Annotated in this window: 55 protein-coding genes and 1 pseudogene (2 of these 56 only partly in view); 22 read left to right on the forward strand and 34 right to left on the reverse strand. The window is 69.9% G+C overall.

Going from position 1 to position 54,714, the window contains the following annotated elements:
* Positions 1-681, forward strand: partial view of a helix-turn-helix domain-containing protein gene (locus tag ACRSBM_RS21735; RefSeq protein WP_434445465.1) — the 3' portion only. Its footprint begins 240 nt before the window's first position; 681 of the gene's 921 nt are visible here — the last part of the coding sequence; its start codon lies beyond the left edge, outside the window; its stop codon occupies positions 679-681.
* Here the strand turns inward: ACRSBM_RS21735 and styD are convergent.
* The 4 genes from styD to pdhA form a co-directional block, all read right to left on the reverse strand.
* A complete protein-coding gene (styD, locus tag ACRSBM_RS21740) occupies positions 678-2,144 on the reverse strand; it encodes a phenylacetaldehyde dehydrogenase StyD (protein ID WP_434445466.1) in 1,467 nt (488 codons plus the stop codon). The two genes, ACRSBM_RS21735 and styD, sit on opposite strands and share 4 nt — an antisense overlap.
* Before the next feature lie 155 nt (positions 2,145-2,299).
* On the reverse strand, positions 2,300-3,574 hold the full coding sequence (locus tag ACRSBM_RS21745) for a dihydrolipoamide acetyltransferase family protein (protein WP_434445467.1): 1,275 nt from the start codon (positions 3,572-3,574) through the stop codon (positions 2,300-2,302).
* Positions 3,571-4,566, reverse strand: a complete 996-nt coding sequence (locus ACRSBM_RS21750; RefSeq protein ID WP_434445468.1) for an alpha-ketoacid dehydrogenase subunit beta — start codon at positions 4,564-4,566, stop codon at positions 3,571-3,573. The genes ACRSBM_RS21745 and ACRSBM_RS21750 overlap by 4 nt, the downstream gene beginning before the upstream one ends.
* Positions 4,566-5,642, reverse strand: coding sequence for a pyruvate dehydrogenase (acetyl-transferring) E1 component subunit alpha (pdhA, locus tag ACRSBM_RS21755; protein ID WP_434445469.1), 1,077 nt, complete (start codon positions 5,640-5,642; stop codon positions 4,566-4,568). Before pdhA ends, ACRSBM_RS21750 begins: the two co-directional genes overlap by 1 nt.
* A 160-nt stretch (positions 5,643-5,802) precedes the next feature.
* On the opposite strand from pdhA, the gene ACRSBM_RS21760 reads away from it, so the two are divergent.
* The gene (locus ACRSBM_RS21760) at positions 5,803-6,240 is read left to right on the forward strand and encodes an Lrp/AsnC family transcriptional regulator (protein WP_434445470.1); all 438 of its coding nucleotides are present in this window, start codon (positions 5,803-5,805) and stop codon (positions 6,238-6,240) included.
* A gap of 91 nt (positions 6,241-6,331) precedes the next feature.
* Positions 6,332-7,249, forward strand: coding sequence for an NADP-dependent oxidoreductase (locus ACRSBM_RS21765; protein WP_434445471.1), 918 nt, complete (start codon positions 6,332-6,334; stop codon positions 7,247-7,249).
* Between the two features lie 6 nt (positions 7,250-7,255).
* Here the strand turns inward: ACRSBM_RS21765 and ACRSBM_RS21770 are convergent, their stop codons facing one another.
* Both ACRSBM_RS21770 and ACRSBM_RS21775 read right to left on the reverse strand, forming a co-directional pair.
* Positions 7,256-7,651, reverse strand: coding sequence for a MerR family transcriptional regulator (locus ACRSBM_RS21770; RefSeq protein ID WP_434445472.1), 396 nt, complete (start codon positions 7,649-7,651; stop codon positions 7,256-7,258).
* Between the two features lie 230 nt (positions 7,652-7,881).
* Positions 7,882-10,770, reverse strand: coding sequence for a helix-turn-helix transcriptional regulator (locus tag ACRSBM_RS21775; protein WP_434445473.1), 2,889 nt, complete (start codon positions 10,768-10,770; stop codon positions 7,882-7,884).
* Between the two features lie 987 nt (positions 10,771-11,757).
* Here ACRSBM_RS21775 and ACRSBM_RS21780 point away from each other — a divergent pair.
* Both ACRSBM_RS21780 and ACRSBM_RS21785 read left to right on the forward strand, forming a co-directional pair.
* Positions 11,758-12,981, forward strand: a complete 1,224-nt coding sequence (locus tag ACRSBM_RS21780) for a 2-isopropylmalate synthase (protein ID WP_434445474.1) — start codon at positions 11,758-11,760, stop codon at positions 12,979-12,981.
* A complete protein-coding gene (locus tag ACRSBM_RS21785; RefSeq protein WP_434445475.1) occupies positions 12,978-13,631 on the forward strand; it encodes a hypothetical protein in 654 nt (217 codons plus the stop codon). The genes ACRSBM_RS21780 and ACRSBM_RS21785 overlap by 4 nt, the downstream gene beginning before the upstream one ends.
* 54 nt (positions 13,632-13,685) lie before the next feature.
* Here ACRSBM_RS21785 and ACRSBM_RS21790 read toward each other — a convergent pair whose 3' ends face one another.
* A complete protein-coding gene (locus ACRSBM_RS21790) occupies positions 13,686-14,540 on the reverse strand; it encodes a LysR family transcriptional regulator (RefSeq protein WP_434445476.1) in 855 nt (284 codons plus the stop codon).
* A gap of 210 nt (positions 14,541-14,750) precedes the next feature.
* On the opposite strand from ACRSBM_RS21790, the gene ACRSBM_RS21795 reads away from it, so the two are divergent.
* Entirely contained in the window at positions 14,751-15,629 is an 879-nt protein-coding gene (locus ACRSBM_RS21795) for an aldo/keto reductase family oxidoreductase (protein ID WP_434453170.1), read from the forward strand.
* A gap of 6 nt (positions 15,630-15,635) precedes the next feature.
* Here the strand turns inward: ACRSBM_RS21795 and ACRSBM_RS21800 are convergent, their stop codons facing one another.
* Positions 15,636-16,235: a TetR/AcrR family transcriptional regulator gene (locus ACRSBM_RS21800; RefSeq protein WP_434445477.1), complete on the reverse strand. Its 600-nt coding sequence runs from the start codon at positions 16,233-16,235 to the stop codon at positions 15,636-15,638.
* Between the two features lie 92 nt (positions 16,236-16,327).
* Between ACRSBM_RS21800 and ACRSBM_RS21805 the strand changes: the two genes are divergently transcribed.
* Positions 16,328-17,077 (forward strand): SDR family NAD(P)-dependent oxidoreductase, encoded by a 750-nt coding sequence (locus tag ACRSBM_RS21805; protein ID WP_434445478.1) that lies wholly within the window; start codon positions 16,328-16,330, stop codon positions 17,075-17,077.
* Positions 17,078-17,174: 97 nt separating this feature from the next.
* On the opposite strand, the gene ACRSBM_RS21810 is transcribed toward ACRSBM_RS21805, so the two are convergent.
* Positions 17,175-18,119: a ketopantoate reductase family protein gene (locus ACRSBM_RS21810; RefSeq protein ID WP_434445479.1), complete on the reverse strand. Its 945-nt coding sequence runs from the start codon at positions 18,117-18,119 to the stop codon at positions 17,175-17,177.
* Between the two features lie 19 nt (positions 18,120-18,138).
* Entirely contained in the window at positions 18,139-19,326 is a 1,188-nt protein-coding gene (locus tag ACRSBM_RS21815; protein WP_434445480.1) for a cytochrome P450, read from the reverse strand.
* A 177-nt stretch (positions 19,327-19,503) separates the two neighbouring features.
* Here ACRSBM_RS21815 and ACRSBM_RS21820 point away from each other — a divergent pair, with 177 nt between their 5' ends.
* Positions 19,504-20,214 carry a TetR/AcrR family transcriptional regulator gene (locus ACRSBM_RS21820; RefSeq protein ID WP_434445481.1) on the forward strand — a complete coding sequence of 237 codons (711 nt, stop codon included), beginning with the start codon at positions 19,504-19,506 and terminating at the stop codon, positions 20,212-20,214.
* A 389-nt stretch (positions 20,215-20,603) separates the two neighbouring features.
* Here the strand turns inward: ACRSBM_RS21820 and ACRSBM_RS21825 are convergent, their stop codons facing one another.
* Both ACRSBM_RS21825 and ACRSBM_RS21830 read right to left on the reverse strand, forming a co-directional pair.
* A complete protein-coding gene (locus ACRSBM_RS21825; protein ID WP_434445482.1) occupies positions 20,604-21,032 on the reverse strand; it encodes an organic hydroperoxide resistance protein in 429 nt (142 codons plus the stop codon).
* 320 nt (positions 21,033-21,352) lie between these two features.
* Positions 21,353-22,168, reverse strand: a complete 816-nt coding sequence (locus ACRSBM_RS21830; RefSeq protein WP_434445483.1) for an SDR family NAD(P)-dependent oxidoreductase — start codon at positions 22,166-22,168, stop codon at positions 21,353-21,355.
* A gap of 84 nt (positions 22,169-22,252) precedes the next feature.
* On the opposite strand from ACRSBM_RS21830, the gene ACRSBM_RS21835 reads away from it, so the two are divergent.
* Complete coding sequence (locus ACRSBM_RS21835; protein WP_434445484.1) at positions 22,253-22,672, forward strand: MarR family winged helix-turn-helix transcriptional regulator; 420 nt, start codon at positions 22,253-22,255, stop codon at positions 22,670-22,672.
* Positions 22,673-22,685: 13 nt separating this feature from the next.
* Here ACRSBM_RS21835 and ACRSBM_RS21840 read toward each other — a convergent pair whose 3' ends face one another.
* From ACRSBM_RS21840 to ACRSBM_RS21875, 8 genes are all read right to left on the reverse strand, one after another.
* Positions 22,686-23,306, reverse strand: a complete 621-nt coding sequence (locus tag ACRSBM_RS21840) for a TetR/AcrR family transcriptional regulator (protein WP_434445485.1) — start codon at positions 23,304-23,306, stop codon at positions 22,686-22,688.
* Between the two features lie 74 nt (positions 23,307-23,380).
* Positions 23,381-24,238, reverse strand: coding sequence for an oxidoreductase (locus ACRSBM_RS21845; RefSeq protein ID WP_434445487.1), 858 nt, complete (start codon positions 24,236-24,238; stop codon positions 23,381-23,383).
* 58 nt (positions 24,239-24,296) lie between these two features.
* Complete coding sequence (locus ACRSBM_RS21850) at positions 24,297-25,406, reverse strand: glycosyltransferase 87 family protein (RefSeq protein ID WP_434445488.1); 1,110 nt, start codon at positions 25,404-25,406, stop codon at positions 24,297-24,299.
* Entirely contained in the window at positions 25,403-25,918 is a 516-nt protein-coding gene (locus ACRSBM_RS21855) for a VanZ family protein (RefSeq protein ID WP_434445489.1), read from the reverse strand. The genes ACRSBM_RS21850 and ACRSBM_RS21855 overlap by 4 nt, the downstream gene beginning before the upstream one ends.
* A 140-nt stretch (positions 25,919-26,058) precedes the next feature.
* Positions 26,059-26,685, reverse strand: a complete 627-nt coding sequence (locus ACRSBM_RS21860) for a response regulator transcription factor (RefSeq protein ID WP_434445490.1) — start codon at positions 26,683-26,685, stop codon at positions 26,059-26,061.
* Positions 26,682-27,821, reverse strand: a complete 1,140-nt coding sequence (locus tag ACRSBM_RS21865; protein WP_434445491.1) for a sensor histidine kinase — start codon at positions 27,819-27,821, stop codon at positions 26,682-26,684. Before ACRSBM_RS21865 ends, ACRSBM_RS21860 begins: the two co-directional genes overlap by 4 nt.
* Positions 27,822-27,970: 149 nt before the next feature.
* Complete coding sequence (locus ACRSBM_RS21870; RefSeq protein WP_434445492.1) at positions 27,971-28,558, reverse strand: TetR/AcrR family transcriptional regulator; 588 nt, start codon at positions 28,556-28,558, stop codon at positions 27,971-27,973.
* A gap of 202 nt (positions 28,559-28,760) precedes the next feature.
* A complete protein-coding gene (locus tag ACRSBM_RS21875) occupies positions 28,761-29,396 on the reverse strand; it encodes a TetR/AcrR family transcriptional regulator (protein ID WP_434445493.1) in 636 nt (211 codons plus the stop codon).
* 217 nt (positions 29,397-29,613) lie between these two features.
* Here ACRSBM_RS21875 and ACRSBM_RS21880 point away from each other — a divergent pair, with 217 nt between their 5' ends.
* Complete coding sequence (locus tag ACRSBM_RS21880) at positions 29,614-30,423, forward strand: alpha/beta fold hydrolase (protein WP_434445494.1); 810 nt, start codon at positions 29,614-29,616, stop codon at positions 30,421-30,423.
* 115 nt (positions 30,424-30,538) lie between these two features.
* Here the strand turns inward: ACRSBM_RS21880 and ACRSBM_RS21885 are convergent, their stop codons facing one another.
* The 3 genes and pseudogenes from ACRSBM_RS21885 to ACRSBM_RS21895 form a co-directional block, all read right to left on the reverse strand.
* Positions 30,539-30,790 (reverse strand): BTAD domain-containing putative transcriptional regulator, encoded by a 252-nt coding sequence (locus ACRSBM_RS21885; protein WP_434445495.1) that lies wholly within the window; start codon positions 30,788-30,790, stop codon positions 30,539-30,541.
* A gap of 455 nt (positions 30,791-31,245) precedes the next feature.
* Positions 31,246-32,202, reverse strand: coding sequence for an SDR family NAD(P)-dependent oxidoreductase (locus ACRSBM_RS21890; RefSeq protein WP_434445496.1), 957 nt, complete (start codon positions 32,200-32,202; stop codon positions 31,246-31,248).
* A 172-nt stretch (positions 32,203-32,374) separates the two neighbouring features.
* Positions 32,375-32,829, reverse strand: a pseudogene (locus ACRSBM_RS21895) (nuclear transport factor 2 family protein).
* Between the two features lie 87 nt (positions 32,830-32,916).
* Between ACRSBM_RS21895 and ACRSBM_RS21900 the strand changes: the two are divergent.
* On the forward strand, positions 32,917-33,492 hold the full coding sequence (locus tag ACRSBM_RS21900) for a TetR/AcrR family transcriptional regulator (RefSeq protein ID WP_434445497.1): 576 nt from the start codon (positions 32,917-32,919) through the stop codon (positions 33,490-33,492).
* A gap of 422 nt (positions 33,493-33,914) precedes the next feature.
* Here the strand turns inward: ACRSBM_RS21900 and ACRSBM_RS21905 are convergent, their stop codons facing one another.
* Both ACRSBM_RS21905 and ACRSBM_RS21910 read right to left on the reverse strand, forming a co-directional pair.
* On the reverse strand, positions 33,915-34,676 hold the full coding sequence (locus tag ACRSBM_RS21905; protein WP_434445498.1) for an NYN domain-containing protein: 762 nt from the start codon (positions 34,674-34,676) through the stop codon (positions 33,915-33,917).
* Positions 34,677-34,816: 140 nt separating this feature from the next.
* Positions 34,817-35,551, reverse strand: coding sequence for an SDR family oxidoreductase (locus ACRSBM_RS21910; RefSeq protein ID WP_434445499.1), 735 nt, complete (start codon positions 35,549-35,551; stop codon positions 34,817-34,819).
* A 114-nt stretch (positions 35,552-35,665) separates the two neighbouring features.
* On the opposite strand from ACRSBM_RS21910, the gene ACRSBM_RS21915 reads away from it, so the two are divergent.
* Positions 35,666-36,316, forward strand: coding sequence for a TetR/AcrR family transcriptional regulator (locus ACRSBM_RS21915; protein WP_434445500.1), 651 nt, complete (start codon positions 35,666-35,668; stop codon positions 36,314-36,316).
* Between the two features lie 4 nt (positions 36,317-36,320).
* Here the strand turns inward: ACRSBM_RS21915 and ACRSBM_RS21920 are convergent, their stop codons facing one another.
* The gene (locus ACRSBM_RS21920; protein WP_434445501.1) at positions 36,321-37,178 is read right to left on the reverse strand and encodes a helix-turn-helix transcriptional regulator; all 858 of its coding nucleotides are present in this window, start codon (positions 37,176-37,178) and stop codon (positions 36,321-36,323) included.
* A gap of 297 nt (positions 37,179-37,475) precedes the next feature.
* On the opposite strand from ACRSBM_RS21920, the gene ACRSBM_RS21925 reads away from it, so the two are divergent.
* Positions 37,476-38,741, forward strand: a complete 1,266-nt coding sequence (locus tag ACRSBM_RS21925) for a lipase family protein (RefSeq protein ID WP_434445502.1) — start codon at positions 37,476-37,478, stop codon at positions 38,739-38,741.
* Between the two features lie 26 nt (positions 38,742-38,767).
* On the opposite strand, the gene ACRSBM_RS21930 is transcribed toward ACRSBM_RS21925, so the two are convergent.
* A complete protein-coding gene (locus tag ACRSBM_RS21930) occupies positions 38,768-38,974 on the reverse strand; it encodes a hypothetical protein (RefSeq protein WP_434445503.1) in 207 nt (68 codons plus the stop codon).
* A gap of 132 nt (positions 38,975-39,106) precedes the next feature.
* On the reverse strand, positions 39,107-39,931 hold the full coding sequence (locus ACRSBM_RS21935) for a helix-turn-helix domain-containing protein (RefSeq protein ID WP_434445504.1): 825 nt from the start codon (positions 39,929-39,931) through the stop codon (positions 39,107-39,109).
* Positions 39,932-40,054: 123 nt separating this feature from the next.
* Between ACRSBM_RS21935 and ACRSBM_RS21940 the strand changes: the two genes are divergently transcribed.
* Positions 40,055-40,261, forward strand: coding sequence for a tautomerase family protein (locus ACRSBM_RS21940; RefSeq protein ID WP_434445505.1), 207 nt, complete (start codon positions 40,055-40,057; stop codon positions 40,259-40,261).
* Between the two features lie 64 nt (positions 40,262-40,325).
* On the opposite strand, the gene ACRSBM_RS21945 is transcribed toward ACRSBM_RS21940, so the two are convergent.
* Complete coding sequence (locus ACRSBM_RS21945; RefSeq protein WP_434445506.1) at positions 40,326-41,102, reverse strand: SDR family NAD(P)-dependent oxidoreductase; 777 nt, start codon at positions 41,100-41,102, stop codon at positions 40,326-40,328.
* 86 nt (positions 41,103-41,188) lie between these two features.
* Between ACRSBM_RS21945 and ACRSBM_RS21950 the strand changes: the two genes are divergently transcribed.
* Positions 41,189-42,034, forward strand: a complete 846-nt coding sequence (locus ACRSBM_RS21950; protein WP_434445507.1) for a helix-turn-helix transcriptional regulator — start codon at positions 41,189-41,191, stop codon at positions 42,032-42,034.
* 60 nt (positions 42,035-42,094) lie between these two features.
* Positions 42,095-42,583 carry a hypothetical protein gene (locus ACRSBM_RS21955; RefSeq protein ID WP_434445508.1) on the forward strand — a complete coding sequence of 163 codons (489 nt, stop codon included), beginning with the start codon at positions 42,095-42,097 and terminating at the stop codon, positions 42,581-42,583.
* A gap of 21 nt (positions 42,584-42,604) precedes the next feature.
* Here the strand turns inward: ACRSBM_RS21955 and ACRSBM_RS21960 are convergent, their stop codons facing one another.
* Both ACRSBM_RS21960 and ACRSBM_RS21965 read right to left on the reverse strand, forming a co-directional pair.
* A complete protein-coding gene (locus ACRSBM_RS21960) occupies positions 42,605-44,005 on the reverse strand; it encodes a radical SAM protein (RefSeq protein WP_434445509.1) in 1,401 nt (466 codons plus the stop codon).
* A complete protein-coding gene (locus ACRSBM_RS21965; RefSeq protein ID WP_434445510.1) occupies positions 44,005-46,515 on the reverse strand; it encodes a glycosyltransferase in 2,511 nt (836 codons plus the stop codon). Before ACRSBM_RS21965 ends, ACRSBM_RS21960 begins: the two co-directional genes overlap by 1 nt.
* Positions 46,516-46,706: 191 nt before the next feature.
* On the opposite strand from ACRSBM_RS21965, the gene ACRSBM_RS21970 reads away from it, so the two are divergent.
* Genes ACRSBM_RS21970 through ACRSBM_RS21980 form a run of 3 tightly spaced genes read left to right on the forward strand, consistent with a single transcriptional unit; the run spans position 46,707 to position 49,422 of the window.
* A complete protein-coding gene (locus tag ACRSBM_RS21970; RefSeq protein WP_434445511.1) occupies positions 46,707-47,381 on the forward strand; it encodes a helix-turn-helix transcriptional regulator in 675 nt (224 codons plus the stop codon).
* The gene (locus tag ACRSBM_RS21975; protein WP_434445512.1) at positions 47,378-48,313 is read left to right on the forward strand and encodes an ornithine cyclodeaminase family protein; all 936 of its coding nucleotides are present in this window, start codon (positions 47,378-47,380) and stop codon (positions 48,311-48,313) included. The genes ACRSBM_RS21970 and ACRSBM_RS21975 overlap by 4 nt, the downstream gene beginning before the upstream one ends.
* Positions 48,310-49,422 (forward strand): DSD1 family PLP-dependent enzyme, encoded by a 1,113-nt coding sequence (locus tag ACRSBM_RS21980; protein WP_434445513.1) that lies wholly within the window; start codon positions 48,310-48,312, stop codon positions 49,420-49,422. The genes ACRSBM_RS21975 and ACRSBM_RS21980 overlap by 4 nt, the downstream gene beginning before the upstream one ends.
* Positions 49,423-49,426: 4 nt before the next feature.
* On the opposite strand, the gene ACRSBM_RS21985 is transcribed toward ACRSBM_RS21980, so the two are convergent.
* The gene (locus ACRSBM_RS21985) at positions 49,427-49,846 is read right to left on the reverse strand and encodes a MarR family winged helix-turn-helix transcriptional regulator (protein WP_434445514.1); all 420 of its coding nucleotides are present in this window, start codon (positions 49,844-49,846) and stop codon (positions 49,427-49,429) included.
* A 96-nt stretch (positions 49,847-49,942) separates the two neighbouring features.
* Between ACRSBM_RS21985 and ACRSBM_RS21990 the strand changes: the two genes are divergently transcribed.
* Positions 49,943-50,710: an alpha/beta fold hydrolase gene (locus tag ACRSBM_RS21990; RefSeq protein ID WP_434445515.1), complete on the forward strand. Its 768-nt coding sequence runs from the start codon at positions 49,943-49,945 to the stop codon at positions 50,708-50,710.
* 25 nt (positions 50,711-50,735) lie between these two features.
* Here ACRSBM_RS21990 and ACRSBM_RS21995 read toward each other — a convergent pair whose 3' ends face one another.
* On the reverse strand, positions 50,736-51,968 hold the full coding sequence (locus ACRSBM_RS21995; RefSeq protein ID WP_434445516.1) for an extracellular catalytic domain type 2 short-chain-length polyhydroxyalkanoate depolymerase: 1,233 nt from the start codon (positions 51,966-51,968) through the stop codon (positions 50,736-50,738).
* Between the two features lie 337 nt (positions 51,969-52,305).
* On the reverse strand, positions 52,306-52,770 hold the full coding sequence (locus tag ACRSBM_RS22000; RefSeq protein ID WP_434445517.1) for a MarR family winged helix-turn-helix transcriptional regulator: 465 nt from the start codon (positions 52,768-52,770) through the stop codon (positions 52,306-52,308).
* Between the two features lie 110 nt (positions 52,771-52,880).
* On the opposite strand from ACRSBM_RS22000, the gene ACRSBM_RS22005 reads away from it, so the two are divergent.
* Positions 52,881-54,035 carry an FAD-dependent monooxygenase gene (locus ACRSBM_RS22005; RefSeq protein WP_434445518.1) on the forward strand — a complete coding sequence of 385 codons (1,155 nt, stop codon included), beginning with the start codon at positions 52,881-52,883 and terminating at the stop codon, positions 54,033-54,035.
* 100 nt (positions 54,036-54,135) lie between these two features.
* A protein-coding gene (locus ACRSBM_RS22010) for a PhzF family phenazine biosynthesis protein (RefSeq protein ID WP_434445519.1) crosses the window boundary here: on the forward strand, positions 54,136-54,714 show its 5' portion. The gene runs 252 nt beyond the window's last position; the window shows 579 of its 831 coding nt (coding positions 1-579); the start codon lies at positions 54,136-54,138; its stop codon lies beyond the right edge, outside the window.

Genomic DNA, 54,714 nt, shown 5'->3' on the forward strand with positions numbered 1-54,714 from the left:
GTCATCGAACAGGACGACCGCCGGGCCCGGCTGCTGCCCGGCGACCTCGCCATCTACGACACCTCCCGGCCGTACCGGATCTCGTTCGGCGACGACTTCCGCATGACCATCGCGATGTTCCCGCGCAAGCTCGTCCGGTTGCCGGAGCACCACATGGCGGGCCTCACCGCGGTCCGTCTCGCCGGCGATTCGGGGCTGGGTTCGCTGATCGCGCCGCTGATGAAGGGCCTGAGCGCCGAGCTCAGCGCGACCAGGCCGGTCATCGCGACACACCTCGGTGACGCCGTGGTCGACCTGGTGACCGCCGCGTTCGCCCAGCAGATGCAGCAGCCGCTCGACGGGCCCGCCTCGCACCGCGCCCTGCTGGCGCGCGTCGGCAAGTTCATCGATGACAACCTGCACGACCCGGACCTGTCGTCCAAGGCCGTCGCCGACGCGCACTTCGTCTCCGTCCGGTACCTGCAGAAGGTCTTCGAGGCGGAGGGCACCTCGGTGTCGGCGATGATCCGCGGCCGCCGCCTGGAACGCTGCCGGCGCGACCTCGCCGACCCGCGGTGCGCCGGCGTCCCGATCGCGAACGTCGGCCACCGCTGGGGTTTCACCGATCCCGCGCACTTCTCCCGGCTGTTCCGCGGGGCGTACGGCCAGTCGCCGCGCGAGTACCGCAAGAACCGTCCTTAGAGGACGACCGTCACGACCTTCTCCTCGGTGTTGGCGAGGATCCCGGCCCAGCCCAGCTCGCGTCCGATGCCGCTGGACTTCATGCCGCCCCAGGGCAGGGCGGGGTCGATGGCCGCCCACCCGTTGACCCACACCGCACCCGCGCGCACCTTCGCGGCCAGCGTGTGCGCGAGCGAGACGTCCCGCGTCCAGATCGTCGCGGCCAGGCCGTAGGCGGTGTCGTTGGCGATCGCGAGGGCCTCGTCGGTGGTGTCGAACCCGATGACCGCGCCGACCGGTCCGAAGATCTCCTCGCGGGCGATGGTCGAGCCGTTGTCGACGTCCGCGAAGATGGTGGGACGCACGAAGAAGCCCGGCTTGTCGACCTTGCCGCCACCGGCGACCAGCCGCGCGCCCTCGGCCTTGCCCTTCTCGATGTAGTCGACGACCCGCTGCTGCTGGCGCGCGTTGACCAACGAGCCCATCGTGGTCTCACCGTCGAACGGGTCGCCGAGTACCTGCGCCTCCGCGGCCTGGGCCAGCGCGTTCACCACGGTGTCGTAGTGGGAGCGGTGCACCAGGATCCGGGTGCCGGCCGCGCACACCTCGCCCTGGTTGAAGAACAGTCCCATCGCGATGCCCTGGACCGCCGCCTCGACGTCGGCGTCCTCGAGCACGATCTGCGGGCTCTTGCCGCCCAGTTCCAGGGTGACGCGCTTGAACGTGTCCGCGGCGGACTTCTGGATCTGCCTGCCGACCTCGGGCGATCCCGTGAAGCTGATCTTGTCGACGTCGGGGTGGGCGACGAGCGCGGCGCCCGTGACGCCACCGAGCCCCGGCACGACGTTCACGACTCCGGCCGGGAAACCGGCCTCCTCCACCAGCTTGCCCAGGTGCAGGACGGACAGCGGCGCGTCCTCGGCCGGCTTGACCACGACCGTGTTGCCCGCGGCGAGCGCCGGGCCGAGCTTCCAGGCCGCGATCATCAACGGCGTGTTCCACGGGATGATCGCGCCGATGACGCCGACCGGTTCACGCACGGTGTAGGAGTGCGTCCTGGCCATGCCGAGGTAACCGGCCGTCGGGATGGTCGCGCCCTGGATCTTGTCGGCCCAGCCGGCGAAGTGCCGGAAGGTGGCCACGGTGTTCGGCACGTCCAGCAGTCCGGGCTGCGCGAACGGCTTGCCGATGTCGAGCGCCTCCAGGCGTTGCAGGACCTCGGCGTCCCGTTCCACCAGGTCCGCGAGCCTGTTCAGCAACGCACCCCGCGTGACTCCCGGCGTGTCACCCCAGACGCCGTCCAACGCGGCGCGAGCGGCGCGCACCGCGCGGTCGACGTCCTCGGCGCTGCCGTTCGCGACCCTGGCCAGCACCTCGCCGGTCGCGGGGTTGAGGTCCTCGAACGTCTCCGCCGCGTCCGACCAGGTGCCGTCGATGAACAGCCCGGTGGTGAACCCGGCCTCCGGCTCAGCGGTGAGTGTCATGGCGTCCTCCTGCGTACGTGTCGGTGCTTGCCGTCACGCTCGCAGGAGCCCGCTTCCACGACTTGTGCGTTGACGCACGCGCCTTGACCGGCGGCGCTCGGCGCCGCCTGCCGGCGCGTGCCCAGCCGTTCCGGTGGTGAGATTGACGAGGGGAGCTACAGGTCCGCCATCGCCGACGCCGGAGCCTCGACGCAGTCGGCGACGAACCGGAGGAAGCCTCCCGCGGTGCCACCGTCGCAGACCCGGTGGTCGAACACGAGCGACAGCTGCACGATGTGCCGCGGCACGACCTCGCCGCCGACCACCCACGGTCGCGGCAGGATCCGGCCCATCCCGAGGATCGCGACCTCGGGATGGTTGATGATCGCGGCGCTGCCGTCGACCCCGAGCACGCCGTAGTTGTTCAGGGTGAACGAACCCGAGCTCAGCTCCGCCGCCGTGGCGGTGCCCTCGCGTGCCGCCGCGGTGAGCCTGCGGATCTCCGTGTCGAGGCCGCGCATGCTCAGGCGGTGCGCGTCCCTGATCGCCGGGACCACCAGGCCCCGGTCGGTCTGCGCGGCGAGGCCGAGGTTCACGCCGTCGAGGTGGGTGATCTCGCCTCGGTCGGTGTCGACCCGGGAGTTCAGCTCCGGGAAGCGGGCGAGGCCCGCCACGACGAACCGCGCGACCATCGCCAGAATGCCTGGTGCCGCACCGGTTTCCTGGAGTGCGGAGCGGAGTTCCAGCAACGCGGTCACGTCGACGTCCACCCAGGTGGTCGCTTCGGGGATCTCGGTGCGGCTGCGGGTCAGGGTCGTGGCGACCGCCTTGCGCAGGCCCGTCAGCGGCACGCGGGTGCGGATCGGCAGGCCGGTGCGCCGGTCCACGTCGCTCGCGGCCGGCACCGGCTCGGGCACGACCACCGGCTCGGGCACGACGGTGGCGGCTTCGACGTCGCGGCGCGTGATCAGGCCGCCGGGTCCGGTGCCGGTCAGGGCGTTGAGGTCGACGCCGTTGTCGCGGGCGAGGCGGCGCACGATCGGTGACTGCACAGCGGGACGTTCCGCGGTCCGCGCCGGCGGAGTGGGCGCGGAACGGGGAACACCCTTCCTCCGGCGGCGGGAGGAGGTCGCCTCCGAGGTTCCGTAGCCGATCAGGACGTTGCCCGACCCGGCACGCTCCTCCTCGACGTAGGTTCCGGCGGCCGGTTGCCCGGCGTCGACCGAGATCAACGGGGATCCCACCTGGAGGGTGGCGCCCTCCGCACCGTGCAGTCGGGCGATCACGCCGCCGAACGGTGAGGGCACCTCCACCATCGCCTTCGCCGTCTCGACCTCCGCGACGGGCTCGTCCACGGCCACCGGGTCGCCCGCCTTGACCAGCCACCGGACCAGCACGGCCTCGGTCAGTCCCTCGCCGAGGTCGGGCAGGTCGAACACCTGGGTGCTCATGCGGCGTCCTCCCACTGCAGCGTGTCGACGGCGTCGAGGATCCGGTCCACACCGGGCAGGAAGTGGTGTTCCAGCTTCGGTGCGGGATAGGGAACGTCGAACCCGGTGACCCGGCGTACCGGCGCTTCCAGGTGGTGGAAACAGCGCTCCCCCACCCGTGCGGCGATCTCCGACGCGACCGAGGCGAAGCCGGGTGCTTCGGCGACCACCACGGCCCGGCCGGTCTGCCGGACCTCGGCGCACACGGTCTCGTCGTCGAACGGGACGATGGAGCGCAGGTCGATCACGCCCAGGTCCCGGCCCTCGGTCGCGGCCTGGGCGGCGGCGGCCAGCGCCACCGGCACGGAGGGCCCGTACGCGATCAGCGTGGCGTCCTTGCCGGGACGCCGGACCACGGCGCGGCCGATCGGCGGCACGGGTACCGACACGTCGACCTCCTCCTTGGAGAAGTAGTGCTTCTTGGGCTCCAGGAAGATCACCGGGTCGGGACTGGCGATCGCCGCGCGCAGCAGGCCGTAGGCGTCGGCGTTGGTGGCGGGCGCGACGACGGTCAGACCGGGGGTGTGCGCGTAGTAGGCCTCGGAGGAGTCGCAGTGGTGCTCCACACCGCCGATCCCGCCCGCGTAGGGGATGCGGATGACGATCGGCAGCCGCACCTTGCCGCGGGTGCGGTTGCCGATCTTCGCGACGTGGCTGACGATCTGCTCGAACGCGGGGTAGGCGAAGGCGTCGAACTGCATCTCGGCGACCGGGCGCATGCCGTTCATCGCCATTCCCACCGCCATGCCGACGATGCCGGACTCGGCCAGCGGGGTGTCGAAGACCCGGCTCTCACCGAAGTCGCGGTGCAGGCCGTCGGTCACGCGGAAGACGCCGCCCAGCTGGGCCACGTCCTCACCGAACACGACGACGGAGTCGTCCTGCGCGATGGCGTCCCGCAACGCGGCGTTGATCGCCTGCGCCATGGTCATCTTGGGCGTTGCGGAGCTCATCAGGCCTCCTCGAAGTCGAGCTCGGCACGCAGCGCCGCGCGCTGTTCCACCAGCTGCGGCGTGAGAGAGGAGTACACGTGGGTGAACAGTTCCTCGGGGTCGGCGGACGTCTCGGCGCCGACTCCCGCGCGGACCGCCGCCGCGATCTCCTCCGCGGCGGCGGCGACCTCCCGCTCGCGTTCGTCGTCGAGCGCGCCGAGACCGGTCAGGTAGGTCCGGACCCGCAGGAGCGGGTCACGCGGGAGCCAGTCCGTGACCTCGTCGTCGGTGCGGTAACGGCTGGCGTCGTCGGCGTTGGTGTGCGACTCGATGCGGTAGGTGTCCGCCTCGACCAGCGTCGGCCCCTCCCCCGCCCGAGCGCGGGCGACGGCCTCGCCGAGCACCTTCTCCAGCGCCGGCAGGTCGTTCCCGTCGACCCGCACGCCGGGCATGCCGTAGCCGATCGCCTTGGCCGCGAGCGAGGGCGCGACCGACTGGCGGGCCAGCGGCACCGAGATCGCGTACTTGTTGTTCTGCACGAAGAACACCACCGGCGCGCGGAACACGGCGGCGAAGTTGCAGGCCTCGTGGAAGTCGCCCTCGCTGGTCGCGCCGTCCCCGCACAGAGCCATCACGACCGTGTCCTCGCCCTTGAGACGCGCGGCATGACCGACGCCGACCGCGTGCGGCAACTGGGTCGCGAGCGGCGTGGCCTGGGGCGCGACCTTGTGCTCGTTCGGGTCGTAGCCGCAGTGCCAGTCCCCGCGCAGCAGGGTGAGCACCTCGACCGGGTCGACACCGCGGGCGGCGATCGCGGCCGAGTCGCGGTAGGTCGGGAACAGCCAGTCGCCGTCCGCGAGCACCGAGGCGCAGGCGACCTGGCAGGCCTCCTGACCCCGTGAGGACGGGTAGACGGCCAGCCGTCCCTGGCGGACCAGCGCCCCCGCCTGTTCGTTCAGCCTGCGAGCGAACACGAGCTTGCGGTACCCCTCCAGCAGGGCCTCGACGTCCGGCACCGGCGCTCCCCTGACCAGTCGCCCGGAATGGTCCAGCAACCGGGCCGGGGTGATGGCCGCCTTGAGCTGACCGGCACTCATCCGCACCTCCACGAGCAGTTACACCAGGCCCGAATGTTGCCTAGATTGGTGGCCGATCGGCTACGACCGCGCCACATGGCGAGACGATTGGTTTGCAGTTTCGATTCAGCTGGTCCGGTTGGCTCATGCCGCCGCTCTTCTGACCTCGGGAGTGAGACACGTGAACACGGAGCTGGACGAGATCGACCGCCGGATCCTGCGCGAACTGGAGGCGGACGGGCGGTTGTCCGGGCGTGCGCTGGCCGAACGCGTGACGATCTCGCGCGCGAACGCCTACGCCCGGTTCGACCGTCTGGTGGCGGACAAGGTGATCACCGGTTTCACCGCGCGGGTGGACCCGGTCAAGGTCGGGCTGACCACGTCGGCCTACGTGGCGATGACGGTGCGGCAGAACACCTGGCGCGACCTGCAGGCACAGCTCCGCGTCATTCCCGAGGTGCGGCACATGGCGCTGATGGGCGGCGAGTTCGACGTGATGCTGCTCGTCAGGGCGGAGGGGAACAACGCGTTGCGCCGCGTCGTCCTGGAACAGCTGCAGACGATCCCCGGAGTGCTGTCGACCAAGACGTTCCTGATCTTCGAGGACTCCGGGAACTGAGTTGCCCGCGTCACATCGGGTGGAAGTTGACACTGGTGTCATCGAATAGCTTCGCGTCGTCTTCTTCTCGACGTTCCAGGAGCTGTACGCGATGAGCAAAGTGTTGGGGTACAAGAGTTTCGGCTCGGCCGAGGTCCAGGAGTTCTTCGAGCGGGCCGACCCGTCGCCCGGTCCGTCCGAGGTCCTGGTCCGCGTCGCGGCCGCCGGGGTCAACCCGCTCGACCACCTGCTGCGGTCCGGGCACGTTCCCGCGTTGAACGGTGAGCTGCCCTTCCCGCAGGTGCTGGGGATGGAGGCGGCCGGGAAGGTGCTCGCGGTCGGCGAGGACGTGACCGGTCTGGCCGTCGGCGACCGCGTCACCGGATTCGCGCTGACCGGTGCGGGCACGTACGCGGAAACGACGCTGCTGCTCGGCGAGTCCACGGCTCGAATCCCCGACGCGCTACCGAACACGTGGGCCGCGACCATCCCCGTCGCCGGCACCACCGCGCTGGACGTGCTCGACCAGCTCGACCTGCCCGCGTGGGCCTCGTTGCTGGTGAACGGGATCGGTGGCGGCGTCGGCATCGCGCTCGCCCAGATCGCGCGCGACCGCGGTCTGACCGTGGCCGGTACGGCCGGCACGGCCAAGCGGGACCTGGTGACGGCCGTCGGCGCGTCCTTTGTGGACTACACCGGCGGCGGCGTCGCGGACCGGCTCCGCGCGCACGCCCCGGACGGCTTCGACGCCGTGGTCGACACCGTCGGCGGCGAGTCCCTGCGCGAGGTCGCCACGCTGGGGACGAGGCTCGTCTCCGTCGGCGACCAGTCGGTGACCGAGCTCGGCGGTGTGTTCGTCCACCGCCGCCTCGACCGGGCGAGCCTCGAACGCGTCGCCGACCTGATGACGACCGGGCGGCTCGACCCGCACATCACGCGGACCTACCCGCTCGCGCGGGCGCACGAGGCACTGGCACTCGTCGAGTCCCGGCACGCCACGGGCAAACTCGTCATCGACCTGAGCCTCTGACCGCGGTCAGCCGGTGCCGATCCGCTGCCGGTGCCGGGTGTTGCCCTCGATCAGCTGGTCCAGGGCGGCCCTGGCCTCGACGAGCCGGGTGATGTCGGCGGTCAGCCGGTCGCGTTCCGCGGCCATCGTGGTGAAGGCGTCTTCGGCGACTTCCCCGTCGTCACTGTCCACACAGGGCAGCAGGCGGGCGATCACCTTGCTGTGCAGCCCCGCGTCGAACAGCCGCCGGATCATCTCGACCCGCGCGACCTCCGTCGCCGCGTAGTGCCGCTGACCGCCGACGGACCGCGTGCTGTGCATCAGACCCTGTTGCTCGTAGTACCGCAGCGAGCGGGCGCTGACCCCGGTCAGCCGGGCCAGTGCACCGATCTTCATGGTCGCGGCGGGAGCAGTCGTGGTCACGAGAACCAGCCTAGTGGTGTGGCTCGTGACGTTGCCGGGCGAATTCGCGGTCAGACGGGTGCATCGTGGTGCCGCCCCTACGTCGTCGTACTGGTTGTACGGGGGCGTGGGGGCGGTGCCGCGAGGCGCCCTGCTGAGCGTGAATTACCCAGCCCACGTTCCGGGCCACGCCACTGGCTCCGAGGGAACCACGGTGCGGCAGGACGAGCGGGCCGCTCCTGCGGCCGACGTCATCTTCGTGAGACGAAACCGGCGAGAGCGGAGGACAACTGAGTTCGACGGCGCACGCCGAGCTTGCGGTAGATGCTGGTGAGGTGGAACTCGATCGTGCGCCGGGACACGCTCAACTTGTGCGCGATCTCGTCGTTCGAGTTCCCTTCGAGTACCAGGCTGGCCACGCGATACTCGTGCGGTGTCAGGGAAAGCGCGTTGTTGCGGCGACCGGGCGGTACGACCTTCGTCGGCTCGGCGGGTCGCGGGATCCGCACGTGCCGGGTGGAACCGGCCGCCAAGCCCTCGAGCCGCTCTCCGGGTTCCACGACGACGCCACACTGCTCGCCGAGCATCTTCGCCTCGACGAGGTGGCGCCGGGCGGTGTCGCGTTGTCCCTTCTCCCACAGCGTCATGGCGAGTTCCAGCAGCACCTGGGCGTGCAGCATCCGGGCGGGCGACTTCCTCAACAGCGAATCCGCCTCGGTCAGCCACGGAGCAGCGGCGGCACCGCCTGTCACGACGCCCACGGTCAGTAACGCGCGGGCGATGGCGGACGGCGCGCCCCACTCGCGTGCCAGCTTCAGCTCCCGCAGCGCCAGGTCGAGTGCCGGCTGACGCTGGCCGAGCCGGAGCTTGGCCAGCGCCGCGTAGGAGCGCCAGGGACGTACGGCCGGATTGGACAGTCCCCAGGACTCGAACCGCTCACCACATTCGAGCTGGTCGGCGAGTGCCCCGTCGGTGTCGCCGAGCTCCATCCGTAACGCGCCCCTGGCATGCAGAAGCACGGTGTGGTGCCAGGTGTGCGGCAGCGTCTTGGCCCTGCCCGGCGGCAGAGCCGCCTCCGCCGCGTCGATGTCGCCGAGCATCAGCTGAGCACGCACTTGGGAGTCGAGGGCGTAGACGGTCCCGAAGTGGTCCTGCGGCAGTTTCGCCTTCCGTGCCGCGGACAACGCGAGCCTGGCGTCCGCGACGGCCTCGGTGAAGGCCCCGCAATGGTAATGCGCCCGGGACCGGACGGTGTGACCGAGCACCTCGATCAACGACAGCCCCTCCCGGTGCGCCTCGAGCAGGATCTCGTTGCAGTAGCGCATGACGAGCTCGGCCTCGTCCGCGCGGATGAGGGAGTTGAACACCCCGAGCAGTCGCTGCGGATGCTGCAGCAGGGCGGCCGCGCCGTCCGACATCGCCGCGAGCGCCGCCTTTCGGCACAACGCCAGGTCGACGCCCCTGTTGCTGGCGTCCTCGGCCATCAACGCCGCCAGCTTGCGACCACGCGCGTCGCCACGGCGCCACTCCTGCTCGTCGAACCGGCGAAGATCCACCTGATCGGCCGTGGGATCGCGGGACGGCACCGTGACCCGCTTCAGCAGGTGCAACATGTCGATGGCGGCCGGAATCCTCGGCCCGATCTCGTCGATGGTCCGGCGCAGCATCTCCGTCGCCTTCTCGTACGCACCGTCGAGGTACAGGACCTGGGCGAGCCTGCACACGACCGCGACCGTCTTCTCCGGGTCGTCGAGCTCGCTCATGCCCTCCTCGATGTGCACGGCCGCCATCCGGGGGTCGAAGTAGGTCTCGGCGAGACCGAGCCGCAGCACCAGATCTCGCCGTTGCGCGGCGGAAAGGTCCTCCTGCAGAGCCCTCGCGAGGAGCTTCGCGCCGGACTGGGGATCGCCCTCGGTGATCAGGGTGTCCGCGGCGGTCCGCAGCATCTCCACCGCCCACGAGCCCAGCCGCAGGGACGTCCGCAGCACGTGGCGTGCGGTCAGGGGCGAGGGCGCCCGCGTGTGGTGCAGGTACCGCGCGGCCTTGGCGTGTAACTCCTCGCGTTCTCCGTAGCTGACCGCGCTCTCGATCCCGCTCGTGATCACCGAGTGTGCGAACGTGAGCTTTCCTTCTGGTGCGAGCAGACCCATTCCCTCGAGCTGCCGCACCTCCTCGGCGGCCGCGCCGCTGGTCATGCCGGTGACCGCGGCCAGGAGTTGCAGGTCGGGCGGCGCGACGATCGCCAACGCCTTGGCGATCTCGACGAGTTCGCGCGACTGGCGGTTGAGCCGCGCGAGCACGGACCGGCCGAGCTCTTCGGGATCAGGTCTGATCAGGTGGTCCGCGGCCGCCTCGTCCGGCGGCACCGACCGTTCCCGCATCAACGACAGGATCTGGCTTGTCACCATGGGACAGCCGTTGGCGGCGTCGAGAAGGGCGTCCGTGAACTTCTCCCCGGGGATCTCTCCCAGAACCTGCTCGGTGAGGCGCGCGACGTCCCGCGTCGTGAGGACACCGAGCTTCAGGCGCTCCGAGTAGATCTCGAGTTCGGCGATCAGCAGTGGATCGGTCGGCCGTATTCCGGACGTGCGGCCCATCAGGATGGTGATCGGCAGCCTGACGACACGGTGGACAAGGTAGTTCAGCCAGCGCAGGGACGGCACGTCCGCCCACTGCAGGTCATCGATGACCAGGCAGAGAGGCGTGCGCTGGGCGAGGTCCGCCGCGACGCGGTACACGCCGCGGATTGCCTGGTGCACATGGATTTCGTCGATGTCGTCCGCTTCACGGGCGAAGTGGCCGGCGATCACGTTGTGCCCGTGCGACGCGACTTCGTCGTCCTGGCCGGATAACAGCTCCTGGTGTTCGAAGAGCTGCTGGACGACCGCGAAGGGCATCTCCCGTTCCATCGGCGACGCCGTGGCGCGGCAGACCACGAAGCCTCGTTCGGCCGCCATCGAGCACGCGGCTTCCAGGAGCGTCGTCTTGCCGATGCCGGTGGCTCCCTCGACCAGGAGCGCGGAGGGTGTCGCGGCCTTGGCTGATCCGAGAGCCTCCGTGATCCGTTCCAACTCGGTGTCGCGGCCGACTAGGCCGGTCCGGTTGTCGGGATTCCGGCGTTGACTGGCGTCGGCGTTCATTTTGAGCGCTCCGTAGTTGTGGACTAGTCCGTTCGGGTAGTTTCTCGGATCAATTTCGGCGGGTTCGGGCAGCCCTTTCTATTCCACTGGACGGGTACCCGTCCAGTCGTGTCGGCGAACCGTCTGCACCAGACCGGACGTGGCACGCGGAGGTTCGTTGCTCGCACCGGTGCAGACCTGCACCAACCAGCCTCGACAACGTTGCATCGAAGTAGGAGTTGACGTTTCTCACATGTTCGTGTGTTCATTTCCAGTCGACGCGGAATTTGGATGACGTTTTGACCCCAACAAGGCAAGCGTTGGTGAACCATCGATGTGGAGTCTTGCAACACCAGCGGTTGACTGGTCCCGTCGGGTGGATGAGGGCTGTTCCAGTTCGGTGCGGGCGGGCTCCCACTGTCTATTGAGGGCTCCAGCCGGAGGCTTCTCTTCCACAGCAGGGAACACGTGCCATGCCGCGAACGCTTCCACTGCGAAGTTGACCGCTGCGGATTTCCGCAGTTAATCCCGATTCGTGGCGACTAATGTAATGGACGTCATACCGGCGTGGATGGCTCACGGGTCTCTCATGTGACGCCATGCACAGTCAAGGTCCCGTGCCTGACGATCGGCACATTGCTGATCCAACCCCACTGGTTGGTGCTATGCCGCCTCCTGGTCTCGCGCATCGATGTGATCACAGTACTTCCGCCAGGAACGATGGGAATTTCGATCTCAACGGGCGGGAGACCCTTCGGGTCGCTGATCGCTTCGGTGGCCGAGAAGAGACGGTCTGCCGTCTGCCGCTGTGGTTTTCCCCAGTGCGCCGGCGACTGTCCCGGTTCATGCTCGGCGACGAAGTTCCTGCGACGGAACCGAATTCGCCGCGCGAACGGCGCGGGGCCGCGTCGCCACGCAGGGCAGCGTGGCCGGCAAGCCGACCGGAGGCGGCGTGGTGACTTCCGGACCTCAGAGTCGACATACGTGGATTGGCAACGGTGGGTAGTGATGACTGAGTCTGATGTGGTGCGGGAATCGGCGTTGGCCGGTCGGGTCGTGCTCTGGGAGGAGTCGGCGCGGGACGGGGCGCAGGGCAAGACGCTGATGAGCCCGGAGTTCCGGGTGCGGCTGGCGCGCGAGCAGGGAGCGATCTTCGGCGACGACGGACCCCGGCACGTCGTCTTCGCCGCGGGTTTCCCGGCGGTGTGCAGGGAGGAGTTCGAGGCGGTGCGCCGGGTCGCGGTGGAGGCCGAGGGCACGGTGAGCCCCGCCGCGGTGTGCCGCGGCACGGCCGCTGACGTGCGGCAGGCGGTGGCTTCGGTACAGGGCGTGGCGCATGCGCGGGTGATGCTCGTCGTTCCGGCGTCCGAGGCAATGTCGCAGATCATGACGCACCGGACCGCTGCTGAGGCCGTCCGTGCCGGTGCCGCGCTCGTGACCGACTCGCTGGGCGCCGGGGTCGCGGTGGACGTGTGCCTGGCCGACGCGTCCCGCGCCGATCACGGCCTGCTCGCGGACGCCTCCCGTGAACTGACCGCCGCGGGCGCGGGTGTGGTCTTCCTGGCGGACACCGTCGGCGACCAGCTACCCGCCGATGCCGCGGACATGTTCGCAGCCGCGCGCTCCGATGGCGTTGTACTCGCCTCGCACGCCCACAACGACCTCGGCCTGGGACTCGCCAACACGCTGGAAGCACTGCGCACCGGTGTGCGCGTCGTCTCGTCGTCCTGGTTGAGCATCGCGGAGCGGTCCGGTCTCGTGGCCACCGAACAGGTGCTGTTCCTGCTGGGCTACCGAGCCGACCGCGTGAAGACGCTGCTCGGCGAGGACGCCGACCCGTGGTGCACGCCCCCGGACCTGACCCGGTTGCCCGCACTGGCGCAGGCCGTGGCCGAGGAGACCGGCGTACCGCTGGGCGTGACCACGCCCGTGGTCGGTACTGGAGTCGGCACGATCTCCACCGGCACCCCGTTCGTGTACCCGGAGCTGTTCCAGCCCTTCGACCCGCGGATGCTCGGCATCGAGCCGAGCATCGTGCTCACCCACCTGGCGAGCGCCCGCGTCGTCACCGCCGTGGCCGCCCGGATGGGCCACGACCTGGATGCGGCCGGGGCACGTACGGCGATGGCGTGGGTCAAGTCCCGTGCCTACCAGCAGGGCCACGCGGTGGTGGACGATCAGGCGTTCGCCCACTACCTCGACGGAATGCGGGCTGGAGCGGGACAGCGGTGATCGTCGACATCGACGGCGCACGGGACGCCGCGGGGAGGGGCGAGGCGGTGGTGCTGCCCAACCCCTCCCCGTTGACGCACGTCGTCACCGCCACCACCCCCGCCGCCGTCAACGCCGCCAAGGGTCGCCCCGTCGGCCAGGCGGTGGCGGTGTGGGCGCACAGTCCCGGCACCATGACCGCGGTCACCTCGGTGACCAGGCTTGACCAGACGGCGGTCGCGTTGGCCCACCGGCTGCTGCTGGACGAACGCGTGACCCTGCTCGTGCCGGCGTTGCCAGACCTTCCCGGCTGGTTGGCACCTGCCACCAGGGACGGCTGGACCTTGCTGTTCGGCGCCAGCTGGAACCCGGTGCGGCCGGTGCTGGACTCGTTCCCGGTGCTGTACGTGAGCAGCGCGAACCGCACCGGCCACCAGCCCGCGGCCACGGCCGTCGAGGCCCTGGCGATGTTCCCCGCCGGCACCCCTGTGCTGGACCTCCCGGACCTCTCGGACCGGGACGGCGAGGAGCCGGTGCGCAGGGCCACCACCACGCTGCGCCTGTACCCCGACGGAAGTCTCGACCTGCACCGCCACGGCGCTCAGGACCATCCGTACCCCGATGGCTCCGCCTACCTCGAACACCTGCGCGCCCGTTACGTCGAAGCTTGAGCTGGACGATGCAGCGCGGTGACGCGACCCCACGGTCTGACGGGCACACCCGGCTCAAAGCCTTGTGGCCGTGCGGATCAGGCTCGCGAGCGCCAGCGAACGACTGTGCGCGGGCCACGCGATGTGGGTGACAACGGGCGGCGCGTCGCTCAGGGGCACGGCGGCGTGCTCCGCCCACAGCCAGGCGCGGGCCGAGTCGGGGTAGACCGCCATGGTGCGTCCGAGAGCGATCAGCTGGGCCAGCTGGGTCTGGTCGTTGATCTCGGGGCCGGGGCCGGGCGGGTACGTGCCGTGGCGGGCCCAGCGGGCGAGCGGAAGTCCGGGGACATCGCTGATCTCCGCCAGGGACAAGGACTTCCGCGCGGCGAGAGGGTGGGCGGCCGGCAGGATCGCGATCTGCCCTTCCGTCACCAGTTCCTCGCTGTCGAACCCGGCGAGCGAGTTGAACGGCGCGTGCATCAGGGCCACGTCGGCGCGGCCGTCGCGCAGCATCTGGCCCTGTTCGCACGTGCCGCTGGGCAGCACCTCGACCTCTGCGGCGTCGGGTTCGGCCGCGTAGGCGTCGAGGAGCTTGTGCAGCAGCTCGTGGGACGCACCCGCCTTCACCGCCAGCACCAGGCGGTTGCGCGGACTGCCGGCATCACCGGCGCGACGGACGCGGCGCACGGCGGCGGTGGCCGCGTCGAGGGCCGCTCGGCCCTCGTGCAGCAGCATCTCCCCGGCACCGGTCAGTGCGACGCCGCGGCGGTCCCGTTCCAGCAGGGGGACGCCGAGGCGCCGTTCGAGCTGCTGGATCGCCCGGGACAGCGGCGGCTGGGCCATGCCGAGGCGTTCGGCGGCGCGGCCGAAGTGCAGTTCCTCCGCGACGGCGATGAAGTACCGCAGCTCGCGGGTCTCCAAGGTGTCCACGACCCCAACCTACGCCGGTGCCACCGGCCGGGTCCTCACGCCGGTGCCGGCCGCGATCATCGAGTCGTTCAGGGGTCTGGGGCGATGACCGCGCCGACAGCGTGCTGTTGCAACCCAAGCACCTCATGGAGCCGTTGATACCGGCCGGGTATGACAGCGCACCACACCGGTATTGGCCGCACCGCCCAGCGGCGAGCCAACATCGACGGCATGAACGTCAACGCTCCCTCGGCGACACTTCCCGGCGGCACCTGGACCCTCGGCGACCTGACCGTCACCCGCTTCGGTTACGGCGCCATGCAGCTCGCCGGTCCGGGGGTCATGGGTCCGCCGGCCGACCACGACGGTGCGCTCGCCGTCCTGCGCGAGGCCGTCGCACTCGGGATCACCCACATCGACACCGCCGGCGCCTACGGACCACGTGTCACGAACCAGTTGATCCGCGAAGCGCTGCACCCCTACCCCGCCTCGCTGCACCTCGTGACCAAGGTCGGCGCGGTCCGCGACGAGCAGGGCGGCTGGCCCCCGGCTCGGCGGCCCGACGAGCTGCGCCGCGCGGTTCACGAGAACCTCGAAGACCTCGGCCTCGACGCGCTCGACCTCGTCAACCTCCGGCTCGGCGACGCCATGGGCACCCAGCCCGGCTCGCTCGCCGAGCCCTTCGAGACCCTGGCCGAACTCCAGCGGCAGGGCCTGATCCGGCATCTCGGGGTCAGCAACGCGACGCCCGGCCAGGTCGCCGAGGCGCGGACGATCGCGCCGATCGTGTGCGTGCAGAACATGTACAACCTCGCCCACCGCCAGGACGACGAGCTGATCGACGACCTCGCCGGCGCGGGAATCGCCTACGTGCCGTTCTTCCCGCTCGGCGGCTTCACCCCGCTGCAGTCCTCGGCACTGTCCACTGTGGCCACCCGGCTGCACGCGACGCCGATGTCGGTGGCACTGGCGTGGCTGCTGCGGCGGTCTCCCAACATCCTGCTCATCCCCGGCACCTCGTCGGTGGCGCACCTGCGGGAGAACGTCGCCGGTGCAGGCCTCGCGCTCTCCGCCGAGGACCTCGCCGAGCTGGACGAGATCGGCAGCTGACCGGGTTCAGGCAGGCGGCCAGTTCCGCAGCGCGGCGTCGGCCACCCGCTGGAGGTCCTCGCGCGCCGCGCCACCCGCCGCCTGCACGGCTATGCCGTTCGCGATCGTCATGACGTACCGGGCGATCAGGTCCGGATCGACGTCGGCGGGCAGGTCACCGTCCTCGACGGCCCGCTGGAACCGGTCGCGCAGGCGCACGTGGCCCCCGGCGCGCCACTCGGCCAGGATGTCGCGCGCGATCCGTCCGGTCTCGCCGGCGGCCAGCGCGCCCTGGACGCCGAGGCAGCCGGCCGGGCATTCGGGGCGGGTGTTGGACCGGACCGCGCCGTTGAGGAACGTCGCCGCCACCTCGCGAGCGGTGCCCGCCCGCAGAGCTTCGGCGACGTAGGTGATCGCGCCCTCCTCGTAGCGCCGCAACGCCTTGCGGAAGAGCTCCTCCTTGTTGCCGAAGGCCGCGTACATGCTCTTGCGGGAGATGCCCATCCGCTCGGTCAGGTCGGCGAGGCTCGCACCCTCGTAGCCCTGTTCCCAGAAGACCAGCATCGCCTTCTCGAGCGCCTCGTCGGCGTCGAAGGCCCGCGGCCGACCCATCTGCGCCCTCTCCACCACCACATCCTACCCATTCCGCACCGATCGATGCAGAAGTGCTACGGTCGACTTCAGCACCGATCGGTGCGGAACTGTCGTGGAGGTCAGGAATGCGCAGGCTGGAAGGCAAGACCGCTCTCGTCACCGGAGGCGGCACGCGGGGCATCGGCAGGGCGACCGCCGCGCGGCTGGTGGCGGAGGGCGCGCACGTGTTCATCACCGGCCGTCGCAAGACCGAGCTGGACGAGGCGGTCGAGGTCATCGGCGCGAACGTGACGGCGGTCCCGGCCGACATCACGAACCCGGACGACCTGGATCGGCTCTACGAAAGGGTTTCCGCGCACGGCAAGGGGCTGGACGTGCTGTTCGCCAACGCGGCCACCGCCTCGTTCGCGACCATCGCGACGATCACCGAGCAGGACCTCGACCAGGTCTTCGACGTCAACGTCAAGGGCACCATGTTCACGGTGCAGAAAGCACTTCCGCTGCTGAACGAGGGCGCCTCGGTGATCATCAACGCCTCGACCGCCGCCGACCGGGGTACCGCGGGGTTCGGTGCCTACGCGGCGTCCAAGGCGGCCCTGCGGACGTTCACGCGGGTCTGGGCGAACGAGCTCAAGGACCGCGGCATCCGCGTGAACGCCGTCTCGCCGGGACCGACCGACACCTCCGGGATCACCGAGCTCGTCGGCGAGGAGAACTCGGTGGCCTTCAAGGCGAACGAGGCGGCGCGGATCGCCATCCAGCGGATGGGACACGTCGACGAGGTCGCTGCCGCGGTGGCGTTCCTGGCCTCCTCGGACAGCAGCTTCATGCTCGGCGCCAACGTGTATGTCGACGGCGGTGAGAACCAGATCTGACCCTCGCCTGCCGGGCGGCCTCGGATGCGACGTCCCGCACCCGAGGCCGCCCGGTGCCGTGCAGGCGCGGCCGGTGGCCTCCTGGCAGCGACCGGTGCTACACGAACACCGGCTCCAGCCTCTCCAGCCGGGGAAGCCGGACCCCGAGCCGCCGGGCGTCGGCCAGCACGTCCCTGGGGTAGACACCGGCCGACTCACGGGTCATGTGGCCCGTGCGGTCCAGCTCCTCCATCAGGAAGCTGAACATGTTCTTCCCACTGAGGAACTTCTGCAGGACGAAGCTCAACAGTCCGACCGGAACACGCGACACCAGAGCCGCGCCCAGTCGCGGAGTTCCGCCCTTGGCCTTCAACAGCGGGATCATCTCCCGGATCAGCAGAACGGACTCCGCGAGGGCGGCTCGTGACCGCACGAGGCCTGCCTGCCCACCGGCCGCCAGCGCCTGCGTCATGAGCCCGGCGTCCATGATGAAGTGGAACCAGAGCCAGCTGCGGAAGTCACGGACCTGCGACACCGAGAAACCCGCGCCCGCGAAGAGCCGGCGCACCGCCTGGTACCGCGCGCCGCGGTTCGAGCTGTCGCAGAACCCCAGGAAGACCGTCTTCACGACGCCGCCGGTGAGGGTCGACCCGGTGAACCCTCCGCCACCACCGGGAAATCCCCAGACGACCTGGTCGGCGGGCAGGGCGGAGACCACCGCCGCGGGATCGGCCCACACGTTGCCGAACATCAGCAAGGTGGCCTTGCCGACGCGGGTGCTCAGGAACTCGACGGCGTCGTCCAGCTGGTCGTGGTTGACGCTCAGGACGATCAGGTCGTAGTCGTGCCCGGCGTCGAGGTCCTCGCGCATGGTGATCGGCCACCGCTGCTCGACCGCGGCACCGCGCCCGGTCCGCCCGTCCCGGATCCGCAGGTCGATCTCGGGAGCGTGCTGGGCCGCCCTGCCCGGCCGGACGTAGAACTCCACCCGGTGCCCGGCCTTCTCGAACGCCCATCCGTAGAGCGCCGCGATCGTGCCGCGCCCGAACATCAGTACTTTCATCGGTTCCTCCAGAACCGGACTACCAGGTGACCGGAAGAGCGGACACGCCGTAAACAGAACTGAAAACACGGAACTCGACCTGGTCGTCGGACACGGCCGGCGAAAGCGCGGGAAAACGCCGGAGCAACGCGGGAAAGGCGACGCGCATTTCGAGCCGGGCCAGCGGCGCGCCGAGGCAGTGGTGTATGCCGTGGCCGAACCCGAGGTGCCCGACCTCGCCGCGGCTGATGTCGAGCTCGCCGGGGTCGGCGATGAACCCGGGATCGCGGTTGGCGCTGGGCAGTGCCACCAGAACGAGGTCGCCCGCCTGGATCTTCACCCCGGCCACCTGCACGTCGGTGGTGGCGACGCGGTGCACACCGGTGTGGACGATCGAGAGCCACCGCATGAGCTCCTCGACCGCCGGCTCCACGGCGGCGGGATCGTCGCGAACCGCGGCGAGCTGGCCGGGGTGGCGCAGCAGCGCCAGGGTGCCCAGGGAGATCATGTTGGCGGTGGTCTCGTGGCCCGCGACGAGGAGCAGGAACGCGATCCCGGCCAGTTCGGCGGTGGTCAGCTGGTCCCCGTGCTCGCGCACGAGCATCCCGAGCAGGTCGTCGCCCGGATCCGCCCTGACCCGGACCGTGAGCTCGGTGAGGTACGCCTGCAGCTCGTGCACGGCCGCGACGCGTTCGTGCTCGGGCCGGGAGAGGTCCATCTGCCGGGCGCTGCGCTCCTGGAACTCACCACGCTCGTCCCACGGCACGCCGAGGAGCTCGCAGATCACCAGCGACGGCACCGGCAGCGCGAAGTCGGCGACGAGGTCGGCCGGCGGCCCTTTCGCCTCCATCGCGTCGAGGTGGTCCGCGACGATCTGCTCGACGCGCGGGGCCAGGCGCCGCATCCGCCGGTGGGTGAACTGACCGGTGAGCATCCGGCGCAGGCGATGGTGCTCCGGCGGATCGGTGAGGAGCAGGTTGCCCGCGGTGGCGTCGGCACCGAGCCCCGGCGGCACGGTCGCGTTGCTGAACCGGGTGGAGTCGGCCAGCACGGCCTTGACGTCCGCGTGGCGGGTCACGAGCCACGCCGGGCCCCCGAACGGCTGGGAGATCCGCGCGACGCCCTCGTGGTCGCGCAGTGCGAACAGCTCCGGTACCGGGTCCAGCCCGGCCCGCCGCATGGGCAACGGGACGTCCACCATCGGCGAACCGGCACGTGTTTCGGCCACGACAGATCTCCTCGGGAATTGTTCGGTGGCGACGACTGACTTCTGCCACCAACGTAACCCGCTAAGTGGAAAGCCGTGTCCGATTCCCCGGAAGTGAGATCGATACCGTCAGCACCGACTCAGTTCACCTTGCGAACTCAACTGGAAATTCATTTCCACTTCGGGTTCACTGGAGATATGGCCGAACCGACTGACCTGCGGGCCGACGCCGCACGCAACCGGACGCGGATCGTCGAGGCGGCGCGCGACCTCTTCCGCACGCGCGGCATCGACGTCCCCATGAGCACGATCGCCCGGCGCGCGGGAGTCGGCGTGGCGACGCTGTTCCGGCGTTTCCCGAGCCGCGAGGCCCTGGTGACCGAGGTGTTCGCCGAGCAGATCGAGCATTGCGAGGCCCTGCTGGAGGAGGCCGTCGAGGATCCGGACCCGTGGAACGGCTTCCGCCGGCTGATCGAGTTCACGTGCACCGAGCAGCTCGAGGACCGAGGCTTCACCGAGGCATTCCTGGCGTCGTTCGCCGGCGAGACCTGCTACCGGCAGCGAGCCGAGAACGCCGAGAACGCCTTCGACAGGCTCGTGCGCCGCGCGAAGGAGAGCGGCCGGCTGCGGCAGGACTTCGCGGTCAGCGACCTCGTCATGATCCTCCTCGCGAACGGCGGCCTGCGCGACGCGCCGCCGGAACACGCCCACGACCTCTCCCGCCGGCTGGTCGCCTACCTCCTCCACTCCTTCGGCACCAACGACGGCCTGCCGGAGGTCGACCCCCTGCCCCCGGCAAGTCCGCTGGGCCTGCACCAGCACGCGCAGAGCCGAGTCGGTCACCTCATCTCCACGCCCGGTAGTCGTCGTGCGGCAGCGGGTGGTCCACCGGGACGACACGGGAGTTGAGCGCGGTCAGGCAACCGGGGCAGAGCAGCTGCCGGAACACGATCTCCGCGTCGACGTACTCCGACGGGTCGTGCCAGATGTGCGGTCCGGCCTCGGTCGGCGCCGTGTCGCGACGAGGCGGTACTTGAACTCGTCCACCTCGGCCAGGGCGATCTCGTCCGTGCCGGCTTTGGCGTGGGTGACACCGACACCCAGCGTCCGCCACAGCAGATCGGTCCACGCGTCGACATCGGTGACGTTGAGGCCGACATAGCCAAGCTTCCGGATACCCACAGTGAGCCAGCCTCCGTTGCACGTCGTGCATGTAACGCTCACTATACGAGGCAGCGGTGATCTCAAGGTCGGGCTCCCGGCCGGGCCGACGGTTCGCGTCGGCCCGGCCGCCGGCCTCAGGCGACGGTCGCGTCGACGGTCACCGGGATGTTGCCGCGCGTCGCGTTGGAGTACGGGCACATCGCATGGGCGGCCTCGACGAGCTCGTCGGCCGTCGCCTGGTCCACACCGGACAGTTCGACGTGCAGCGCGGCACTCAAGCCGAACCCGCCCTCGGGCGTGGGAAGCACCTGCACCTCCGCGACGACCGCGGAGTCGGTGACCTGGGTCTTCCGCTGCGCCGCGACGGCCTTGAGCGCCGAGTGGAAGCACGACGCCCAGCCCGCCGCGAACAGCTGCTCCGGGTTGGTCGCGCCGCCGGGACCGCCCATCTCCTTCGGGATCGCCAGGTTGATGTCGAGGAGGCCGTCGTCGGACCTCGCCTGACCTCCGGCCCTGCCGTCCCCGGTGGAGGTGGCGATGCCGGTGTACAGAGGTGCACTCATGGCGGGATTCCTTTCCTGACCGCGACGCGTCGCGATACCGAACGTTCTACCTCTTGCCATCCTGGCGTCTCACCGCCCGGCAGTCAAGACCGAACGTTCTACCCTGCCCGCAGGCCGTGCATGAGCAGGATGGCTCGCGGCACCGCGGCCACCGCACCCGCGGGGCACTCCCCCGACGCCGAGTCGTCACTCGGGCTCGACGAGGCTCCCCACCCGCCCCGGCCTCGCACAGACCCGCGCGCGGCCCGACCGGCTGACCTCGGCTCTACTCGAACAACGGGAGTCCACAAAGGACTTGCATGCACCCACCCGCCGACCGGTCAGCGGGCTGGCTCGGCGTCGGCCACGTGGTCGAACCCCAGCTTCCGGTTGAACCAGGCCGTCAGCGCGGCGACACGGCGGCGCGGCAGCGGCCGGGCCGCCCACGTCTGGGCGCGGTTGAACCACCGGCCCGGGTAGGAGGTGTGCCGTCCCTTCTCGAAATCGTCGAGCGTCCGCGCGGCGACCGCCTCGGGCGAGTCGGCCGCGCTCGGCATCGTCGCGGTGGTGCCGTCGAAGAACCCGGTCGCGACGGCACCGGGGTGGACGGCCATCACCCGTACCCCGGTGCCGGCCAGCTCCTCGGCCAGCGCTTCGCTGAACGACAGGACGAACGCCTTCGTCGCCGCGTAGACGGCCTGGTAGGGCATCGGCTGGAAGGCAGCCGTCGAGGAGACGTTGATGATCCCGCCCCGTCCCGCGGCGCGCATCCGGCCGCCGAGGACGTGGGTCAGCGTCATCAGGCCGGTGACGTTCAGGTCCACACTGGCCAACTGGGCGTCGAACGGCCGGTCGAGGAACGGCCCGACCGAGCCGGCGCCCGCGTTGTTGAGCAGCAGGTCGACGTCGACACCCCGACGCCGCAGCTCATCGTCGACGTGACGCGGTCCGTCGCGGTCCGCGAGATCCGCGGCGATCACCTCCACCCGCACGCCGTGCGCCTCCCGGAGCTGGTCCGCCAGCCGTTGCAGCGCCTCGGCCGACCGCGCCACCAGCACCAGATCCGCACCTCGGCGAGCGAGCTCGTGGGCGTAGGCCGCGCCCAGTCCCTTCGACGCACCGGTCACCAGCGCGGTACTTCCCGCGAACGCCGTCATGATCTCTCCATTTGCTTCAAGTCTTGAAGTAGTTGGCCGAGCGTAACAGCTTCAAGACTTGAAGCAAATCGGTAGACTGGCTCCATGCACGACGAGGAGCTGGACCGGGCCGTTCGCCTCAACCACGAGATCTTCATGCGCACCAGCGACCGGGTCGTGGAGGTCCTCGCCGAGCACGGACTCACGCACGCGACCGCGCAGGTCCTCTGGGCACTCGACCCCGAGCAGCCACCGCCGTCGATGAAGGCGCTGGCGGAACAACTGTTCTGCAACGCGTCGAACCTGACGTTCATGGCGGGCCAGCTCACCGACCGCGGCCTCGTCGAGCGCACCGTCGACCCGGCTGACCGGCGGTCCCGCGTGCTGGTCCTGACCGACGACGGCGCTCGCGTTCGCGCGGCGGTGTTGCGGGCGACGCTCGACCTCAGCCCGTTCGCCCGCCTGGACCGCGATCAGCTCGCGACGCTCCTGCCTCTGCTCGAGGCCGCGCTCGATCGCCGGTGACGCCCTCAGGCGGTCAGGACTCGATTCCGGCGGCCCGCAGCCACACCACCCGGCAGGTCTCGGTCGCCTGGTCGAGCGCCTCGGGAGAAACAGCTGAGGCGTGGTAGAAGGTCCGCTCGATCATCCAGCACAAGGCGCGAGCGAGCGCCCGCGCGCCGTCGGGGCCCTCGTGGTCCGCGACACCGGCGCGCACCAGGATCGCCGTGATGGCGTCGATGAAGATCTCCGCGGTCTCCGTCCACAAAGCACTCAGCTCGGGAATGGCGGAGGACTGGTCGATCGCGACGCGCATGATCAGACCGTGCTCGTGCCAGCGGTCGCGGGTGCGCCGCATGGCCGTCGCGATCGCCTCCGCGGGCGCGGCCGGGTCGTCCGCGGCCGCGCGCGACTTCTCGCGGAGTGCTTCCACCGTCCTCGCGAAGAGCGCGACCAGCGCCTCCTGCTTGGAGCTGAAGTAGAAGTACATCGACCCGCGGGAGAGCCCGGCGCGTTCGGCGATGTCGTTGGTCGTGAGCGCGTCGAAACTCTTGACCGCCAACAGGTCGCTGAGGACATCGAGGATCTTCAGCTCGCGCAGGTCTCCTTTGGACGGCGCGGCGGAGCGCCGGCGACCAGCTTTTGCCGGCTCAGGCATCGCCTGTCCACCTCCCCTTCCGTCGGCACCTCGGCGCCCAGGATCGCATGTGATCGTTCGCGACGGACCGGCGGTCAGTTCGCCGCGATCTGGTGGCCGTCCGGGAAGTCGGTGGAGCGCGAAAGCTCTTCCCACCTCTCGATGTCCGCGGTCACCGCGGCCCTGCCGTTCCCCACGAGCCTCAACGCGTCCGAGCCGAGCAGGAGGTGCACCGGCGGTTCGTCCGCCTCGACCACCTGGAGCACGGCCTCGGCGGCCTTGGCCGGATCGCCCAGCTGCCTGCCGCTCGCGGCCTGGCGGGCCGCGCGGATCGGGTCGAAGAGCTCGTCGTAGTCCGGGATCGACCGCTCGCTGCGGACCATCGAGCCGCCCGCCCAGGACGTCCGGAACGATCCGGGCTCGATGATGGTCACCCGCACCCCGAGTCCCCTGACCTCCTTGGACAGGGCTTCGAGCATGCCGACCACCGCGTACTTGCTGCCGCAGTAGTAAGAAAGCCCTGGCACGCTCATCAGCCCGCCCATCGAGCTGACGGCGAGGATGTGCCCGGAACGCCGCTTCCGCATGCCCGGCAGCACCGCGTGGACGGTGGCCGCCACGCCGAACACGTTGGCGTCGAACTGCGCGCGCAGCTCGGCCATCGACGACTCCTCGAAGACACCCTCGTGGCCGTAACCGGCGTTCGCGATGAGCACGTCGATCGGGCCGACACCGCGCTCGACCTCGCCGATCACGGCGAACACCGCTTCGTCGTCGGTCACGTCGAGCTGCCGGCCGTGGGCTCGTCCGGGCGCCAGCGCCTCGAACTCCTCCAGGTCCGCGGCCTTGCGCACGGTGCCCACGACGGTGTGACCGGCCGCCAGCGCGCCCTGCGCGAAGGCGCGGCCGAGGCCACTGCTGACCCCGGTGATCAGGAACGTTCGCTTCGTCATGACCTGAACTCTACACAGTGTCGACTAAATTCGACACTGTGTAGATTCGAGGGCTGGATCACGCTGCGCGCACCTCGGCGCTCCGCCTGAGCCGGACCGTCCGGACCACGCACCAGCCGAGGAACGCCAGCGCCAGCCACAAGTAGGCGTTTCCGACCAGGTGCTGCCACCACGTCCACGCCAGTTCGCGGTCACCGGCCGTCGGGAGCAGCCAGTGCGGGCCGACGGCGAACACCGCGGCGACCGCGATCCGCACCCGTCCGTGCAGCAGCACCAGAGCCGGCGCGACCCACACCCAGTGGTGCGACCAGGACACCGGTGAGATCAGCAAGCCCGCGGCGGCGACCGCGATCACCGCCGTCAGGTCGTCGCGCAGCCGCGGCAGCACCAGAACGGTCACCGCCACCACGGCCAACGCCGAAACCAGCCACACGGACTCAGGTACGCCGAGCCGGAAGAGCAGCCCGCGCAACGACTGGTTGGCGCTGTAGGCGAGACCGCCGACCCGGTGCGGGTCGAGCATCGCGTGGAACCAGAACTGCTGCGACTGGCCCGGCGCGAGCACCCAGCCGATCAGACCGCACGCCGCGAACGCCGCCACGGCGGTCAGCGCGGGCCGCCACTGCTTGCGGGACAGGAAGAACAGCACGAAGATCGCCGGAGTCAGCTTGATCGCGGCGGCGAGCCCGACGAGCAGGCCGCGCGGCCACGGGGTGCGCGGCAGCAGGCAGTCGAGCGCGACCAGGCCGATCAGGATCATGTTGATCTGGCCGAGGCCCAGGCCGCCGCGCAGCGGTTCGAGCAGCAGGCACACCGCGGCCAGCCCGAATGCGGCCTCCGGGTGCGGAACAGCCACGCGGCAGGCCGCGGTGAAGAGCGCGATGCCGGCCGCGGTGAACACCACGGCGGCCACCGGCAGCGGCAGCGGACTGAACCCGCTGAACAGCATCGCCGCGAACGGCGGGTAGGTGAACGGCAAACCGTTGGGACCGTTGAAGTCCGAGGTGTACAGGTCAGTCCCGGACTGCCACGCCGCGCCGCCCGTGAGGTAGACCCGCAGGTCCAGCACGCCGGAACCGAAGCTCTGCACGAAAACCCAGACAACGCCGCCGGCCGCGACCACCGCCCACCCGCGCCGGAGGCCGACGCGGGTCAGGAGAGCGTTCACCGCGCCACCACCCGGCGACGCCGTTCCAGCACCAAGACACCCGCCGCGAGAGCCGCCGCCACCACGGCTCCCGCGCTGTTGTTGAAGAAGTCTTGCGTCTCACACAGCCCGCGGCGGGTGAGCGGCTGCACGATCTCGATCACCGCGCTCAACGCCACCGCCGACGCCGCCACCGCGAGCGGGCGGTGCGTCGCCAGCACCGCGCAGAACACCAGCGGCACGAACAGCAGGGCGTTCAACAGCTCCGCCGAGCCCCGCAACGAGAAACCGTTGAGCTGACAGAACTCCTGGCCCGCCCAGTCCGGCAGCGTGCGCGAGAACGTCACCCCCAGCACGACACCCAGCGAGATGCCCGCCAGCACCGACGGAACCGGCCTCCACCGGTACCTCCTGGCCGCGAACCACGCGCCCGCGCCCAGCACGACCGCCCCGGCCACCACTCCGGCCGCGATGAGCGGGTTCGCGAGCGCGTGGGCGATCGCCTCGAGTGCCCACCACACCTGATCCAACACAGGTCAAAACCCTTCGTCCACACCGAAATCCGATGTGGACGAGCCTGCCGCCGAACGGGGTGCGGCCGGATCGGCCCGAGGGCCGCAAGATCATGGCCGTTGGGTCAGCCGAGCCGCGGGAACTGGCCAGGTGACCATGGTCAACCGGCCACCACGTGCGCGCGGAACGCCCACGCGACGATTTCCACGCGGTTGCGCGCGCCCACCTTCGCCTGCACCGAGGCGAGATAAGCCTTGATCGACGACACCGACACCGTCAACGCGGCCGCGATCTCGTTGTTGCTCAACCCCTGTGCGACGAGCCGCACGACGTCCAGCTCGCGCGGGTTCAGCACGTCGGCGCCGGCGTTCGCGACCGGCGCCACCGACCGCCGCAGTACCCGCAGAACCACCTGCGGTGACACGAGAACATCGCCGCGCGCCGCCGACCTGACCGCTTCGACCAGCAGCCCGGGACTCGCGTCCTTGGTCAGGAAACCGCATGCGCCGAGGTCCAGCGCCTTGTTCAGCACCTCGTCGGTGTCGAACGTCGTGACCACCACGACACGGGTGTGCGGCGCGAGTTGCCGCGTCACCTCCAGGCCGTCCAGGCCCGGCATCCGCACGTCGACCAGGCACACCTGCGGCTGCAGCTCACGAGCCCGCTGGACCGCGCTGAGCCCGTCCGCGACGTCCGCGACCACGCTGACGTCGGGCTGCGCCTCAAGGATCAGCCGGAAACCCGCCCGGACCATGTCCTGGTCCTCGGCGATGAGCACGGAGATCACGAGCGCACCTCCAGCGGCAGCTCCGCCGTCACCAGCCAGCCCTCCCCCGTCGCGCCGGCGAAGAACCGCCCGCCCAGCTCCTGCACCCGTTCCCGCATGCCCACCAGTCCGAACCCACCCGAATGCGACGGCCGCGTCGTGCCGTTGTCCACAACGGACAGCAGAACAGCGGCCGCGGTCAGCCGCACGTCGACCTCCACGCTCGTCACGTCACGCGCGTGCTTGCGGGCGTTGGTCAACGCCTCCTGCACCAGCCGCAGCACCGACCGTCCCAGCTCCGGCCGCACGGTCGCGGGCAGCTCGACGCTCATGCGCACCGGGAGACCGGACTTCTCCACCAGCCGGTGCAGATCAGCCGTGAGATCGGTGGTCGCGGCCGCGGCACCGTTGTCCCGCAACGTCCTGACCATCGCCCGCATCGCCCCCAGCGCGTCCGTCCCACCGTCCACTATGCCCGGTAGCATCTCGCACGCCCTGCCCTTGTCCTGCTCCGCCACCACCAGCGCGGCCTGCGCCTGCACCAGCATGCCCGTCACGTGGTGCGCCACCACATCGTGCAGCTCACGGGCCATGTCGAGACGCTCGTCGCGCCGCGCCCGTTCGTCCGCGGCAGCCGCCAGCAGTGCACGTGACCGGTCCCTCATCCGCAGCATCACACCGGCGCACACCGCGATGACCCCGCCGAGCAGGACGAGCTGGACGCCGTAGTCGGAGAGGTCGCTGACCCGACGGACGACGGCGGCGTTCAGGCTCACCAGCATCAGCGCCGCGACGCACGCCACGGCGGCGACCGGCCTCGCCTTCCAGGCGACCCGGACGAGCAGCACGGCGAGCGCCACCGCCTCGGCCGCGGTCAGGGGCGCGTGGTCCAAGCCGGTCCCCGTCACCCCGATGCCGTCCATCAGAAACGCCCGCGTGAAGCCGACGTTCAGCCCGGTGGCGACGAAGACCGAGGCGCCCCCGACGAGGGTCGCGAGCACGAGGTGGCGGCCGAACGCCGCCGCCGCGCCGGCGACCGCGATCAGCGCCAGGATGCCGATCTCCCTGCCACCGGGTGGCCATGCGGCCGGGACCTGGGCGAGGAGGGTCGCGGTGACCAGCGTCGCGACCAGCAGCCCGTTGCGAAGTTCCGACACGGTCGCGATCGTACGAGCCGGAGTGAGCGGCCTGCCTCGACCGTCCAGCCGAGGCGACTGGCCATCTGGTCAGCCGGCGAGCGCCGTGCCGGGGTTCGCCACCGCGAGATACTCGCGGGCTTTCCCTCGGCCGAAGGCCGGCGGGGCACCTAGACGAAGTTCGTCCGGAACCGGAGCAGGCCTTCGACCCCGGCGAGGAACGTCTTCCCCACCTCGGTCGAGTCGGTCAGGCACCCCTCCGCCATCGCCCCGTCCCGGAGCATGACGAAGTGCCGGCCGGCGGACTCGGCCGACGTCTCCTCGGTCTGGGCGAACAGGTCGGTGATGGTACGCAGGAACCACTCGCGGTGGTCGAGGACGGCCCTGAGGACGGGGTGCGCGCGGTCCGGGTACTCCGCCGCGGCGTTGAGGAAGGCGCACCCGCGGAAGCCGGGCGACTCGATCCCGGCGGCGATGGACTGGGCGATGGCCCGCAGCGCCCCGTCCGCCGGCAGGCCGCTGCCGGTGGCCTTCTCGACCAGGTCACGCTCCAGCTGGGCGACCGACTGGAGGTACGCGACGACGAGCTCGTCCTTGCTCGCGAAGTGCCGGTACAGCGTCGCGCGGGTCACCTTCGCCTCCGCGACGATCCGGTCGATCCCGACGGAGTGCAGACCCTCCGCGTAGAAGATCCGGGTGGCCGTGGCGAGCAAGCGCTGACGCGCTTCGGAGACCTGACCTCGAGCGTTGTGCACCATTACGACAACGGTAACAGATAGAACGGTCAGTACTTGGGAGTGTTCGGCCCGCTGCCGGCGCGCGCCGTCGGGGGTCAGGTCGCGGTCAGTCGGTATTCCGGCCAGACCTGAACATTTCCGAATCAATTCGTCGAACGGCGTTTCGTCGCGTCTTCCGAAACGTCTCGCGACGCTTATTCAGATGCGTTCTTGCCAGGGACGGTCACGCTCCCGCGTAGCCACGCTGCTGCGCCAGACCGCGGACCAGCGACAGGAAGGAACCGACCTCTGAGCTGTAGGTGATCTCATCGAAGCTGTTCGACACCGCGAGGCCGTCGGTCAGCGCCCGCCCGAGCACGGCCAGCTGCTCCACCAGCGCCTTGTCCGCCTTGCGGCCGCCCGGCGCGAAGATCGGCGTCAACGCGCTCACCCAGGACGCGTGGGCGTTGTCCCGGATACGCCGCACGGTCGCCTGAACCGCCTCGGCTTCCTTCTGCGGGCCGACGGCGACGGCGACCAGGAGCCGGAGGTAGTCCGGCCGATCGTCCAATGACTTGCAGGCCGCGGAGAACCAGGCCTCCAGGCGCTCGAGCGGCGCCAGGTCGTCGAACGCGGAAGGGCTGGGAAACAGGGCGTGCAGCTCCTCGAACGTGCGCTCGAGGAGGGCCGCGAGGACACCGAGCTTGTTGCCGAAGTGGTAGTAGATCGAGCTCGCCGGGAGCCCGGACTGCGCGCACAGGTCAGAGACGGCCATTCCGTCGTAGCCCTTTTCGCCGATGAGAGTACGAGCCGCGTTCAAAATGACGTCGCGACTGCTCAGGCCGGCGGCAGTCGGCGCGGAGCCGGATTCCCTCACCATGAGATCATAATAGGTGCGCGTTGTCGTTGATCTGTCAACCGGCGGCCTCGCTGTCGGGCACCGCGCCCGTTCGCATCGTCCAGGACGGGCTCCCTGGGACGAAGCCGTGACCGCGGCGTCGTCCACTGTGGAGGAACCCTCGAACCCGACTCAGCGCTAGCCGCGGGATCCCGCCGAGTGTAGAGTGAGCGTTACATACACACGATGGGACCACACAGTGACGAGCACAGTGGATGTCGGAGACGCGGAGCTGGCCTACACCGAGGTCGGTTCGGGCCACCCGGTCGTGTGGTTGCACGGCTCGGGACCGGGCGCCACGGGGATGAGCAACTTCGGCGGGAACCTGCCGGCGTTCGGCGACTACCGGAACATCGTGGTCGACCTGCCCGGCTGGGGAAGCTCCCCGCGCCCCGGGAACGACGAGCCGCTGATCTTCCACGCGGCGGACCGGGTCGTCCGTGCGATGAAGGCCCTCGGGATCGAGCGAGCCCACCTGGTCGGCAACTCCTACGGCGGCGCCGTCGCGATGCGGATCGCGATGCGGTACCCCGAGGTCGTGGACCGGCTCGTCCTCATGGCGCCCGGTGGCGTCCTGCCGCCGGACGCGCCGCCGTGGCCCGTCGGGCTCGAACACCTCTTCGGTTACATGGCAGCCGAAAAGCCGTCACGGGACGCGATGGCTCAGTTCGTCCGCCTCATGGTCTTCGACGAGGCCCTGGCCACCGAGCAGCTCATCGACGAACGGTACGAGTCGAGCCTGCGGGCCCACCCCGAGCTGCCGATCCCGCCGAACTTCGGCGACCTGACGCCGGACCTCCGTCTCATCACCGCCCCGACCCTGCTCGTCTGGGGACGGGACGACCAGACCGTCCCGCTGAGCTGGGCACCCAGGATCCTGCACGGCATCGCGAACGCGGAGCTCCGCGTGCTGCCCAACTGCCGCCACTGGGTGCAGTACGAGCGCGCGCCGGAGTTCAACCACATCGTCCGCGAGTTCCTGCAGGGTGGCGCCGCTTCGGTGGAGTGACACAGCCCAGTTCACCGTCTCCCGCGGGTCACCACACCTAGCCGTTCCGGTCCGTCGTGCACGGGCCGGATGTGTTCCACGGCGCCGAGTCGCTGTCGCGGAACGGCGGGTGCGGTCAGCTCGTGGTTGAGGATCGCGTGCTCCAGCCCGCGCAGCTCGGGCTGGGCTCCAGACCGAGCCTCTCGATCAGGTCGGCCCGCGTGCGCCGGTACAAGCCGAGCGCGTCGGCCTGCCGGCCCCGAGTGGTAGAGCGCCTGCATGAGCTGCCCGCACAGCCTCTCCCGCAACGGTTCGCGCGCTCCACCGCGGTCTCCAGCTCGCCGACCACCTCGCGGTAGCGGCCCAGCCGGATCAGACGGACTGCCACGACCATCACCTGAGACGTCATCGTCAGCCATGTCGGGCAGGAATTTCACAGCCGCTCAACACGGGAACAGGCAGGCGCGACAACAGCTGACCACTCGAACAAAACCCGCACAGTTCGCAACTGGTCATAGACGGCAGTGGCCCGCGCTCGATGCGAGCTTCGAGGCTCCACCCTAGTTTGCAGAGAGGATGACGGCACGAGCTGGGTTCTCCGAAGCGGCGAAGAAGAGCACTGATCGCGGCGCCGCAACGGTAGGTGGGTCTAGCGTCACCCGGAGCATGAACTTGGTCCTCTCATGAGCGTATTACGCCTGGGATCGACTACGCCTGTGAATTGGTGCCGGGCGGCGCGAGGCATCATGGAGCGTGGCCGGGTATGACCGTTCACGTTGGCGAGGTCGGTTGATGCCGTGGCGCCTGGTCCCAGCTGATGCGGCTGGGCCGAGCGGGTCGGAGTCATGTCTGGACCACGACGCCAGGGTCCGGTGCGACTCCGGTAACGGAGGCCGTGACCTGCCAGAGGTCGCGCGCGAGCACCGGATCCTGCGCCGTTGCCGAGCGGCGTGCGGGCCCGGCCGGACCGCGCATCTCGAAGGGCCCGGTCGGGCCCAGGTAGCTGCCGCCGGGTACCAGCGCGGTGGCGGCGAGCAGCTGCGGTTCGATTCCGATGGCGACCGGTTGGGAGATCAATCGGTCCGGAAGCACGAGCAGGCGGGCTTTCCACGTGTTCCGGCGGGCGAGGGCGTTGTTCAGCAGCTCCGATGTCGTCAAGCCAGGGTGAGCGGCGATCGACAGCACCGGGTCGCCGGCGAGTCGCAACCGTCGGTCGAGCTCTGCGGCGAACAGCAGGTTCGCCAGCTTCGAGGCTCCGTAGGCGCGCGTTGGCGAGTAGCGCCGGCGCTCCCAGTGGAGATCGGTGAGATCGAGCCCGCCGCTGCGGTGTCTCAGGCTGGACGTCGTCACCACCCGGGAGGGCTGTTCCGGGTTTCCCGCTGCCCGCAGCGCCGGCATCAGCAGCCAGGTCAGCGCGGCTGGGCCCAGATGATTGGTCCCGATCTGCAGTTCGAAGCTGTCGCGCGTCTGTTCGCGCGGTCCCAGCGACACCGCGGCGTTGTTGACGAGCACGTCGACCCGATCGCCGGTGCGGTCCCGGATGTCCGCGGCGGCGGCGTGTACCGAGGCGAGGTCGGCCAGGTCGAGCATGACGGCTTCAGCCGAACCTCGACCCCTGATCCGTGCCCGCACCTGTTCGACAGCCGCAGCTCCACGCTCGGCGTCACGGACGGTCATCAGGACACGGGCGCCGGCCGCTGCAAATTCACCGGAAAGAGCAAGGCCGAGACCAGAGGTCGTCCCGGTGACGACAATGCTGCGACCCGTGAGATCGGGGAGGACCCTCTGCGATGACGCCATGGGCCATGTCTCCTGTTCGAATGGGATTGCCAAGTGGGTGACCGGTGCGCTGGCGCGCGCCGGGCTGGCCATGGCGGCAGGACGCCGTTCCCGCGGTCCGCCGAGTCACTCGGCGAGGGAGGCTCCGGCGCCAGGAAGAGATGGCACGACAAGGAGCGGGCCAGGAAGGCCGCTAGAGGGCCAGAGCACTCTGGAAGATGCCGAAGTTCCCGGTCATCCAGAGAGCCGACAGCTTGACCCCGGTGATCCGCCAGCCGTGTGAGGTCCGCTCGAAGCGGTTCGTGTAGTACCCGTGCACGATCTGGTCGCTGTCACCGGTGCTGTTCGGGAGGTGGTGCGCGGCCCGGATGTACGCCACGCAGGTGGCTTGATCATCGCCGTCGAAGGTGATGACGATGTTCGTGATCATGTGTTGCGTTGCCTTGAACGACTCCATCCTCGGCGCGGTGCTCTGCACCCAGTCGTCGGCTTCATGCGAACGACGGGCTGATCGAAGCCTTCACTGAAGTCGACTTCGACTTCCTCGGCGAAACAACTGCGGAACAGCTCCCAGTCGCGGGAGTCGGTTCCGGTGGCGTAACGAAGCTGGACGTCGGTGATCTCGGCGCGGTCGAGCAGGCGACGCAGGCGGACGTCATCAACGGAACCTCATATGACTGTGTCATGTGAATCACTGTCCCCACTTCACATGACGTTGTCAACTAAGCTGCCCGCATGACACGAACCGAGAGCGCTGCGGCCACCCGGCGGGCTCTTGTTCGCGCTGCCTCCGAGCTGCTCGACGAGGGAGGGCCTGGCGCTGTGACTCTCCGCGCCGTGGGGGCTCGAGCCAGCGTCTCGCGCGGCGCGCCGTACGGGCATTTCGAGAACAAGGAGCACCTGCTGACGGAGCTCGCGATCAACGCGTGGAACTCGCTGGCGGACGAGGTCGAGCAGTTCCGCACAGACGTCGACTCTGCTGCGGAGACGCGGCTTGAGCTGGCCGTTCTCGCGTTCATCGGGATGGCCCGACGGCGGCCGCATCGATATGCGCTGATGTTCAGCACTTCGGCGGACACAGGGGCTGCGGCCGAGGCTGCAGATCGCCTCGAAGGGGAGTTCCTCAACCTCATCGCGGACGTAGTGGGTGAGTCTGACGCAGTCCGTTGGTGCGCCTTGCTGATGTCCAGCGCGCACGGTATCGCGGGGATGGAACTTAGCGGTCATCTGCCGAAGGACAAGTGGAAGGTCAGCGTCGAACAACTCGTGCGCATGCTGATCGATGCGATCCGTCCGGCCCGGCGTCCGTGAGGCCGATCCATCTGACTGAGGTCAGCCTGCCGGACTGATCGTCGAGGTCCGGCGAGTCGTTTCAGCGGAGCCGACTGGGGACACCGGCCCGATCCACAACGACGACTCACCGGCTTGAGGTAGGCGTCACGAGCAGGTGGACCACTTGGCGGGCCAAGATCCCCGACGCCCCCTCCTCGACGAGCCAGGTCTCGTGTGGCGAAGGTCGTGGAAGTGCATCTCCTGATCAAGCGGTGCCCAACCCTGGCGCTCGTTGCACGCCAAGGCGGGCAACACCACGCTGCCGGAGGTTGGATCGCCGCAGCAACGCACCCCGTGCTCCGGGGACACGCCCCGCGCGCGGTTGCGCCGTTAGCTCCCGACGAGGGTCGCCGAGTGCCTTGCTGTGCGAGCCGCGAGCACGACCCCCGCACCTCGTGCGGCTAGTGAAGAGGCCGGTGACGCTTGTCGCGGGTGTAGATGATCGCCGACTTGCCGTCGCCACGACTGCGCCGTTCCAGCTCGAACAGCGTGGTCGCGGTGATCAGGTCGCTGAGCTTGGCATAGCCGTAGTTGCGGGAGTCGAAGTCCGGGCGCTGCTTGGTGATGATGCTGCCCACCGACGCCAGAGGTGCCCACCCGTCGTCGTCGGATGCCGCCTCGACCGCGTTGCGCAACTGGTTCACCATGGCGGCGTCCGCCTTGAGCTGTTCGGCGGCCGCCTCGGCCTTCGGCCTGGGTGCGGCATCCGACGGCGTGGTCGCGTTCGTGAGGTTCTCGGTGTAGATGAACTTGTCGCAGGCGGCGACGAACGGCTGGGGCGTCTTGCGTTCGCCGAACCCGTAGACGGTGAGGCCGGACTCGCGGAGCCGTGCCGCGAGCCGGGTGAAGTCGCTGTCGCTGGAGACGATGCAGAAGCCGTCGAAGCGCCCGGAGTACAGCAGGTCCATCGCATCGATGACCATCGCCGCGTCGGTGGCGTTCTTGCCGGTCGTGTAGGCGAACTGCTGGATGGGCTGGATCGACTGGGCGAGCAGGTGGTCCTTCCAGCCCTTCAGGCTCGAGCCGGTCCAGTCGCCGTAGGCCCGTTTGACGTGCGCGGTGCCGTACTTGGCGACTTCGGCCAGCAGTCCCTCGGTGATCGACGGTCGCGCGTTGTCCGCATCGATCAGCACCGCGAGCCTCGCGGTGTTCTCGCCTGCCATGGTTCGGGCTCCTTCGCCGGTCGTCCGGTCCCACTGGAAATCCACTGCGGACAGACTGCGCGATGCACGACGCCTGTCAAACCGGAAACCGCCGGAAACCCGCGAGTGGAGGGCACCGCATGCTGATCACGACGAGGGTCTCAGACCTGGCCGATCCCGCCGTCGACGGGGAGGTCGATGCCGCTCACGAAGCTCGAGTCCGCGGAGGCGAGGAACAGCGCGGCGGTGGCGATCTCGTGCTCGGCGCCGAGGCGGCCGACGGGCACCAGTGAGGCGATCTGCTCCTTGAAGCCCGGCGGGAGGTCCGCGAACGCCGGGGTGTCGATCGCGGCGGGGCTGAGGACGTTGACCCGGATCCCGCGGTCCTTCAGGTCGGTGGTCCAGGTGCGGGCGAACGACCGCAATGCCGCCTTGCTCGCGGCGTAGACCGTCGTCCCCCGATCGCCCTTCTCCGCCGCGCCCGAGCCGATGAGCACGATCGAGGCACCGTCGGACAGCAACGGCAGAAGCTTCTGCACGGTGAAGAACGTCCCGCGCACGTTCACCCCGAACACGGCGTCGAACGACTGCTCGGTCACGTCGCCGATCGGTTCGTTCCACGTCCAGGCCCCGGCGCTCGCGACGAGCACGTCGACCCTGCCCAGTTCGGCGGCCACGACATCGGCCAGGCGGACCACGTCGGCGATCTCACCGACGTCGCCCACGACACCGGTCACGTCGTGGCCGATGGCGGCCACCGCCGCGTCCAGCCGGTCCTGGCGCCGGCCGGTGATGACCACGTGCGCTCCCTCTCGCACGAACAGCTTCGCCGTCGCCAACGCCAGTCCGGACGTCGCGCCGGTGATGACCGCGACCTTCCCCTCGAGCTTCGCCACGTCACTCCCCAACTCACGAAAATGAGGGTGTTCTCATCTTCCCTCCGTGCCGACAGTAGCGAAGGTGAGGGCACCCTCGAAGTTGAGGTATGTCACATCTTGTACGGTGGACCCATGCCGACCAGGGACAACGCACCGCCGGCCCGCCGGGACGCGCGGCGCAACCGCGAGCGGCTGCTCGAGTGCGCCCGGCGTGCGTTCGCCGACCGAGGCGCGGACGCCGCCCTCGACGGCATCGCCCGGGACGCCGGCCTGGTGGTCGGCACCCTCTACCGGCACTTCCCCACCCGCCTCGACCTGCTGTGCGCCGTTCTGGAACCGAAGCTGCGCCGCGTGGCCCGCGAGGTGGAGGCCGCGACCGGCCTGGCCGACCCGTGGGAGGGCCTCCGCACGCTGCTCGAGGTCCTGGGCACGGCCCAGGCCGGGGATCGGGCGTTCGGAGACTTCCTGGCGCGGCGGTTCCCCGGCGACGAGCGCACCGAAGCCGTGCACGACGAGATCTGCGCGCTCTCCCAAGGGGTTCTCGAGCAGGCACAGGCGGCCGGCGTCGTACGTCCCGACGTCACCGGCGCCGATCTCTTCCTGGTGTTGTGGGCGAGCGCCCGGATCGCGGAGGTCACGCGACATGTTTCGCCGTCGCTGTGGCGGCGGCACGTGCACCTCGCGCTCGACGGCTTCCGGGCGTCGGACCGGCTCGACCTCGAAGGGACCGCGTGGGACGCGCACCAGCTCTTCCAGGCGGTGGCCGGTCAGGGAGAGCGCTGACCCGCTACCTGCCCTGCCGGTTCGCGTGCAGCGCGCCGAGGAGCTGGAGTCGTTCGGCGTCCACGGTGCCGGGTTCGGCGGTGTAGACCATCAGCACGGGCCCCGGACTGCCGGGCAACGGGTAGGTGGCCCAGTCGAGCGTCATCTCACCGGTCTCCGGACGGTGGAACACCTTCGTGCCCTGCACCGGCGCGTGCACGTCGTACTGGTCCCAGAGCCGGCGGAAGTCCGCGCTGCGGATGCTCAGCTCGCCGACGATCGCCGTGCCGCGCGGGTGTGACGGATCCGCCGCGACCGTCGCCCGCAGCATGCTGATGTACTGCACCGCGAAGCTTTCCCAGTGGGCACAACGTGATCGCACGTCCGGGTTCATGAACAGCGTGACCAGCAGATTGCGTTCCGTGGGCCGGATGACGGCCGAGTGACCGAGCAGGGCCTCCGCGAGCGGGTTCCACGCGAGCACGTCGAGATGTCTGCTCAGGACGAACCCCGGCGTGTTCATGGTGTACAGCAGGTGCTTCGTGGCGGCCGGCACCTCCTCCTGGTCGTCCCGCGCTTCAGGGGTGCGTCTGCGCACCGCGTCGGCGAGGGCGAACAGGTGCCGGCGTTCCTCCTCGTCGAGGTGCAGCGCGGAGGCGAGCGCGTCGAGCAGGTCGTCCGAGGGCCGCACCTCCCTGCCCTGTTCCATCCGCTGGTAGTAGTCGGTGCTCAGGCCGGCCAGGAGCGCGAGCTCCTCGCGGCGCAGACCGGGGACCTTGCGCCTGCCGCCCGGCTCCAGCCCGACGTCCTGCGGGCGCAACCGGCTCCGCCGCGCGCGCAGGAACGTGCCGAGCTCACGTGCGTGCAGGTGCCTGCTTCCCATGTGGACAGTGTGCCCGCACGACGCGACCCGAAGGTAGGACTGGGATTCCCAGGGAAGCGAGTACGACCGAGGTCCGGGACGGCCTCCCTAGATTCGGCTTCGAACACCGAACCGACCTTCCGGGAGCACCGCCGTGAACAGCGCGACCCGTCGAGCGCCGAGTGCTCCCCAGTTCCACGCGGCGACCGCCCCCGATGTGCGGCGGCCAGTTCTTCGGCCCGTCGGGTCGGGGGCACGTCGCCGAGGTCCGGCCCAGCAGCCGACCGGTGTCATCCACCTCTGAAACGAAGGAGTCCAATGCCCATCCGCCTGCGGAGGTCCTCGCGGCTGGCGCTCGTGGCGGCGGTCGTCGCCACGACGCTCACCACGGTGACCGTCGTTCCCGCCACCGCCACCACCCCGACAGCCCCGGCGGCAGCACAGGTCGTGCCGCCGGACGACGATCCCTTCTACGACGTACCACCACGCCTGGACTCGAAGCGCGACGGCACGGTGCTGCGCTTCCGGCTCCTGCCCGCCGACGCGCTGGCGGTCCCGGCACAGGCCCACGTCTGGCAGTTGCTCTACAAAACCCGTGACAACGCGGGAAAGCCCACCGCCACGGTCGGCACGCTGCTGGTGCCGAAGGCTCGCTGGACGGGCCAGGGAGAACGTCCACTGCTGTCGTACCAGACGCCGGAGGACGGCCTGGCCACCACGTGCGCGCCGTCCTACCTGCTGCGCGCGGGATCGGTGACCTTCGATCCGGCCTCCGAGGGCCAGGCCCAGTTCGACCGGGGGCAGGTCGCGAACGCGGTGGCGCGCGGCTGGACCGTGATGGTGCCCGACTACGAGGGGCCTGGATCGCAGTTCCTCGGCACGTCCGCGGCCGCCCACGGTGTGCTCGACGGCATCCGTGCGGCCCGGTCCTTCTGGCCGGCGCGCGTGCACCACAAGGCGCCTGTCGGGATGTGGGGCTACTCCGGTGGCGGCCTCGCCACCGCCTCGGCCGCACAGATGCAGTCCCGGTACGCCCCCGAGCTCGAGATCAGCGCGATCGTCGAGGGCGGTGTTCCCGCCGACGTGAACGCGGCCTTCGCCGCCATCAGCGGACAGGTGTTCTCCGGCTGGATTCCCTTCGGGCTCGCGGCACTGCGCAACGCCAACCCGCGGGCCGACGTCTACCGGTACGTCAACGACGCCGGGCGGACCGCTGCGGACAAGGTCGCGCACGGGTGCGCGGGCGCGGCGATCGTGGCCGGCCCCCACTTCGCGAAGATGGAGCAGTTCGAGGCATGGCCGGGCTCGCTCACCTCGGGTGCCTTCCGCGACCTCGTGCACGACCTCAGCCCGGTCGGCATGGGCGGCACCCCGACCGCGCCCGTGCTCATGTACCACGGCACCGCCGACGAGCTCCTGCCCGTCTCGGCGGCGCGGGAACTGGCTGCGCAGTACCGCGCACGCGGCGCCGACATCGTGATGGTCGAGCACGAAGGTGAGACCCACGGCAGCGACCAGACCGTCGGCGTCGCGGGGGCTGTCATGTTCCTGGAGCAACGCTTCTCGGAGACCGGTCAGCGCTGACCTGTCGCGCAGTCTCAGCAGGTCGTCTACTGCCCCACCGAGCACAGCACCGCGTCGACCAGCTCCCGCGGGTCGAGCCGGGACGGATCGCGTCCGCTCGCGACCCGGAAGAAGATCGGGCCGATCAGCAGAACGACGACCCGGTCCAGAGCCGCGAGGGCGACGGTCCCCGGCAGGGCGCGCTCCAGCGTGGCGCGGGCGGTGTCCCCGAGCAGGTCCTTCGAACTGAGCACCTCCGCGACGGCGGAGTCGGTCTGCGCCTCAGTGAGCAGGACGCGACAGGCGATGCCGGCCGGCGGGCTCGACTACCAGAACCAGACGGTGCCCTGGTGACTCCGGGACCAATCTCCCGGACCCGCAGGCCCTCAGCCGCTGAACTGCCCGACGCCGATGACGTCGAGCAGGCGCAGCTGGTCGACGGCCGGGCTGCCGGGCGGGGCGACGAAGAACTGCAGCCGTTGCCGTCCGTCCTCGCTGAACAGGTTCTGGCAGTGCACGTCGACGACTCCGAGTTCGGAGTGGACGATCCGCTTGTGCTCACCCCGGCGGACGGCGACGTCACCGGTGTCCCACAGCGCCCCGAACTCCTCGCTCACCTGCCGGAGCCGGGAGACCATCGCGGCGGCCTCGCCGGTGGGCGTGTGCCGGGCCGTCGCGGCGCGGAGGTCGGACACCAGGACCTTCGAGTGGTGCGGGTGGTCGTCCTCGGGGTAGATCGCCCGGACGGCGAGGTCGGTGAACCACTGCTCCAGGAAGCTCTCCCTGGTCGCCGGACCGAGGAGAGCCGTGGCGAGCCTGTTCTGCACCACCGTTTCGTGCAGGTCGGTGATGATGCGCGCCGGTGTGCCCTCGAGCCTGTCGAGCAACGCGAGCATCGCCGGCGGCACGTGCGCCGAGACGCCGTGCGCCGGCGGCACGGGCCTGCCCGCCAGCAGGAACAGGTGCTCGCGTTCGTCGTCGTCCAGGCGCAACGCCCTGGCCAGGGCGGCCAGCATCTGGACGGACGGCTGTGCGCCGCGGCCCCGTTCGAGCTCGATGTAGTAGTCCACCGACGCTCCGGCGACCTGGGCCACCTCGTCGCGGCGCAGTCCGGGGACCCGGCGCCGCGGGCTCGTCGGGAGGCCGATCTCGGCGGGCGTGACGCGTGCGCGCCGCGACCGCAGGAACAGACCCAGCTCAGCGAGGTTCACCCCATCAGTCTCCCCCGCGCACGGCCGCCGTAGCCAGGGGACGCCAACCCCTGGGTCAGCGGCAACTGGTTGCGGGTCGTTCCCGCGCGCAATGCTCTGGGGGACAACGAAAAGGAGCACGCCATGCCGTTCGCCAACCTGAAGGTCCCCGCGGGCACGCTGTCCGCCGAGCAGAAGCAGACCCTCGTGGAGAAGGTCACCGACCTCTACGCCGACACCTTCGGTGACGCCGTCCGGGACAACACCATGGTCCTCGTCGACGAGGTCGTCGACGGCGGCTGGGGCATCCGCGGCGAGGTCCTCACCCTCGCCATGATCCAGCAGTCGTGAGGCGTGGAGCGGCGGCTCGGCCCGAGCCGCCGCTCCCCCGGGGCAGGGTCAGGCACCCGCGCCGTCAGGCACCCGCGCCGCCGTCGACCGGCACGATCGCACCGTTCACCATCGACGCCCGGTCGCTCAGCAGCCACGCCGCCACCTCGGCGACCTCGCGGGGCTCGGCCATCCTGCCGCGCGGGATCGCGGCGCGGATGTGCGCGGTGACGCCGGGAGTGGCCGCCTCCCACTGGTCGATCATGGCCGTCGCGGTGCCACCGGGGGTGATGCCGTTCACCCGGATCCCCTCGCCGCCCCACGTGACGGCCGCGCTCTCGGTGAGGCTGTTGAGCGCCCGCTTCATGGCTCCATAGGCAGGCAGCACGGGATTCGCGCGGCGGCTGCCGATGCTCGACGTGTTCACGATCGCGCCGCCTCCACCGCGCCGCATGAGCGCCGCTTCGGCGGTCATCGCGGTCCAGTGCCCGCGGAAGTTCACCACGAACTGCTCGTCGATCTCCTCCTCGCTCGTCGTGTCGAGCGGACCGGGGTGCTGCACCACCGCGCCGTTGTTGAACGCGCCGTCGAGCCGGCCGTGCAGTTCCTCGACCCGGTCGACCGCGGCGCGGATGCTGGTCCTGTCGGCGAGGTCGACGGTGACCGCGTCGGCGACACCGCCCTCGGCCCTGATCTCCTTGACGACCTGGTCCAGGGCGTCGGTGCCGCGCGCGGCCAGCACCACGGCGGCGCCTTCCCGCGCGAAGAGCCTGGCCGCCGCCTCGCCGATCCCGCGGCTGGCGCCGGTGACCAGGACGACCTTGCCGTTGAGCAGGCCGGTGTAGGTGATGTTGTTCGTCATGGTCACCAGCCTCGATCCCGCCCCGCACCGGAGACAGGCACAAGCGGTACCAGGCTCAGCCACCACTCGCCGTCCATACTCGGGATGTGGACAAGCACCAGCTCGGAGCGTTCCTGCGCAACCGCCGCGAACGGCTGCGACCGGAGGACGCCGGTCTTCCCGCGGGTCCGCGTCGCCGCACGCCGGGTCTGCGCCGCGAGGAGGTGGCGGTCCTCGCGCACATCTCCACCGAGTACTACGTCCGGCTCGAACAGGGCCGCGCGCCGCGTCCGTCGGCGGAGGTCCTCGCCGGGATCGCGAGCGCCCTGCGGCTCAGTGACGCCGAGTCCGGCCACCTCCACGTCCTCGCGGGCACCGCGCCGAGCCGCACCGGACCGCACCGCCGCGACGTCCGCCCGAGCATCCTCGTGTTGCTCGACCGGCTCCCGCAGACAGCGGGTTTCGTCTTGTCCGCGATGTTCGAGGTGCTCGCGTGCAACGACCTCACGGCCGCCCTCATGGAGGACTTCCGCGAGCTCGGCCCGCAGGACCGCAACCTCGCCCGCCTCGCGTTCCTCCGGCCGGGACCGCCGATGTACGGCGTCTCCGACGTCACCGAGTTCCGGCAGCACGTCGTCATGGAGCTCCGGTCCACCCTCGCGCGGTACCCGGCCGATCCCGCGGTGACCGGTCTCGTCGACGAGCTACGCGCCGGCAGCCCCGACTTCGCGCGGCTCTGGAAACGGCAGGACGTGCGGGCGGCGTCGGCGCTCACGAAGTCGTTCCAGCACCCGCTCGTCGGGAAGATCACCGTCGACTGCGACGTGCTCGCGCTCACGGACCGCGACCAGCACCTGGTGCTCTACAGCGCGCCGCCCGGATCCCGCGACGCCGAGGCGTTGGCGTTGCTGAACGTACTGGGAGCGCAGACGTTCAGCGCCGGGGCCTCCTAGCCGGCCGCGGATGCCCTACGGTGGTGACCGGCTACCCGACGAAGGGGGATCTTCCTCCTCGTGAGCGCAGGCCTGGTTGCGTGGAATACCACCAGGCAGCCGGATCCCGACGACGTGCCGATCACACGTGATGATGCCGAGTCCTTGCTCAGGGAAACGGTGTCCTTCGTGCAGGCCGGCGACTACGACGGTTTATGCCAGTCGATCGCTACCGTGCCCTCCATTTGCCGGCACCTCACCACGGGCGCGCGCACTCAAGCGCCGTCAGCCGATGCAGCTTCTCCCGCCGTAACGAGCTTCACGGCAGACATCGACCAGTCCGGCTCGAAGCAGGTGGCCGTGCTGCGTCTCCGGGGAACGCATGCCGACGGTTCGCAGTACACGAGCGATTTCCCGGTGGTACGCGAACGACGGGAAGGCAGCGTCCGGCTGTCGAGCCCGACTCCCGTCTACTGGTCCGGCGTCGAGTACACCGTCTCCCAACCATGTTCCACGACTGGACGGCAGGTCGATGCCTGCGGCTCGAACGTTTCCACGATCTCGCCGTAGCGGATTCGGGTTGCCCGGCGGTCACAGCTCCGTGTTGATGATCGCCTCCACCAGCACCTCACCATCGCTCGTCAGCGCGACCCCGTCCGGGTCGACCGTGACGAGCCCGCGCTCGGCCAGGGAGCCGAACTTCTCCCGCCACGGGCTCTCGTGCAGCGACCTGCCGTAGACCGCCCGATGCAGGTCCTCGCGGACCGGTTGCAGTGTCGACAGGGCCATCTTGACCGCCCTCGCCTCCTGCGCGGCAGCGTCGAACCCGGTGGCCGAGCCCAGCGGCACCCTGCCCGCCTCCACGGCCTGCGCGTAGTTCTTCCAGTTCACGTCGGTGATCGCCTCGGAGGCGCGGCAGCTGGAACTGCCGCCGAGACCGATCGCGACCTCGGCCTCCTGCTTGTCCTGGTCCACCATGATGGACTTCCACTTCTCCGGACCAAGGCCGTCGCGGGCGAAGTACATGGTGGGGTGCTCGGTGTACCCGGCGGCGCGCAGGCCGTCGGTCAGCACCTCGCGCATCCGGTACTGCTCCCGCAGCGTCGGCCAGCGGTGGCCGTCGCGGACGAGCTTCTCCCGGTACTGCGGGAGCTGCCACGGCGCGGGCTGCTCCCCCGCCACGCCGGTCCTGGTCTCGGCGTAGGACTTCAGGTGCAGCTTGGTGCACACGACCGCGGTGATCTCGTTCTCCAGCACGATGTCGAGGTCGCGTTCGACGCTGTCGACGGTCTGGTCCAGCAGCCCGTACATCAGGTCGATGCTGACCCACTCGAAGCCGGCCGCTTGAGCGTTGCGCACGAAGTCGACGCACATCTGCGCCGTGTGCTCGCGACCGCACTCCCGCAGCACGTCGTCGTCGAAGGACTGGACACCGCTGGAAAGCTTGGTGCAGCCCAGGTCCCGCAGGGTCTCGAGCTTGGCGGGGGTGAACGTGCTGGGGTCGCCCTCGAAGCGGATCGTCGTGGAGTCGGTGAACCCGAAGTTGTCCCGGTAGAAGCCGAGCAGCCGCCGGATCTCCTTCTCCGGCAACAACGACGGCGTGCCGCCGAAGACGTTGAACTCGCCGACCGGAGCGTTCGCCAGTTCCGGCACCCGCCGCAGCCAGAGTTCGGCCTCCCTGATGTTCCAGTCCACCCACTGCGTCAGCTTCTGCTCGGACTGGTGCCCCTTGACCAGCACGACCGGGTACTGGCAGAAGCGGCACTTGTAGGCGCACGTGGGGATGTACGACCACAGGTGGATCGGGGCGGTGCCGACGAGCTGGTCGCTCAGGTCGCCGAGGAAGTCGTCCACGCCGTACCCGGGAACGTTGCCGGGGAAGACATGCGCACCGAACGGGTCCTCGGTGACGTAGTCGAGCAGGTGTGCGTTGGCGGGGTCCTGCAGGGCGGCCCACACCCTGGGCTCCTCGTCCGTCAGAACACGATCCATCAGAACACACCTCCATTGCCGAAGTAGTTGTGCGCCTCCCCTGACTCGCGGTCCTCGCAGTAGTACTTCACGAACTCGGCGAACCTGGCCTCCGGCACGTCGGCAAAGCACTCCGGCAGCGGGGGCGGGTAGCCGATGTCCTCACCGACCGTCGCCCGCAACCGCGCGAAGATCTCGTCCCTGAACTCCAGGTACAGCCGGTAGCTCGGCGTCTTGTAGGAGTGGATCGGGAGGAAGTCCACGACGCTCATCTCGTCCTTGATCTCCGCGATGCGCGCGCCGAGTCTGGCCGCGAGATCCTCGCCGAAGAACGCCACCACCGCGTCGTCGTCCAGTAAGGACGGTGTGAGCAGGACGGGCAGGATCGTGTTCTTCGGCGTGAAGTCCTTGATGGAGAACTCCCACGCCTGCACCGCTTCCTCCTCGGTGAGGTCGACGGTCTCCGACGGCGTCTCGGGCCTGATGTCGCGCATGACGATGATGCCGTCGTTGCCATAGGCGCGACCCGCGATCACCTCGTCGATCGCGTTGTCGACGCGCCGCGGGTTGATCTCGACCTTCGAGCGCGGGGCGTAGGTGATGTCGTGGCCGGATCCGCGGACCTTGATGCCGAAGTCCCAGTCGTCGGACAGGTGGTTGACGAACCGCCCGTTCCGCAGCTGGTAGAAGATCTCGATGCCGCCGACGCTCTCGTAGGCCTCGCGCTCCACCGCGAAACCCTTGCCGTCCGGGAAACCACCGAACAACGAGAACGTCACCGCGCGGCAGCGCAACGTGCGCTGGATCGCGTCCCAGAGCCGTGGCCTGCCCGTGAAGTGCTCGGCGTTGTAGTAGTAGTCGCACACGCCGATCGCGGCCTTGTCCTTCTCCATCGCCGCGAAGAGCTCCGTGAGCCACCGGCGGTCCACCCGGCAGTCCGCGTCGGCGGACACCAGGTAGAAGCGCTCGCCGGGGTCCTTGCGGTGGCGGCTGCGTCGCGCGGCGAACTCCATGCCCGTCCTGCGCGCGGGCGCGACGCCCTGCTCGCGTTCGCCGATCACGTGCAGGGCGACCTTCGAGCGTTCCGCGAACTCGCGTGCGATCGCGACCGTGTCATCGGTGGAGTTGTTGTCCACCAGCACTATCTCGTACGTCTCGGGATCGATGTCGTCCTGCTCGTGCAGCGACCGCAGCACGTCGTGAATGTTCGCGGCCTCGTTGAACACCGGCAGGACCACGCTGAGCCGGACGTTCTCGCCCATCACCGGCGGGAACAGATCGCTCACCAGCGTGTTCGCGGCCGCGCGGTTGTGCGTGCCGAGCTGTTGGTTGTGCGCCACCACTTGCGCCCGCCTCTCCGCGTTCGTCATGAGCTCCTGGACCTGCCGGGCGAACTCCACCGTCGGCTGGTCGTGTGCCACGATGTCCAGCACGGGCGCCTCGAAGCCCGCGTACACCGTGTCGTACAAGGCATAACGGCTCGCGATGTACGGCACACCGGCCGCGATCGCCTCGCCGATCGGGTTTCCGTAGCTCTCGTAGTCGTACGACGTCAGGAAGGACACGATGTCGGCGTGTGCGAGCAGGTCGCGCACCGAGAACTCGCTGCCGGTCGACTCACAGGGTTCGAGCACACCGCCGAACACGACGGGAACCTGGAGCTTTTCGGCGAGCAGGCGGAGCTTCCTGGTCTCCTCCGGGTTCTCCTCGGTGTCCCCGGCGACGAACAGCCAGGTGCCGGGAAGCATCGCCAGCAGGCGCAGGTCCCGGTCGATGCGCTTCTGCGGGATGATCCTCGTGAACCTGGCGATGATCTTGGCATCCCGCGGAATGCCGTGGTGCTCGCGGAAATCCGCTCTGCCCGGCCGGCTGGGCGGGGTGAAGGTGTTCGGCAGGACGTCGAGGTTGTGTAAGTGCGGCATCCACTCCAGCGTGCGGCGCCGTGCTTCCTCGTGCAGCGCGAAGTAGTGGATGTGCGGTGAGTTCACCATCGGAGGCGTTGCCGGATATGGGAAGTTGCCGTACTTGTCCGGTTCGCTCTGCCACATCAGGTCGTGGTCGCGCCACATCACGTACCGGCCGAGATCGTGCTTGGCACCGTAAACGGCGATCGCCCGGTACAAAGCCTTGGTGTAGGCGACGTTCTCCGGCAGTGTGCCGTTCTCGACCATGACGAGCGTGACCCCGCGGTCTTCCCAGGTGCGCACTATCGCGTCGGCGAGTGCCGCCGTGACGCGGTCGGTGTCCGGAACCTGGTCGTGCCGCACGGCTTCCAGCGTCGCCGCCACGAAATCCCGGTCGTACCCGGCGATGTGCCCGACACCGTCCACGCGGTCGAGGACGATCCAGTCAGGTGCGTGTTCGTGCTGGTAGGGCTGGAAGAACCGGCCCTTGTCGGCCTTGATGTCGTACCCGAGGTCGAGATGGACCCGGAAACCCCTGTCGGCGAACGATTTCGCGATCTTGATGAACTCCACCACCACGCCGGACATGGCCGTGGCGTCGAACGAGACACCCCATAGGACGGACATAGGCCGCTCCACTCCGAGTGATTCACTCTTCACCGAACGTAGCATGAAAGCGCTCTCCCCCTCGTGATGCGTCTCAACAGGCGACGCATCGCCGTGGCGAGCACCACAGGTTTCCGACTGTCGTCAAGGGAGGCCCTGTGTGACACTTCGTCCAGGAAATGACACTTTGTTCAACATTGGAGGAGCCTGTCGTGCCCGCTGTCCCCGGCGCCGCGAGCAGTACCGCGGACGCGGTGTTCGCCGCGCTGTCCCCCGTGATCGACGGCATCGTGGCGACGTTCGGGCGCAGCTGCGAGGTGGTGCTGCACGACTACCGCGACCAGGAGCGCTCTGTCGTCGCGGTCGCGGGTTCCGTCACCGGCCGGGAGGTCGGCGACGCGATGAGCGAGATCGGCCTGCGCGTCCTCGCCGCGGGGGACGACGCCCGCAACGAGGTCGGCTACCTCACCCGCGCGCAGGACGGGCGGGTGCTCAAGTGCACGACGCTGCCGCTGCGCGACGCCGACGGCTCGTTGATCGGCGCGTTGTGCATCAACATCGACATCTCCGCCATCAACCGCGCCACCGGCGTGCTCTCGGACCTGCTCGGACTGTCCGCGCTGCCGGAGCCGAGCCCCGCCGCGACGACGAACTTCTCCGGTGACCTGGACCAGGTCGTCGAGTCGCTGATCGAGCGTGCCGAGCGGGTCCACGCGGTCCCCGTGGCGGCACTGGGACGCGACGAGCGGCTGGTGCTCGTCCGGTCGCTGCACGAGGCCGGCGTGTTCGGCCTGCGTGGCGCGCCGGGACGGATCGCGAAGCGGCTGGGCATCTCCCGCACCGGGTTGTACAACGACCTCGCCGAACTGAAGAAGGATAAGCCGTGACCGACAGTCCCGTGTTCCTCAGCGAGTCCGAGTCGGCGGCCCTCGTCGACGACGAGCTCGCGCTGACCGCCGCGCGGGAGGCGTTCCTCGCCGCCGCGACGGGATCGACGTTCCCGGTCGTGATCGGGCGTTCGTCGTTGCCGCAGAACAGGTTCACCCTGAAGTCCGGCTCCGCGGGCGACCTCGTGGGGGTGAAGATCGGCAGCTTCTGGCCGGACAACGCCGAACTGCCGCGCCACAGCTCCACGATCGTGCTGCTCGACCCCGCCACGGGCAGGTTGAGCGCCGTGGTCGAGGCGGCCGCCGCCAACGCCTACCGCACGGCCGCCGCCGACGCACTCGCCGTCGACACGCTGGCCCGCGGGGACTCCCGCACGCTGACCGTGATCGGGCCGGGACACCAGGCCCTGCACGAGGTCCGCGCCGTCAGCCGGGTGCGGCCGATCGACCGGGTCCTCGTCATCGGCAGGAGGGCTGATGCCGCAAGGGCCTTCGCCGCGAAGGTGACCGCTCTGACCGGACTGGCCGCTGAACCCACCGACGCCCGGACCGGGGTGGCCGCGGCGGACGTGCTCGTCACCGCCACGACCTCCCGGGAGCCCCTGTTCGACGCGAGCTGGGTCACGCCCGGCACGCACGTCTCCGCGATGGGTGCCGACGGTCCGGGCAAGCAGGAGCTGCCGGTCGCGCTCCACGACCGCGCGAAGCTCTTCTGCGACCTGCCGGACCAGTCACGAACGATCGGCGAGTTCCAGCACGCCGGGTCCGCCACACCCGTCGCCCTGGGGGCCGTGCTCGCCGGTGACGCCGAAGGCCGGTCCTCGGACGACGACGTGACGGTGTTCGACAGCTCCGGATTCGCCCTGCAGGACCTCACCCTCGCCGCCGCGCTGCTGCGCCGCCACGCCACCTTCACAGGAGCAGCCCAGTGACCACTTTGGACACTCCGGACACACCCTTCGCCGTGGTCGACGCCGACCGGCTGGACCGCAACGCGTCCCGGCTCCGCGACCACCTGCGGGCGCTCGGCGTGCCGCTGCGGTTGCACGTCAAGACGTCCAAGTCCGTCGAGGTCGCCGAACGGGTCCACGCGGGTGGGCCGATCACCGTGTCCACCCTCGCCGAGGCCGAGCACTTCGCCGACGCCGGCTCCGCGGACATCCTGTACGCGGTGGGCATCGACCCGCACAAGCTGCCGCGCGTCGCCGCTCTGCTGCGCCGTGGCGTGACACTCACCGTCCTGCTGGACTCTGTCGCACAGGCCGAGGCGGTCAGCCGGTTCGCCACCGAGGAGAACCTCCGCGTTCCGGCCCTGATCGAGATCGACTGCGACGGCCACCGCGGCGGCGTCGCTCCCGGCGACCCGTCTCTGGTCCACATCGGACGATTGCTCGGACCCAACCTCGCCGGTGTGCTCACGCACGCGGGCGAGTCCTACTTCGCTTACACGCCAGCAGCGTTGCGGCAGGCCGCGCACGACGAGCGGGACACGGCCGTAGCCGCCGCCACCGTCCTGCGCGACGCCGGTCTGCCGTGTCCGGTCGTCAGCGTCGGATCGACTCCCACCGCGCACGCGGCGACCGACCTGACCGGCGTGACCGAGGTCCGCGCCGGCAACTACGTCTTCTTCGACCTCGTCATGGCGGGCATCGGCGTCTGCGGCACCGACGACCTGGCCCTGTCCGTGGTCGTCACCGTCATCGGCCACCAGCCCGGCCGGAACTGGATCCTCACCGACGGCGGCTGGATGGCCACCTCCCGGGACCGCGGCACCCAGGCACAGGCCGTCGACCAGGGTTACGGTCTCGTCGCCGACGTGCACGGCCGCCTGGTCCCCGGCCTGCTCATGACCGGGGCGAGCCAGGAGCACGGCGTTCTCAGCACGCGCGACGGCGAGCCGGTACCCGACCTGCCGATCGGCACCCGACTACGGATCCTGCCCAACCACGCCTGCGCCACCGCGGCCCAGCACGACCGCTACCACGTGGTCGGCGGCAGCGGCGTCATCGAGGCCACCTGGACGCGCCTGCGCGGCTGGTGACCCGTCACGTCGGATCAGTGCCGAGTGCGAGGTCGAGCAGGTCGCCCAGCTGGTCGAGCTGCGCCGCCGAGAGGTTCTGGAACGAGACGTCCAGGACGCCGTCGGCGAGCGCCTGACCGGCTTCGAGCAGCCTCTCCCCCTCTTCGGTGAGCCGGTGCCGCACAACCCGCCCCGGCCCCGGCAGCCGTTCGATCAGGCCGCGGTCCACCATCCGCGCGGCCAGCGACCCGAAGGACTGGTCGGTCTGGAAGGTCAGCACCGCGAGGTCGTGCAGCGAGGCGTCCGGGTTGCGGCGCAGGTGCCGCAACGTGTCCCACTGCACCAGCGAAAGGCCGAGCGGTGCCAGCGCCCGGCTGAACGCCCGGTGGTGGCGGTGCTGCAGGCGCTTGACAGCCAGGCCGACGTCGGCGGGACGGTGTCGCATGCCGGACAGCCTACCTCATCGAGGACAGGTTGCTTATATAAGGAAGCTGATCTACGGTTCCTTATATAAGCAACCTGACTTCAAGCTGGAGTGACGATGACTTCGACCCCCTCGACCGGTAGGCCCACCCGAACCGAGACCCACACGTTCGAGCCCGGCACCGTCGAACTGACCGTGCAGGACCGCGACCGCACCCGGCCGTTCCTGCTCCTGCACGGCGGTGGCGGCGTGGCGACGATGGCCGGCTTCGCGGACCTGCTCGCCGAACGCACTCACGCGCGGGTGCTGCTGCCCACGCACCCCGGTTTCGGCGGCACACCGAAAGCCGCCGGGCTCACCGGCGTCACGGACCTCGCGCGGACCTACGTCGCGCTCCTCGAACGGCTCGACCTCGCCGACGTCACCGTGATCGGCAACTCCTTCGGCGGCTGGGTGGCCACCGAGATCGCGCTGCTGGGCAGCCCGCGCGTCAGCGGCGCGGTGATCGTCGACGGGATCGGCATCGAGGTCGACGGCCACCCGCAGACCGACGTCAGGGGCCTCACCCTGCCCGAGATCCAGCGGCTCTCGTGGCACGACCCGGCCAAGGCACCGCGCACTTCCGGACCGGGCCCGGACGTGCAGGCCCTGATCGGGTACACCGGTCCCGCCATGGCCGACCCGACGCTGGCCGGCCGCCTCGGCGAGGTGCGCGTTCCCGTCCACGTGGTGTGGGGTGAGAGCGACGGCATCGTCACCCCGGAGTACGGCAAGGCCTTCGCCGCCGCGATCCCGACGTCGACGTTCACCGTGCTGCCCCGCGCCGGACATCTGCCCCAGCTCGAGTCGCCGGAGGAACTGCTCGGCGCGCTGCTCGGCCTCTGAAGGCGGCGATGCCGCGCCCACATGGTCAGCACTTCACCCAGTAGTTCGGCGAGCTCTGGCGGATGCTGCTCGTGGTGAAGGTGTTCCACAACCCGAGCGCCTGGTTGGAGCCGAGCGCGTAGGTCTGCCCCATCGTGACGTAAGCGCGGCCGGCCACGGTGTGCGCGTAGTTGCTCGCGGTGACGCACTGCGGAACCGACGTCGTGGTCGTCGGCGGAGTGGTGGTCGTGGGCGCCTGCCCGCCGTTGGACAACGCCTTGACCATGTTCACCACGGCAGCCATCTGCGGACCTGACTTGAGCGGGTACCGGGCGGACTGGTAGCCCCACCAGTCCCAGCAGCCGCGCGGGTTCCCGGTCATCGTGGTGGCCTGCGGGTAGAGCACGACCATGTTGTTGGTGTCGGCGTACTCGTTGAGGTAAGCCTTGTCCATCAACGCGTTGCCGACCAGGCCGAAGTACTGGTAGCAGCCGTGCAGCGTCACCATCAGCTTGCAGGGCCCGGTCTCGCAAGCCGTTGGCACGTAGGCGAAGCCTTCGCGGCCCATGCTGATCGACGCCGCGTCGCCGCCGGATGCGTACTGGTTCTGGTCGAACTGGACGAGCTTGCCGGACAACGTCGAGGCGGCTGCATTCACCTGACCGAACAGGTGCCCCAGCATCTCGCGCACCGGGTCGGTGGTGCCGCATTTGCTGACGTACGGCGAAGAAGTGGATCCACAGCTGTTGGGGCCGATCGGGCTGATCCACGCGTGTCCGGCCGCGGTGGTGTTGTTGTAGGCGACCCTCGCGCCGAAGTCGCGGTAGTAGGTGGCGAGGTCGTCGTTCACCGCGCGGTCGACCGTGTCGTCGGCGCTGCCGTGGAACAGCCACACCGGGTCGCCGGACAGGTTCTGCGGCGGGTCGACGGTGCCCGCGGTGGCGCGGCTCCTGGTCAGCTGTTCCAGCTCGGCCGGCGTCTTGCGCGGCTGAAGGGTGTCCATGCACGCGAACAGCGCGGTGTTCAGGTTGTTCTGGGCGCAGTCGTAGGCACCGGCGGAGAAGATGCCGGCGCCCTGGAACAGACCCGAGTACGCGACGTGGAGCTGGTTCGCCATGAAACCACCCGACGACAGGCCGCTGACGTAGGTGCCAGTGATGTCGTACTTTGTGAGCGCGCCGGGCTGCGGCGGCGGGACCGCCGCGAGCGAGATCGACAGGGACGCCGCGGCCAGACCTGTGGCCGCCGCGAGCGCCAGGACCACGTTCCTCAATCGCATGTTCGCCTCCGTCGTCGCAGGCAGGACGTGGATCGAGGTTAAGAGCCGGTAACTGGACGGCACCACGTGTGCAGCCGATACCCCGCACCGTCGCCAGACGTTGGACACCACCATTGAGATGGCCCACCGGTGCGGCTACGGCCGCCTCCGTATGAGAGTCACGGCCCAAGATGCGCCACGGCCCGCCGCACGAGCGTGCGACGAGCCGCTGGGTGTGGCGGAACTGGGTCTTCTCAGCCGAGGAACGGCACGGAGAAATCCCATGCCACGACGATATGGACTACGTGGGCGCCGCAGTGTCCGGTGAACGCCCTACACGTTGTTCTCCCGGCCGCGCTCAGTCGAGATCGGCGACCCGCGCCCGCAGGTCCTCCACGAACCGGCTGAGCAGGCGGCCGAACGTGCGCTGGTCCTCCTCCGGCCAGTCGGCGACCGCACCGGTCAACCAGCCCAGAACCGCCTCCAGGTAGCGCCCCGCCGCCGTGGCACCGGAGTCCGTCAGCTCGATCAGGCGCGCGCGTTGGTCGCTCGGATCGGTGACGCGACGGACCAGGCCGGTGCGCTCCAGGTCGTGCAGCAGCCGCGTCACGTGCGGGCCGACGACCTGCATCCGCGCGGCGATCTCCCCGACCCTCAGGGGGCCATCGGCCATCCGCAGCGTGATGAGCACCGTCAGACCCGGGCGCTCCAGGGGCACGCCGACCTGCTCCATCGCCCGCTCGACCAACCGGCTGCGGTTGAGCACCGTTCCCAGCTGCAGCAGGTGCGGCAGGATCGCCGCGGGGTCCAAACGCTCGCTCATCTCACACCTTACTTACCTAACTTAGGTATATGCTCACGTCAGTCGCACTGAACCGTAGCGATCACCGTGGCCCGAAAAAGGATACCTAAGTTAGTTATCTGGAGCGAATCATGAAGTCCGTCCTGATCTCCGGCGCCAGCATCGCCGGTCCCGCGCTCGCGTTCTGGCTGCGGCGCCACGGTGCCGCCGTCACCGTCGTGGAGAAGTCCCACACCCTGCGCGGCGGTGGCTACCCCATCGACATTCGGGGCACCGCACTCGGCGTGGTCGACCGGATGGGTCTGCTCCCCCGGCTGCGGGAGGCCCATGTGGACACCCGGCGGATCACCTTCCTCAACGCCGACGGCAGCCAGGCAGCGTCGATCCGCGCGGAGTCGCTCACCCGCAGCGACGACCGTGACCTCGAGGTCCGCCGCGGCGACCTCGCCGAGATCCTCTACGACACCGTCCGCGACGACGTCGAGTTCCTCTTCGACAACTCGATCGTCGCGCTGGACCAGCAGCCTCACGGCGTGGACGTGACGTTCCGCAGCGGCCTTCAACGCACCTATGACCACGTCATCGGCGCTGACGGACTGCACTCGGCGGTGCGCGCGCTGACGTTCGGGCCGGAGGAGCAGTTCCACCACTACCTCGGCTACTGCTTCGCCGGCTTCACGTTGCCCAACCACCTCGGCCTCCAGCACGAGGCGTTGATGTGGAACGAACCCGGCCGCGGCGCCACCCTGTACGCGGTGGGTGAGAGCAGCAGCGTGCACGGGTTCCTCAGCTTCGCCCGCGCCGAGGCCCCGTTCGGCGCGTTCCGCGACCCGCAGGCCCAGCGCGACCTCGTGGCGTCGGTCTTCGCCGACGACGGCTGGGAGGTTCCGCACCTGGTCAAGGCGATGCGGGAGGCCGATGACCTGTTCTTCGACACGGTCAGCCAGATCCGGATGCCGCGCTGGTCGTCCGGTCGCGTCGCTCTCGTCGGTGACGCCGCGTACGCCCCGTCGTTCCTCACCGGGCAGGGGTCGAGCCTCGCGCTGGTCGGCGCCTACGTGCTGGCCGGACACCTGGAAGCGGGCGCGTTCGACGCCTACGAGCGCGCGATCCGGCCGTTCGTCGAGGCCAACCAGGGCCTGGTCCAGGAGGGCAACGCGGAACTGCTCCCCGGCACCGCCGAGGCCCTGGCCGCGCGCAACGCCGCCCTGCGCGCCCGCACGACCATGCCCGCCGAGGGCGGCCGTCCCGAGCACTCGGCGATGACGCTGCCCGATTTCGGCTAGCCGCCAGTGGTGTGGCTCTCCAACGTTGCCGGGCGAACTCGCGGTCAGACGGGTGCATCGCGGTGCCAACGTTCCGTGCCACCGCCACTAGGTTCGGTGCATGCGGACGTTCAGCCAGGTAGACGTGTTCACCGACGAGTTCATGAAGGGCAACGCGCTGGCGGTCGTGCACGACGCGTCAGGCCTGACCACCGCCGAGATGGCGGCGTTCGCGAACTGGACGAACCTGGCCGAGACCACGTTCCTGTTCCCGCCGTCGAACCCCGCCGCCGACTACCGGGTGCGGATCTTCACGGTGAGCCGTGAGCTGCCGTTCGCGGGGCACCCGACGCTCGGGTCCGCCCACGCGTGGCTGTCCGCCGGGCACACCCCGCGCCACCCGGACCGGCTGGTGCAGGAGTGCGGTGCGGGTCTGGTGGAGGTGCGGCGCGACGGCTCGCGCCTGGCGTTCGCCGCCCCGCCGCTCGTGCGCAGTGGTCCGGTCGAGGACCTCGGCGCCCTGGCCGCGGCGCTGGCGATCACGCCGGAGGAGATCGCCGGGGCGCGGTGGGCCGACAACGGCCCTGGCTGGGTCGCGGTGTTGCTGCACTCGGCCGAAGCGGTGCTGGCCGTGCGACCCGACTACGCGCGGTTCGGCGAGTTCACCGGAGTGGGTGTCGTCGGGCCGCACCCCGACGGC

The organism is Lentzea xerophila, assembly GCF_051094245.1.
Classification (GTDB): domain Bacteria; phylum Actinomycetota; class Actinomycetes; order Mycobacteriales; family Pseudonocardiaceae; genus Lentzea; species Lentzea xerophila.

Excerpts from the sequence above, each read along its gene's own strand:
- styD (WP_434445466.1), bottom strand. The coding sequence starts at position 2,144 with ATGACACTCACCGCTGAGCCGGAGGCCGGGTTCACCACCGGGCTGTTC.
- ACRSBM_RS21745 (WP_434445467.1), bottom strand. The coding sequence starts at position 3,574 with ATGAGCACCCAGGTGTTCGACCTGCCCGACCTCGGCGAGGGACTGACC.
- ACRSBM_RS21750 (WP_434445468.1), bottom strand. The coding sequence starts at position 4,566 with ATGAGCTCCGCAACGCCCAAGATGACCATGGCGCAGGCGATCAACGCC.
- pdhA (WP_434445469.1), bottom strand. The coding sequence starts at position 5,642 with ATGAGTGCCGGTCAGCTCAAGGCGGCCATCACCCCGGCCCGGTTGCTG.
- ACRSBM_RS21765 (WP_434445471.1), top strand. The coding sequence starts at position 6,332 with ATGAGCAAAGTGTTGGGGTACAAGAGTTTCGGCTCGGCCGAGGTCCAG.
- ACRSBM_RS21775 (WP_434445473.1), bottom strand. The coding sequence starts at position 10,770 with ATGAACGCCGACGCCAGTCAACGCCGGAATCCCGACAACCGGACCGGC.
- ACRSBM_RS21780 (WP_434445474.1), top strand. The coding sequence starts at position 11,758 with ATGACTGAGTCTGATGTGGTGCGGGAATCGGCGTTGGCCGGTCGGGTC.
- ACRSBM_RS21795 (WP_434453170.1), top strand. The coding sequence starts at position 14,751 with ATGAACGTCAACGCTCCCTCGGCGACACTTCCCGGCGGCACCTGGACC.
- ACRSBM_RS21805 (WP_434445478.1), top strand. The coding sequence starts at position 16,328 with ATGCGCAGGCTGGAAGGCAAGACCGCTCTCGTCACCGGAGGCGGCACG.
- ACRSBM_RS21810 (WP_434445479.1), bottom strand. The coding sequence starts at position 18,119 with ATGAAAGTACTGATGTTCGGGCGCGGCACGATCGCGGCGCTCTACGGA.
- ACRSBM_RS21820 (WP_434445481.1), top strand. The coding sequence starts at position 19,504 with ATGGCCGAACCGACTGACCTGCGGGCCGACGCCGCACGCAACCGGACG.
- ACRSBM_RS21825 (WP_434445482.1), bottom strand. The coding sequence starts at position 21,032 with ATGAGTGCACCTCTGTACACCGGCATCGCCACCTCCACCGGGGACGGC.
- ACRSBM_RS21830 (WP_434445483.1), bottom strand. The coding sequence starts at position 22,168 with ATGACGGCGTTCGCGGGAAGTACCGCGCTGGTGACCGGTGCGTCGAAG.
- ACRSBM_RS21835 (WP_434445484.1), top strand. The coding sequence starts at position 22,253 with ATGCACGACGAGGAGCTGGACCGGGCCGTTCGCCTCAACCACGAGATC.
- ACRSBM_RS21840 (WP_434445485.1), bottom strand. The coding sequence starts at position 23,306 with ATGCCTGAGCCGGCAAAAGCTGGTCGCCGGCGCTCCGCCGCGCCGTCC.
- ACRSBM_RS21845 (WP_434445487.1), bottom strand. The coding sequence starts at position 24,238 with ATGACGAAGCGAACGTTCCTGATCACCGGGGTCAGCAGTGGCCTCGGC.
- ACRSBM_RS21870 (WP_434445492.1), bottom strand. The coding sequence starts at position 28,558 with ATGGTGCACAACGCTCGAGGTCAGGTCTCCGAAGCGCGTCAGCGCTTG.
- ACRSBM_RS21875 (WP_434445493.1), bottom strand. The coding sequence starts at position 29,396 with ATGGTGAGGGAATCCGGCTCCGCGCCGACTGCCGCCGGCCTGAGCAGT.
- ACRSBM_RS21890 (WP_434445496.1), bottom strand. The coding sequence starts at position 32,202 with ATGGCGTCATCGCAGAGGGTCCTCCCCGATCTCACGGGTCGCAGCATT.
- ACRSBM_RS21900 (WP_434445497.1), top strand. The coding sequence starts at position 32,917 with ATGACACGAACCGAGAGCGCTGCGGCCACCCGGCGGGCTCTTGTTCGC.
- ACRSBM_RS21905 (WP_434445498.1), bottom strand. The coding sequence starts at position 34,676 with ATGGCAGGCGAGAACACCGCGAGGCTCGCGGTGCTGATCGATGCGGAC.
- ACRSBM_RS21915 (WP_434445500.1), top strand. The coding sequence starts at position 35,666 with ATGCCGACCAGGGACAACGCACCGCCGGCCCGCCGGGACGCGCGGCGC.
- ACRSBM_RS21920 (WP_434445501.1), bottom strand. The coding sequence starts at position 37,178 with ATGGGAAGCAGGCACCTGCACGCACGTGAGCTCGGCACGTTCCTGCGC.
- ACRSBM_RS21925 (WP_434445502.1), top strand. The coding sequence starts at position 37,476 with ATGCCCATCCGCCTGCGGAGGTCCTCGCGGCTGGCGCTCGTGGCGGCG.
- ACRSBM_RS21940 (WP_434445505.1), top strand. The coding sequence starts at position 40,055 with ATGCCGTTCGCCAACCTGAAGGTCCCCGCGGGCACGCTGTCCGCCGAG.
- ACRSBM_RS21945 (WP_434445506.1), bottom strand. The coding sequence starts at position 41,102 with ATGACGAACAACATCACCTACACCGGCCTGCTCAACGGCAAGGTCGTC.
- ACRSBM_RS21960 (WP_434445509.1), bottom strand. The coding sequence starts at position 44,005 with ATGGATCGTGTTCTGACGGACGAGGAGCCCAGGGTGTGGGCCGCCCTG.
- ACRSBM_RS21965 (WP_434445510.1), bottom strand. The coding sequence starts at position 46,515 with ATGTCCGTCCTATGGGGTGTCTCGTTCGACGCCACGGCCATGTCCGGC.
- ACRSBM_RS21985 (WP_434445514.1), bottom strand. The coding sequence starts at position 49,846 with ATGCGACACCGTCCCGCCGACGTCGGCCTGGCTGTCAAGCGCCTGCAG.
- ACRSBM_RS21990 (WP_434445515.1), top strand. The coding sequence starts at position 49,943 with ATGACTTCGACCCCCTCGACCGGTAGGCCCACCCGAACCGAGACCCAC.
- ACRSBM_RS21995 (WP_434445516.1), bottom strand. The coding sequence starts at position 51,968 with ATGCGATTGAGGAACGTGGTCCTGGCGCTCGCGGCGGCCACAGGTCTG.
- ACRSBM_RS22000 (WP_434445517.1), bottom strand. The coding sequence starts at position 52,770 with ATGAGCGAGCGTTTGGACCCCGCGGCGATCCTGCCGCACCTGCTGCAG.
- ACRSBM_RS22005 (WP_434445518.1), top strand. The coding sequence starts at position 52,881 with ATGAAGTCCGTCCTGATCTCCGGCGCCAGCATCGCCGGTCCCGCGCTC.